Below are 45,350 nucleotides of genomic sequence, written 5' to 3'. Positions count from 1 at the left end.
CCGCTCGCCGATCCGTCTGCGCAGCGTGACGGTCGTCTACGGCAATGGCGAGCGCGAGGAGGTGAGCACGCCGGTTCGCATCGATGCCGGCGCCGACTCCGAGATCTTCGAGCTGGCCGATACGGACGGTCGTGGGCGTGTCATCCGGGAGATCCGTCTCTCCTACGGCACGCGCGACGGCAATCGTCCCGCGATCGTCGAGGTGTTCGGCCACAAGGCGCCCGAGGAGCGCTTCACCGACCTCGGTAACGAGTGGCAATCGCTCGGTCGCCAGCGTGTCGACCAGCGCGGCGATGCCGACGTGATCTCGGTCGGCCGCCAGGAAGGTCGTTTCGACGAACTCGTCCTGCGCGTTCGCCGCTCGCCGATCCGCCTGCGCAGCGTGACCGTCGTTTACGGCAACGGCCAGCAGGAGGTCCTCGACACACCGATGCGCATCGATGCGGGCACGGATTCCGAGGTTCTCGAACTCGCGGATGTCAACGATCGCGGCCGCTTCATACGGGAGATCCGTCTCTCGTACGGCACCCGTGACGCGAACCGTCCCGCGATCGTCGAGGTGTTCGGCCACAAGGCGCGCGAGGAGCGGTTCGCCGACCTCGGCGCCGGCTGGGCGGGCATCGGCAAGGCACAGTTGACGGATCGCCGCGGTCGCATCGCGCTCGATCTGACCGGCTATGACAAGCGTCTGGATAGCTTTATCCTGCGTATGCGCCGTGGTTCTCTGACCCACAATGAGGTCGTCGTGGTGTTCGAGGACGGCCAGCGCCAGGTCTTCGATCGCAACGGTCGCATCGACAGTGGAGATCAGTCGGCCCCGTTCGAGCTGGATCGCCGTGGCCGTGGTCGCTTCATCGACCGCATCGAGATCGCCTACCGTGTCGATCCCGACGGGCGCCGCACGCCAGAGATCGAGCTTTGGGGTGAGGAGGCACGCGCACGTCGCGTCGACTTCGAACCGCTCGGGCGGGATTGGGAGCAACTCGGCAGCGCCGAAGTCGATGGTGGTCGCGATCGCGACGTCCTTCGCGTCGGCCGTCGCGAGGGCGCCTTCTCCGATGTGCTGCTGCGCATCAAGGGGGCACCCCTGCGCATCGCGCGTGCGACGGTGACCTATGGCAATGGCGACAAGGACGATCTGCCCGCACGCGGCTTCTATGGCCCGGGCGATCAGACCGAGATCCTGCCATTGACGACCGGGCGCGCCGGTGGCCGGTTCATCGCCAGCATCGAGCTGGTCTATGAGCAGGCGCGGCGCCGTGGCGGCCGCGGCGAGGTCGAGATCTGGGCGAGGGCGGCGCGCCAGCAGCCCACGCAGCCGCCGCGTGTCGACACGCTTCCCGAGCTTGGGCCGGCCTATACGGCCCTGAGCACGGTGGTCGTGTCTGGCGGACGCTCCGATCGCACGATCACCCTCGGCCGCGGAATGGGCACCTTCCACGGTCTGGTGCTCCAGATCACCAAGGCCCCCGTCGAGATCGAGCGGATCACGGTCGTCTACGGCAACGGTCGCAACAAGTCGTTCGGTTTCCGGGGCACCATCGATGCCCCGAACCAGACCGACCTGATCGATGTCGATCCGCGCATCCACATCGAGAGGATCGTGCTGCGCATGAGCCCGGCAAGGCGCGGCGGCGATGCCCCGAACGTGCGTGTCTGGGGCCTGCGTGCGCCCCCGACCACGGCCAACAAGCCGCGTCTGCCCCAGGGCTTCGGCCCGCTGGGCGGCGTGATCATGGTGAACCCGGACACCGGCCAGGCTGTCATCGGCATTCCTGATCAACGTCAGCGTCAACAGCGCGAGAACACGCAGTAGCGCTTGCGATGCGGGTCGACGCGCCGCCCGAGGGTGACGCGCCGGTCATGGATCGAGAAGTGAACGTGGGCAGCGGTCGGACCGCTGCCCATTTGCTTTTTGCCCTTCTTGCGGCCGGGCCTGCGGCTCGGCCGGTAAGGCACGTTGGCTCGACTTGACGGTCTCGCGCGAAGCGGCCAGGGCTTCCAACCGGCGCTTCCTTGCGCCACCATGCGGCAAGCGGAGCGGCCAATCGCGGCCGTTACCCGTCGTCGAGGCCAGAACGAATCCGGGGAGGGTTGAACCATGAAGACACGCGCCGCCGTTGCGGTCGCCGCCGGCAAGCCGCTCGAGGTGACGACCGTCGATCTCGAGGGCCCGCGCGCCGGCGAGGTCCTGGTCGAGGTCAAGGCGACCGGCATCTGTCACACCGACGAGTTCACGCTCTCGGGCGCCGACCCCGAAGGCATCTTTCCCTCGATCCTCGGCCACGAGGGCGCGGGCGTGGTTGTCGACGTCGGCCCTGGCGTCAAGAGCCTCAAGAAAGGCGACCACGTCATCCCGCTCTATACGCCCGAGTGCCGGGAATGCCCGTCGTGCCTCTCGCGCAAGACCAATCTCTGCACCGCCATCCGCGCCACCCAGGGCAAGGGCCTCATGCCGGACGGGACGAGCCGCTTTTCCATCGGCGGTGACCACGTCCACCACTACATGGGCTGCTCGACCTTCTCGAACTTCACGGTGTTGCCGGAGATCGCGCTCGCCAAGGTTCGCGAGGACGCGCCCTTCGACAAGATCTGCTACATCGGCTGCGGCGTGACGACGGGCATCGGCGCGGTGATCAACACCGCCAAGGTCGAGGCGGGCGCGACGGCCATCGTCTTCGGCCTCGGTGGCATCGGCCTCAATGTCATCCAGGGCCTCCGGCTCGCTGGCGCCGACATGATCATCGGCGTCGATCTCAACCCGGCCAAGAAGGAGTGGGGCGAGCGCTTCGGCATGACGCACTTCGTCAACCCCAAGGAGGTCGAAGGCGATCTGGTGCCCTATCTCGTCAACCTCACGAAGCGCGGGGCCGATCAGATCGGTGGCGCCGACTACACCTTCGACTGCACCGGCAATGTCCAGGTCATGCGCGCGGCACTCGAGGCGAGCCATCGCGGCTGGGGCCAGTCGATCGTCATCGGCGTCGCGCCAGCGGGCGCCGAGATCGCGACGCGGCCGTTCCAGCTCGTCACCGGACGCGTCTGGAAAGGAACGGCCTTCGGCGGGGCGCGCGGGCGCACCGACGTGCCGCGTATCGTCGACTGGTACATGGAGGGCAAGATCGAGATCGACCCCATGATCACCCACACACTCTCGCTCGACGAGATCAACAAGGGCTTCGACCTGATGCACGCGGGCGAGAGCATCCGCAGCGTCGTGGTCTTTTGAGGCGCAACGCCGGTGCACGCTGACAGCGTGCCCGGCGCGTTAGGATGGCTCCGGTGAACGTCGCCAACAGACGGATGACGGTCGACGAGTTCCTCGACTGGGCGCAAGCCCAGCCGAGGGGCCGCTTCGAGCTCATCGCCGGGGAGATCGTCGAGAAGTTGCGGGAGCGAGTCCTACATGCGCGCACGAAATTGGAGGTGGCCCTTGTGCTGCGACAGGCGCTCGCGGCTGCCGGGCTGAGCGGCTATCAGGTCTACCCCGAGGGCATGACGGTGCGGGTTGACGTGGAAACGGCGTTCGAGCCGGATTGCGCCCTCGAAGCGCGCGGCCTCACTCCGGACGATGCAGTGGAATTGACCGCACCATTGCTGGTCGTCGAGGTGCTCTCGCCCTCGACCAGCAGCGTCGACGGGGCCGCAAGCTCGCCGGATATTTCGAGGTCGCGAGCATCGCGCACTATCTCATCGTCGATCCCGGCGAGCGGGTCGTCACGCACCACCGGCGCACCGGCCGCGACGTCGCGCAATCCCGTATCATCCGCCAGGGTGAACTCGTGCTCGATCCGCCGGGCATCACGCTCGACATCGCGAATTTCTGGCCGCCGGAGATGAAAGAGGCGACGTGATCCCTGGTCGGGAGCCGGAACCGTCTCCGTCGATGCCACCGAGGGACCCGCTCGAACCATGGACGTCCGCCAGCTCCGCTACCTGATCGCTCTCGTCCGCGAGCAGCACTTCTCGCGGGCCGCCGAGAGCTGCAACATCTCCCAGCCCGCCCTCTCCGCTCAGATCCGGCGCCTCGAGGAGGAACTGGGCGTCCCGCTCATCCGGCGCGGCAACAGCTACGGCGGTCTCACTCCTGAGGGCGAGCGCATTCTCGCCTGGGCCAAACGGATCGTCACCCAGGCCGACGCGCTTCTCGACGAGGCCTCCGAGCTGCGCGGCGAACTGGTCGGGAGCATCGCGATCGGCGTGATACCCTCCGCGCTGTCGGTTCTGCCGCTGCTGACCGCCCCACTCCTTGCCGAGCACCCCGGCCTGCGCCTCGTCGTCTCCTCGCTGAGTTCCATCGAGATCCAGCGTGGCCTCGACAACCTCGCCCTCGACGCCGGTCTCACCTATCTCGACAACGAGCCACTTCAGAATGTGGACATGCTCGGACTCTATCATGAGGAATTCGCTCTGCTGGCTCCCCAGGCGGCGGTCGTCGATCTTCCGGAGGTCGTTGCCTGGCGCGACCTCGAGCGCCTCCCCCTCTGCCTGCTGACACCGGACATGCAGAACCGGCGCATCATCGACGGCATCTTCGCCCGTGTCGGCATTGCTCCGGCTCCCATCGTCCAATCGAATTCCGTGGTCACGCTTCTCGGCCACGTCCGCCACGCCGGCCTCTTCAGCATCGTCGCGCGAAACCACTTGACCCTGTTGGGATCGCTCGGGGGGGTCGTGCTGAAAAGGCTCATCCGTCCCCAGGTGCGCCAGCGCGTCGGGCTCGTGCGCCACGCTACCGAGGTCCCGTCCCCGCGAATCGACGCCCTCTGGCGTCTCGGCAAGCGCCTCGATCTCGACGCGCGGCTGCTCGAGGCGATGCCGAGTTAGCTGCCGCGAGACGCCGCGCGATAACCGGTAATTATCATGCGATAAGCGGATGCGTCTTGCCGCTCGTTCGCCTCTGCACCATTGTGCCGGCGAATCCGACCGCGTCCGGTCCCTTGGGTGGTCCGCTGCGCAGGTCACGGCAAATGCTTGCCGACAGCGGAGGCTGGACCCATGAACTACATCGACAGGATGCGCGGACGTGGGCGCCGCGCCAGACCGCACCCCAAGGGGCGCGTGATCGATCCCGTAGCCCGCGACGAGGTCACCGCTCTGCTTGGCGAACGCCCGCGTGATCGCGATCTCTTGATCGAGCACCTGCATCTGATCCAGGATCGCTACGGGCATATCGCGGCCCGCCATCTCCATGCGCTCGCCGCCGAGATGCGTCTTCCGCAGGCCGAGGTGTTCGAGGTGGCGACGTTCTATGCCCACTTCGACGTCGTGCTCGAGGATGAGACGCCGCCGCCTGCGACCACCATCCGGGTCTGCGATTCCCTCTCCTGCAATCTCGCCGGCGCCGAGGCACTGCGCGCTGCCCTCGAGGCTGGCGTCGACCCCGCCGAGGTGCGTGTCGTGCGCGCGCCGTGTATGGGGCGCTGTGACACGGCGCCGGTCTGCGAGGTCGGCCACCGTCACGTCGATCATGCAACTCCCGAAACCGTGATGGCCGTCGTTGCCTCCGGTGAGCGTCACCCGGTGATGCCCTCCCACACGGGGCTCGAGACCTATCGCTCGGCGGGCGGCTATGACCTGCTCGCCAAGTGCCGCTCCGGCGAGAGGACGCCCGAGCAATTGATCGCCATCCTGAAGGACGCGGGCCTGCGCGGTCTCGGTGGCGCCGGATTTCCGGCCGGAACGAAATGGGGCTTCGTGCGCGGCTATCCCGGCCCGCGTCTGATGACCGTCAACGGCGACGAGGGCGAGCCCGGCACCTTCAAGGACCGCCATTGGCTGGAGCGCGATCCACACCGCTTCCTCGAGGGCGCTCTCATTGCCGCCTGGGCCGTCGAAGCCGAACGCTGCTACATCTACATGCGCGACGAATACCCGGCCGTCCTCGAAATCCTCCATCACGAGATCGCGGCGCTCGAGGCGGCAGGGCTGGCGGCGCCGGGCTTCCTCGTCGTCAGGCGCGGTGCCGGGGCCTACATCTGCGGCGAAGAATCCGCGATGATCGAGAGCATCGAGGGCAAGCGTGGCCTGCCGCGTCACCGCCCGCCCTACATCGCCGAGGTCGGCCTCTTCGGTTGCCCGACGCTGAACCACAACGTCGAAACGCTTTTCTGGATCCGCGACATCGTGGAGAAGGGCGCGGAGTGGTTCGCCAGCCAGGGCGTCAACGGATCGAAGGGGTTTCGCTCCTATTCGGTCTCGGGGCGGGTGAAAAATCCTGGCGTCGTCGTCGCGCCCGCCGGTTCCACGGTTCGTGATCTCATCGCACGCTGCGGCGGCATGGCGGATGGCCACGCCTTCAAGGGCTACCTGCCGGGCGGCGCCTCGGGCGGCATCCTGCCGGCCTCGCTCGGTGATGTTCCGCTCGACTTCGGCGGCAAGCTCGCCGAACTCGGCTGCTTCGTCGGCTCGCACGCCGTCGTCGTCCTTTCGGACCAGGACAGCATGGCGCGCGCGGCCCTCAACCTCCTCGAGTTCTTCGAGGACGAGAGCTGCGGACAGTGCACGCCCTGCCGCAACGGTTGCGAGAAGGCGGTCAAGCTCATGGAGAAGAAGACCTGGGACGCGCCGCTGCTCGAGGAACTCTGCCGAACCATGGCGGACGCTTCGATCTGCGGCCTCGGTCAGGCGGCGCCGAATCCGATCCGCTCCGTCATCCGCCACTTCCCCGAGGAGGTGAGCTGAGACGATGACGAGCGCTGCGGCCGACATCGCGATCCGTGACGCGCGACCCGGGGACCGGGCGGCGCTCGCCGTGCTTGCGCTCGAGGCGAACGCCTGGGAGGGCCGCTTTCATCACAACCGCGACCGTTCGCCGTTCGTCGCCGATGCCATGGTGGATGTCGGCTTTTCCTATGCCGACGAACGGGATGGGCGCTTCATCGTCGCCGAGGTCAGGGGCGAGGTGGTCGGCTCGTGCGCCTTCGCCGTGGTCGATCCGGGTGACGCCTATCTCACGGACTACGACCGCCACTACGGGTTCATAGCGGAAGTGACCGTTCGCGAGAGCCACCGCGGGCGCGGGATCGGTTCCGCGCTCATCGCGGAGGCCGAGCGCTGGCTTGCGGCGCAAGGCGTCTCGCAGCTTCAGATCATCGCGCTCGTCGGCAACCGGCCGGCGATCCGCCTCTACGAGCGGCTCGGTTTTCGCCCCTATGAGATCGCGCTCGAGAAACGCCTCGACGGCCGGCCGGTGGGAATTCAATCCGCCGAGGGACCGTCCTACGATCAGACCCAACCCAGCGGCTGACACTGCCGGAGGAACGAAAATGACCGACAGCATCAAGTTCACGCTCGACGGCCGGCAGGTCGAGGCGGCGCCCGGCGAGACCATCTGGCAGGTCGCCAAGCGCCAGGGCACCGATATCCCGCATCTCTGCTGGAAGGACGCTCCCGGCTATCGGGCGGACGGCAATTGCCGGGCCTGCATGGTCGAGATCGAGGGCGAGCGGGTGCTCGCGGCCTCCTGCATCAGGAAGCCTGCCGCCGGCATGGTGGTCAAGACGGCCACGGAGCGGGCCGAGACCGCGCGGCGCATGGTCATCGAACTGCTCATGGCCGACCAGCCGGCCCGTGCTGACGCGCACGACCGCGTCTCGCCCTTCTGGCACTGGGCGGACGCCCAGAACGTGACGCACTCGCGCTTCGAGCCCCGTGACGATCGCGGCGCGAGGGCGGGCGATCGCCCGGCGGACGACGAGCCCGACCTTTCCCATCCCGCGATGGCTGTCAATCTCGACGCCTGCATCAACTGCACGCTCTGCGTTCGTGCCTGTCGCGAGGTGCAGGTGAATGACGTGATCGGCATGGCTTATCGCGGGCACGGATCGAAAGTCGTGTTCGACTTCGACAACCCGATGGGGGCTTCGACGTGCGTAGCCTGCGGCGAGTGCGTGCAGGCCTGCCCGACGGGCGCGCTCATGCCTAAGTCGATCGTGGAGGAGAAAACGCAGGTCGGCGCCCGCCTCGCCGATCGCGAGGTGCGCTCGGTCTGCCCCTATTGCGGCGTCGGCTGCCAGATCACGCTGAAGATCAAGGATGACAAAATCGCCTGGGTCGATGGCGCCCCGGGGCCGTCCAACGAGAACCGGCTCTGCGTCAAGGGCCGCTTCGGCTTCGATTATGTCGCGAGCCCGGAGCGACTGACCAAGCCGCTCATTCGCAAGCTCGGGGCACCCAAGGGTCTCAACATGGACCCGGCCAATCCGCTCACCCACTTCCGCGAGGCGACGTGGGAGGAGGCGCTCGACTTCGCGGCTCGAGGCCTCGTCGAACTGCGCGAAAAGCACGGTGGCAAGGCGGTCGCGGGCTTTGGCTCCGCGAAATGCTCGAACGAGGAGGCTTACCTCTTCCAGAAATTCATCCGCCAGGGCTTCGGTCACAACAACGTCGACCACTGTACCCGGCTCTGCCACGCCTCGTCGGTCGCCGCCCTCATGGAGAACGTCGGCTCCGGTGCCGTGACCGCCACCTTCAACGAGATCGAGAACGCGGACGTCGCCATCGTCATCGGCGCCAACCCGACCGAGAACCACCCGGTCGCGGCGACCTACTTCAAGCAGTTCGTCAAGCGCGGCGGAAAACTGATCGTCATGGATCCGCGCGGTCAGGGCCTGAAGCGCCACGCCACGCACATGCTGCAGTTCCGCCCCGCCGGCGATGTCGCCATGCTCAACGCGATCATGAACGTGATCGTGACGGAAGGGCTCTACGATCGCCAGTACATCGACGCCTTCACCGAGGGCTTCGAGGCGTTCCGCGAGCACATCCTCGATTATCCTCCCGAGAAGATGGCGGACATCTGCGGCATCGATGCCGAGATGTTGCGCACTGTGGCCCGCGAGTTCGCGACCGCCCGCGCCGGCATGATCTTCTGGGGCATGGGCATCAGCCAGCACATCCACGGCACCGACAACTCGCGCTGCCTCATCGCGCTTGCGCTGCTCTGCGGCCACGTCGGGCGGCCGGGCTCGGGCCTCCACCCGCTGCGCGGCCAGAACAACGTGCAGGGCGCCTCCGACGCCGGCCTCATCCCCATGGTGCTTCCGGACTACCAGCCCGTCGCGAGCGGGCCGGTGCGCGATCTGTTCAAGGACATCTGGGGCGGAACCGAGATCGACCCCAAGCCCGGGTTGACCGTGGTCGAGATCGTCGATGCGATGTACCGCGAGGAGATCAAGGGCATGTACATCCTGGGTGAGAACCCGGCGATGTCCGACCCCGACGCCACGCACGCCCGCGAGGGCCTCGCCAAATTGCGTCATCTCGTCGTCCAGGATATTTTCCTCACCGAGACCGCGATGTACGCCGACGTCGTCCTGCCTGCCGCCGCATGGCCGGAAAAGACCGGCACGGTCACCAACACCAACCGGCAGGTGCAGATGGGCCGCAAGGCACTCGCGGCTCCCGGCGAGGCGCGTGAGGACTGGGCGATCACGGTCGATCTCGCCAAGCGGGTCGGCCTCGGCTGGAACTACACCCATCCGCGTGAGGTGTTCGCGGAGATGAAGCGTTCCATGAAGTCGCTGAACAACATCACCTGGGATCGCCTCGAGGCCGAGAACGTCGTCACATATCCATCGCTCTCACCCGAGGATCCGGGCCAACCGGTGGTGTTCGGCAACGGCTTCCCGCGCGCCGAGGGGCGGGCCAAATTCACCCCCGCGCGCGTCACATCGCCCGCCGAACTCGCCGATGCGGAGTATCCGTTCATCCTGACGACGGGTCGCCAGCTCGAGCATTGGCATACTGGCGCCATGACGCGCCGCGCCGCGACGCTCGATGCCCTGGAGCCGTCGCCGACCGCGAGCCTCAATCCCGTCACCATGCGCCGTCTCGGCATCGCCGCCGGGGACGAGGTGAAGGTGGCGACGCGGCGCGGCGCGATCGTGCTCGCCGTACGCGCCGACGAGGCCATTCAGGAGGATATGATTTTCATCCCGTTCGCCTACGTGGAGGCGGCCGCCAACATCCTCACCAATCCGCAGCTCGACCCGTACGGGAAGATCCCGGAGTTCAAGTATTGTGCGGCACGCATCGAGCGCGTGGCGCAGCCAGTCGCGGCCGAATAGACGGACCGTGAGCGGGCGGGCCCGCCTGGCCCGCCCCGGCCTGCGCCGCCACGTCTCAACGGTAGCGTGGCGGGGCGAAGGCCTTCTGCGCCCAGCAGGGCTGGTCGATCATGTAGCCCGAATAGGGATAACGGCAGCCATTCGGCCCGTAGGCCTGCTCGCCGAAGTAGAGCCCGAATGTGGGCGTCTCGTATATGGCAATCGATCCGCTGCGATATGCCGGATCGTGATAGCGGCTCGCGTGTCTCCGGCGGCTGTGCTTGGAGGTGCGGTACGCACCGGCGGGTTCGGCCTGCGCCACGTCGATGCCGGCTTGCGCAAAGGTTCCGCTCGCCAGCCCCGCGAGCGGCCCGGCGGTTGCCGGCCCCGACATTGCTATGGCGATGGCTGCGGCGGCGAGCGGCCAGCCGCGCTTGAGCGCTGTGATCATCTCGAAGCTCTCCTTCGTCTCTCTGCCCCGCCGTCTCTCCCGGCCGGAACGACCTCCAGTATACCAGAAATGGGGGGAACCATCGCGCGCAACCAGACCTCGAGGTCATCACGAGCCCGCGATTGCAGGCTGGCGCGCTCGGCCGAACCGCGTTAACCTCGTCGGCTGCGAATTCCGCTAGGATGAAATTCAACCATATCCGTCCGGGCCGACCATGCGCCACTATCTCACCTCGAGCCGCATCGATGCCAAGAACGACACGGGGCGCATCGCCTATTGCGGACCTTATGTCGTCTCCGCGATAACCGGCTTCTCGATCTCCCGCATCGAGGAGGCAATCCGTGCCTACCGGTCCGAACTCGGTGATGCCGAGGAGGTGATCGAGGGTACGACCACGGACGAATTGCGCGCCGCCCTCGAGGTCTTCGGCTATGGCATCCGCGAAACCGAGAACCATATGGAACTGGAGCCGCGCGAGCGCCCGACTGTCTGGTCTTGGATGCAGCGCCCGCGCAGCGCCTGGAAGGCCTACATTCTCGCGATCCACCACGGCCGTGATGGCCACTGGATCACCGTCAAGGGCACCAAGATCAGTGACAGTTTCACCGAGGGTAAATGGGTTTTCGTCACCGACGGACCCCATCGTGGTCGCCGCATCATGGAGGTCTATGAGGTGGCCCGGTTGACGAGCGTCCCCTCCATGCCGACGCCGCGGCCGCGCAAGGCCGGCGCGTGAGAGCGATCGCCGCTTCAGCCGGCCCCGTTCCGGTAGCAGGCGATCGAGTGTCCTCGCGACGGTGGCGCCGCCTTCAGGAAGACCTATGGCGATAGAGCTGCCGACCCATTCCCTCGTCCTCATCTCCGGCTGGGCGCTGAAGAGCGGCAGCGATTTCGCGCGCCGGCATTTTTCGTCCGCGCTGTTGCCCGCGGGGCCGGACGCGACGGCCGCCTCAGAGTTGATCGCCGCGCTCGAACGGCGCCTCGAGACCCGCCTCCTCGGAGCGGTCGATGCAACCAATCTCCCGACCGCCGTCTGCGAGCGGCTGATCGCGACCGCCCGGGCGCGCCATGCCCCGGTTTCCGCCATCCTCCTCTACCAGGACGAGCGCGAGCGGCGTCGCCGCGCGAGCACTCACACCGCGCTCGATCGGCTTGCGGAATCGGACATTCATCACCTCGTCGGCGGGGCTGCGATCGAGGGAGCGGTTATTCGCCGCACCGCCAATCCGGTGGACCTGCGCGATCGCGGTGGTCCCTTCGACATCATCGGCGACGTCCATGGCTGCGCCGACGAACTCGAGGAATTGCTCGCCCGGCTGGGCTACCGCGTGACGTGGCGCGAGGAACCCGGCGGCTGGCGCACCCCCGCCATCGAGCCACCCCCTGGTCGCACCGCCGTCTTCGTCGGCGACCTCGTCGACCGCGGCCCGCGAACGCCGGACGTCCTGCGCATCGCCATGGCCATGGTCGAGACCGGTTCCGCGCTCGCCGTTCCCGGCAACCACGATGACAAGCTCTCCCGCTGGCTCGCCGGCCGTGATGTCAAGCTCGCCCATGGCCTCGAGACCAGCGTCGAGCAGCTCGAGCACGAGCCGGCCGACTTTCGCCCCCAGGTGCGTGCCTTCATCGAGGGCCTGCCGCTCCATCTCTGGCTCGCCGGCGGCGAACTGGTCGTGGCGCACGCCGGCCTTCGCGGCGACATGGTCGGCGGGCAGGGCCGCGCGGTGCGCGCCTACTGCCTTTACGGCGACACCACGGGAGAGAAGGACGAATTCGGTTTGCCGGTGCGGCGGAACTGGGCGCTGGAGTATACCGGCCATCCGAGGATCGTTTACGGCCACACCCCCGTGCTCGCCGCCGAATGGCTCAACGGCACGCTCTGCCTCGACACCGCCTGCTGCTTCGGCGGCGCGCTCACGGCGTTGCGTTGGCCGGAAGGCGAACTCGTTGCCGTTCCCGCACGCCGTGCCTATGCCGAGGCACGCCGGCCCATCGTCGCGGCCGCCGAGCGACGCTCCTGAGACCCGCCCGCCTCAGGCGGCGGGCATCGACGGCAGGCTTGCCGCCTCGGGCACGTCGACAACGCGGTCCTTGAGGTGCTCGAGCCCCCTTGGACACGGCCCGCCGAAGGCCCAGTCGATCAGCTCGACAGTGTGCACCACCGGAATATCCGTGCCCGACTGGAGCTGTGTGATGCAGCCGAGGTTGCCAGTCGCGATGATGTCGGGGCGCACGCGGTCGATGTTGGCCAGCTTGCGGTCGCGCAGATCGCGCGCGATGTCGGGCTGGAGGATATTGTAGACCCCGGCCGAGCCGCAGCAGATGTGGCCCTCCGCGATTTCGACGAGCGCGAAGCCCGCCCGCTTCAGCAGGGCGCGCGGCTGATCGGTGATGCGTTGGCCATGCTGCATCGAGCAGGCCGAATGATAGGCAACGCGCAGCGACGACCAGCGCAGTGGCGCGCCGAGGTCGTGCGCCGCCAGAATCTCCGTGACGTCCTTCGTGATGGAGGCGGCATATTTCGCCCAATCCGCATGGCTGCCGTCGTCGTAACGCGAGAGGAGATGGCCGTAGTCCTTGACGGTCGTGCCGCAGCCAGAGGCGTTGATGACGATCGCCGTCAGCGGGGTTTCGGCATCGGCCTTCGCCCAGGCCTCGACGTTGCGTGCCGCCTGTTGCTGCGCCTCGCGTTCGCGGCCCATGTGATGGACCAGCGCTCCGCAGCAACCGACGGCCGGTGGCGAGACCACCTCCATTCCGATCCGCGCGAGGAGGCGTTCGGTCGCCGCGTTGATCTCCGGGCGCAGGACCTTCTGCGCGCACCCCTTGAGCAGCGCGACGCGCCCCCGCTTTTCGGCGATCACGGCGTTTGGCTGACGCCGAAAGCGCGGCATCAGCGCCGTCAGCGATGGCGCCAGCATCAGCATTGCCGCCAGTTCCTTGAGCCCGAGCCGTTCCAGCAGCGGCTTCAGCGGCTTGGCGAGCGAGCCGCCGAGCAAAGCGAGCCTCAGCCGAGCCGGGTAGGGCACCAGCCCCGCCAGCAACGACCGCATGAACCGGTCACGGACGCTGCGAGTGCCGGCCTCGTGAATCTCGGCCCGCGCGAGATCGACGAGGTGCATATAGTCGACGCCGCTCGGGCAGGTCGTCATGCAGGAAAGGCACGACAGGCAGCGGTCGACGTGCCTCTGCACCGTCGCGCTCGGCTGGCGGGCCTCTTCCAGCATGTCCTTGATGAGATAAATTCGCCCGCGCGGACTGTCGCGTTCGTCGCCCAGCAGGACATAGGTCGAGCACGTTGCCGTGCAGAGGCCGCAGTGCACGCACTTGCGAAGGATCTTATCGGCCTCCGCGATGCGTGGGCTGGCGAGCTGCTCGGAAGTGAAATTGGTCTGCATGGATCAAGGGACTCCGGGCGGCCCGCCCCTGCGCCCTCGCTCGGCGAGGAATGACGGTGGCAGGAGAAAGGGACGGGGGGGCGGCAACTTACAGTTCGACATACATGCGCCCTGGATTGAGGATGCCGGCGGGATCGAACGACTTCTTGAGGCGGCGCGACAGTGACATGACGCCCGGCTCGAGCGGCTGGAAGCATTCGACGCCAGCCCGTACCGTTTCGCTAGCCCGGATGAGCGTGCCATGCCCGCCGAGCGTGGCCACGACCCTTCGGATGTCGGCTGCTCCGGCATCGGCCGAAGCCGGCGTTTCGATCCAGATGAGCCCGCCCGACCAGTCGTAGGCGACGTTGAGTTCACTATAGCCCCGGATCGCGCGCACGACCTCCGTTGCCCGGCTCGGTGCCGTCGAGATCCGCCAGACCGGCCCCGTCGTGCCGACCAGGAATTGCAGCCGCTGGATGGCGCGCCAGAAGCGGATCGAGGCCGCGTGGTCGAGTTCGACGACCTGGCCGTGCGGCCGAAAACGCGCCGAGAGCTGAGCGATCCGATAGGCGACGGCGGGTGAGGCATTCTCGATCCTGAGGGCCGTCGTCGGTCGGCCCTTCTCGATGAGGTCGAGCGCGGCGAGCCGGCCGGCGAGGGTTTCATCGAGATGCAGCGCGCCGGACACCTCGAACGGGGTTCCCATGGCCGCGCACATGAGTTCGACGGCCAATTCGTCCGGCTGATCGAGCACGAGCAGTGTGCGCGTTTCCTCCGTGTTGGGCAGGACCTTGAGGGTCACCTCGGTCAGCACCGCGAGTGTCCCCCATGATCCCGAAAGACCGCGGCAGAGGTCGTAACCGGTCACGTTCTTCATGACCCGGCCGCCGGTCTTGAAGATCTCGCCGCGCCCGTTGATCGCCCTGAGACCCAGCACCTGGTCGCGCACCGCCCCGGCCAATATCCGCCGTGATCCCGAGAGGTTCGCCATGACCACACCACCGATCGTCGCTGCCCCCTCGGGGTTGCCGAGCATCGGACCGAGATCGAGCGGTTCGGCGGCGAGGCGCTGATTGTGCTTGTCGAGTTCGTTCTGGATCGTGGAGAGGGGCGTGCCGGCGCGCGCCGAGATCACCATCTCGGAGGGCTCATAGAGGGTCACGCCGCGGAAGTTGCGTGTCACCACCTGTGTCGCCGCGGTCACCGGCCGGCCGATGCCCTGCTTGCTCCCGTTGCCGACGATCTCGATGGCCGCCTCGCGCCGGGCGTGGTCGGCGATGATGCGCGCGAGCTCGGCCTCTTCGGTCGGCCGCATGATCTGCGTCAAGCCCGCCTCCTTGTTCGGGTGCCCGACTCGTCGTCCTGCGCCGTCATGCGCGCCTCGCCCCGCGCTGGAGATCGAGCGGGAACACCTTGGCCGGATTGAGCAGCCAGTCCGGATCGAAGGCATCCTTGATGCGCACCTGCTGCGCGAGATCGGTGTCGCTATACTGATAGCGCATCAGATCGCGCTTCTCGATACCGACGCCGTGCTCGCCGGTCAGGCAACCGCCGAGGTCGACGCAGAGCTTCATGATCTCGGCCCCGCAGGCCTCCGCCTTCTCGACCTCGCCGGGCGTGTTGGCGTCGTAGAGGATGAGCGGGTGCAGGTTGCCATCGCCGGCGTGGAAGATGTTGGCGACGCGGAACCCGAACCGCTCTCCGATCTCGCCGATGCCCGCGAGCGCGTCGGCAAGCCGACCGAGCGGAATGGTGCCGTCCATGCAGAGGTAGTCGGCGATCCGTCCGATCGCCCCGAACGCCGACTTGCGCCCCTTCCAGATCGCGGCGCTCTCCTCGGCGCTGCCCGAGACCCGAACGGTGGTCGGCGCGTGTGCCGCGGCGATCTTACCGATCCGCTCGAGCAGGGCCTCGATCTCGTCCGGGCTGCCTTCGACCTCGACGATCAGCAGGGCCTCGGCATCGAGCGGATAGCCGGCCTTGGCGAACGCCTCGCAGACGTGGATCGCCGGTTTGTCCATGTATTCGATCGCAACCGGCAGGATGCCCGAGGCGATGATCCCCGAGACGCACTCGCTTGCCGCCTTGATCGACCCGAATCCCAGCAGCATCGGTCGCGCTCCCTCGGCGACACGCAGGATCCGCACGGTTGCCTCCGTCGCGATGCCGAATTGGCCTTCCGAGCCGACGAACAGCCCGAGCAGATCGTAGCCCGGCGCATCGAGATGGTTGCCACCGAGTTCGATCACCTCGCCATCGACGAGCACGATCTTGGCGCCGAGCAGGTTGTTGGTCGTCACCCCGTACTTGAGGCAGTGCGCCCCGCCCGAGTTCATCGCGATGTTTCCGGCCAGTGAGCAGGCGAGTTGGCTGGATGGATCGGGAGCATAAAAGAAGCCGCGCTCGGCGACCTCGGCGGAGATCTGCAAATTGGTGATGCCGGTCTCGACCCGCGCCGTGCGGTCTTCGTAGTTGACCTCGAGAACCCGGTTCATGCGTGAGACACCGACCACGACCGCGTCTTCTGCCGGCAGCGCCCCACCGGAGAGCGACGTCCCCGCGCCCCTTGCGACGACCTTGATGCCGTGCTTGTGACAATAGGCCAGGACGCGCGATATTTCGTCAGTGCTCCTCGGTAGTACAACCGCCAACGGCATGCGCTTGTAAGCGGTGAACGCGTCTGTCTCGAAGGCGCGGCGCCCATCATCATCACTGATCACGCTGCCAGGTGAGACGAGTCGCATCAAGTCTTGAACGATTGTTCCACGACGGCCGATGATGGTCCTGTCAGGTGTTGGCAGTTCTATCGTCGACATTGACTGATTCAATCCTGTGTAGTTGTGGGCAGTCGTTGTCATGTGGCCGCTGGATTGAACATACGAGTTCTTGGCTTGGCGCTGTTCGTCTTGTTGTTTGTTGTTCAAAAAAACAAACTTACAGCCAGAACAATGCCACCTTTCCTCGACGAAACAATAGTTATATCAGCGCGACCGTGCTTCGTCACTTTCAAGCAAAAAAGCAACCGGCTAATGGAAGATGGAAGTGATGCTTATCCACTTTTTTGAAAGTGCAGAGGTTGACCGTGACAGCCATCACCGACCTGGAGATTTTTGCACGCGTTGCCCGTACGGGCAACATGTCGGCCGCCGGACGGGAGATGAAGCTTTCGCCCGCCGTCGTCAGCAAGCGCATCAGCCTGCTCGAGGAGCGCCTCGGGGCGCGCCTCTTCCAGCGCACCACGCGCCAGCTGACCTTGACCGAGACCGGCGAGGGGTTCTTCAAGCGGGTGGTCGACATCCTCAATCTGGTCGAGGAGGCGGAGGACTTCGTCAGTCGCCGCAACACTTCGCCCAAGGGTGTGCTCAAGGTCACCGCACCGACCTCCTTCAGTCGGCTGCACCTTGCCCCGCATTTGCCGGCCTTCCTCGAGGCCTACCCCGAGATCGAGCTGGACATCCAGCTCTCGGACAGCTTCGTCGACATCATCCGGGACGGGTTCGACATGGCGATCCGCATCGGTGAGCTGAAGGATTCGACCATGGTCGCCAAGCGCCTCGCACCCAATCAGCGGGTCATCTGCGCGGCGCCTTCTTACCTCAAGGCCCATGGTGAGCCCAAGTCGCTGCAGGATCTCGACTACCACAACTGCATTTCGTCCGGCTCGAGCGACCAGTGGCGCCTCGATGGACCGGCCGGTCCCGTCTCGGTGCGGGTTCGTGGCAACGTGCGGACCAACTCCGGCGAGCTGGCGCGCGAACTGCTGATGGCGGGTCACGGGGTCGGTCTGCGCGCCACTTGGGACGTCGCCGAGGAGCTGAAGTCCGGTCTTCTGAAGCGGATTCTGCCGGACTACATGGGCTCGTCGAACATGGCGATCTATGCGGTCTATCCGTGCCGTGACTTCATGCCGGCCAAGGTCAACGCCTTCATCGAGTTCCTCGGTAAGCTCTACGGGGCCGAGCCACCGTGGAGTCGCGGCCTGAAGTTGAGCTGACGAACGCTTCTGTGGTCGGGTCGGGGCGCGAGCTGCCCCCCAGCCATGCCGGGCAAGCGCCCGGACGCCGGCGGCGAGCCGACCCATGGCGCGCGCCGCCCCACCCCCGCGCGTGTCGTTGGATGGCCCCTAGAACTGTCGGTGGGGTAGCCTGCTGTGCCGAGCGAGGCTAGTTTGCCCCGGCCGTTCCAGCGGCCGGGCGCGCGTGGGGCGCACGGCGCGGCAAAGGAGCGGACCGAACGTGCGGGCTCGATCCCGCTGGTGAACGAGGGAAGCGATATGAGAACCTTAGCAGTGATCACAGTCATGGCCGCCGCGGCCTTGGCCAGCGCCAGTGCCCACGCCGAGGGCGATGCGGCCAAGGGCGAGAAGGTCTTCAAGAAGTGCACCGCTTGCCACACGGTCGAGGATGGCAAGAACCGAGTCGGCCCGCACCTGCACGCCCTGTTCGGCCGTGCCGCTGGAGCCGTCGAAGGCTACAAGTATTCCGCGATCAACCAGGCGGCCGGCGCCGCCGGTCTCACCTGGACCGAGGAAACCCTTGCCGGCTACCTGCCCGATCCCCAGAAGTTCCTCGCCGATCACATCACGGCCAGCGGCGGCACGCCGACGGGGCGCACGAAAATGACCTATCGTCTGACCAAGCCGGACGAGGTCGCCGACGTCATCGCCTATCTGAAGACGTTCTCGCCCGCGCAGTAGGGGGTCGGTTGCGCAGCGCCCCGACGGTGGGTGCGAAGTTGGGTGCATGGGGGGCGAATGCGTCCCCCACTCTCGCAACGCTCTCAGGACGGCTCCTGACCGAGTCGCGACCACCGCCCTTGCGTCGCCTCGAGGGGAAAACCAGCGGGCTCGGGCGCGGGTCCCGAGCTTTTCCGGTCAATTGATGGCGTTGTTCCTGAGGCAGCTCTTCAGGCAGAGGTTGAGCTGCTGGTCGCACTTGCGCCGGTCGCCGCCGGACTGATTGTAACATCGCGCATAGGCCGCCTGGCACTGCGCCTTACAGGCACCGGCATTGGCCTGTGCCGGCCCGGAACCCGGCAGGGCGCTCGCTCCGGCGACGAGGGCCGTAAGCGCGATGGCCGAGAGCATCGATCTGGCGAGCCTGAGGGACATGATGGGGCTTCTCTCGAGTCCGTGCCGCGGTGGTTACACTGGGTTCGTCCGTTTCGCGTTGGCCAGCCAGCCGAGACTCGCGAACGACACCCCGTTTCAAACGAACGCCGCCGTTCCTGCGCCGCCCGGACGTGCGGTCGGACGGTCCATGGACGACAACGCCAGGATGGGCCCGGCAACATGAACCTGCCCTGAACGCCTCGAGGGCCCGTGCGGGCATGGCCGCGTCCGGCATGATCGTGCCTTGATCCGCCGGTTGCCTGCAAGCCATCTCGAAAGCATGCACTGCCGCAACCGATCGCGGGTCACTGTTTGCCGCGCCGGGTTCGCTTGCCGGTCGTAAAGCTTGCCGCGAAAGCTTGCCTTGTGGGCCCGGATTCCGGCGCTTAGAGTGCCCCGGCGGTGATCCTGCCGGGGACAGGGCGAGCCACTGCGGGTCGCGGTCGTTGGGGAACCCATCGGTTGCTTGCGGTGCGTGGGTATGCGGAGTAGGTGGGACGAGCGGCATCTTGCGCTGCATGGAGGCGCCGGTCGCCAGGATGCGCGGGCTTGTGGGGCGACGTCCGCCGGCCGGCAGGGTCCCTGTCCACAGGGCCTCTGGCGTACCGGCGCGCTGGTGTATGGCGCGGATCGGTCTCCTCTGTGGTGACCGAGCGTTGGGGCATCGATGATGAGAGAGAAGGTGCGGCTCGCCGCGGATTGGCGCCATCGCATTGTCGCCATGCCGCGCCTCTGGAAGCGGGCGGTCCTCGTCACGAGTGACTTCCTGCTTTTGAGCATTGCCCTCTGGCTCGGCTTCTCACTGCGCCTCTCGACGTTCTATGTCCCGCCGAGCGCCGAATTCGCGCTGCTGTTGCTGGCGGCACCGGCCATCGGGGTAGCGATCTTCAGCTATCTCCATCTCTACCGGCTGGTGACCCGATTCATCGGCTGGAAGGGGAGCGCGCGAATTCTCCTCGCCGTGCTCGTCGCCGTGATGGCATGGTCGCTGGTCGTGGTCATCGCGGCTGTTCCCGGCGTCCTGCCGCGCTCGGTCTTCGTGATGTACGCGGTTTTCTCCGCCGTTCTGGTCTGGACCAGCCGCCAGGTCGCCGGCTGGCTGCTGAGCGACCTCGTGGCCTCGTTGCCGCTCGATTTCGAACCCGACCGGCGCACGGCGATCATCTATGGTGCCGGTCAAGCCGGCGTGCAGCTCGCCGCCGCCCTCCGCCAGTCGAAATCACACAATCTCATCGGCTTCATCGACGAGGATCGCTCGCTCTGGGGACAGAACCTGGCGGGCCTCAAGGTCTACCGACCGCTCAAACTCTCCAAGCTCGTCGAGCGCAACGGCGTGCAGGAGGTGTTCCTTGCCATGCCGGGCGCGTCCAAGCGTCGGCGCCGCACCATCATCCGACGGCTCGAGAAGTATCCGGTCCTCGTCAAGATGCTGCCGGCCATGGCCGACATCGCGACCGGCAAGGTTTCGGTCACCGACCTTCGCCCCGTCGATGCCGACGATCTCCTCGGCCGCGATCCTGTGCCGCCGGATGTCGAATTGATGCGCCGGCACGTCTTCGGAAAGTGCGTGATGGTGACCGGCGCGGGTGGCTCGATCGGCTCGGAGCTGGCGCGCCAGATCGTCGACCTTTCGCCGCGCCGTCTGGTGCTCTACGAGCGCTCGGAGGTCGCGCTCTACGAGATCGAGCGTGAACTGCGGGCACGTGCCGCACGCGACGTCACGATCGTGGCATTGCTGGAGAGCGTGAACGACGACGTCGCGGTGCGACGCGCGATTTCGCGCCACGGCGTCGAGACGATCTACCACGCCGCCGCCTACAAGCACGTCCCGATCGTCGAACTCAATGCCGTGGCCGGTCTGCGCAACAACACCTTCGGCACGCTCGTGGTCGCCGATGCCGCGCGTGACCTCGGTGTCGAGCGCTTCGTCCTGATCTCGACCGACAAGGCGGTGCGTCCGACCAACATCATGGGGGCCAGCAAGCGCTTGGCCGAACTGGTCCTGCAGGCCTTCGCCGAGAGCGCCCGCGTGCCACGCGAGATGGGCATCGGAGCGCTCGGCACCGAACCGCTCGCGCGAACCGTGTTCACCATGGTACGGTTCGGCAACGTGCTCGATTCGTCCGGCTCGGTCGTCCGCCTCTTTCGCGAGCAGATCGCGCAAGGTGGACCCGTGACGGTCACGCACCCGGAGATCACGCGCTATTTCATGTCCATTCCCGAGGCTGCAACGCTGGTCATCCAGGCCGGAGCGATGGGCGAGGGCGGCGACGTCTTCGTTCTGGACATGGGCACGCCCGTCAAGATCGCCGATCTCGCCCGCTCGATGGTCCGCCTTTCGGGTCTGGAGGTGCAGGACGATCGTAACCGGGACGGCGACATCGCCATCACCTACACGGGCCTGCGGCCGGGCGAGAAGCTCTATGAGGAATTGCTGATCGGCGCCAACACGACCGGCACTTCGCATCCCCTCATCGCCCGCAACCGTGAGCCGTTCATGAGCGAAGCGCGGCTTCTCGAGGTGCTGGCGCGGCTCGACGAGGCCATGGCCGAGGACGATATCCGCGCGATCCACGACGTATTGCGGCTGGCGGTCGAGGACTATCAGCCGGAGGTGCGCCATCTCGAGGAGGTCGGGCGTCGCCGGCCGGCGGGTCAGCCGCACGGTCCGCTCGCCGCCGAACCCGCCGCCGGAGCGGTCGACGGGGAGGGCGTCGTGTGGCGCCAGCCGGGCGAGACGGTCCACTGAGGTCGGGTGGAGGGTGCGATGGCAGCTGAAGCCGAGCGACGCGGCGCCGATGTCGGCCCCGTGGGCAGCCTCGCCCTCGTTGCGCCGGACCCGGAGGCCGTGCGCCCGCTCGTCGGCCCGCTGCTCGAGGAACTGTCGCGCGACGCGCTCGTCACCGTCGGATTCGGAGGCGAGCCGCAGGGCGAGACGGCGCAGTGGCTGGCCTCGATCGGTATCGATTGGCACGAGGTCGCCTTGCGCGGCGATGGCTTCGAGCCCGCCGCCCAGGTCCGCGCCATGGCCGCGCTCTCGCGGCGCTTCAAGTCCGCTGGGATCACCTCCGTTCTCGGGCTCGGTCCGACCGGGGCGCTGTTTGCCGGACTTGCCGGCCGGCTGGCCCGTACCCCCCGCATCGTCGCCCTCATCGACAGCCTGCCCGGCGACATCGCGCTCGAGGCCACCGGTTTTCGCGAGCGGGTGCGGCGCGCGACCGCGCGTCGGCTTCTCTCGGCCGGGCTGACGCGTCTCGACGCGGCCTTCTTCGTGCGCGGACCGGATGCCGACATGCTCGAGGAACAGGGCCTGCTCCCCGAACGGCTCGAGATGCACATCGGACGCGGCGTCGATGTCGACGTCGATGCCATCGCCGCGCGTCCACTGCCGCAGATCTCGGGCGGCATGACCTTCCTGGCAGCCGGTCCGCTGGTCGCCAGCCAGGGTCTGCGCGAATTCTGTCTGGCCGCGCTGGCGCTCTCCGACCATGGCGTCAGGGCGAACTGGCAGCTGCTGGCGAGCGAGGGGCGGGGGCCCGACGCCATCGACCCCTCCCTCCTGCCCGGACTCGGTGAGGTCGTTTCGCTCGTGCCGACCGCTACCCCGACGCTCGAGGCCCTTGCTGGCGCCCACGTCTTCGTCCTGCCGGCCCGCCTCGATCAGGTGCCCGAAGTCGCCGTCGAGGCGCTTGCCGTCGGGCGGCCGATCGTGGCAACCGATGTGCCGGCTCACCGCGTGCTGGTCGATGAACCCGTCAACGGCGTCTTCGTTGCCCCGAATGACGTCGCGGCCCTCGCCGACGGAATGGCCTACTGCCTGAGGCGGCCGGATCTGGTGGCCTCGATGTCGCGCGCCAGCAGGACCAAGGCGGAACGTCTCTTTGCCAAGCGCAATGTCAGTCTCGCGCTGCGCCGCATACTCGAATTGCCGGATGCGCCGACGGGCACTACCGCGGGCCGCGCTTCGGCTGGCATGGCCACCGGGCCGGCGGCGAAAGAGGGCTCGGGATCGTCCGCCGCCCAGTCGGGCGTCGCCGCCGTGCGAGCCAAGTTGACGACCACCCCACGATGACGCCACCCCCGTTTCACGGTCCGCTCGCTGCCGTATCCATCCTCGTGCTGTCGGGGCTGGCGAGCTATGGCCTCGTGGCGCTGCTTTTTCCCCTCATGCGACGCTATGCCATGGCGCGACCGAACGCCCGCTCGAGCCACCGGGTTCCGACCCCGCAGGGCGGCGGCATCGCGGTCGTCGGCGCGGTGGTCATCGTCGTCGGATTGTTCGTTGCGGCGGCGCCCGCGTCGTTGCTCGGCGAGCGGCTCGGCTCCCTTCTCCTCGTGCTTGCCGCGACCGTCGCGCTCGCCGTGCTCGGTGCCCTCGACGACATTCTCGAACTTCCCGTGCTGGTGCGCCTCGTGGTGCAGGGCGCGAGCGCTCTCGCCCTCCTCCTCGCGCTCGGTGAGGGTGTGCGCGTGTTGCCGGATTGGCTGCCCTGGCTGATCGAAGCGGCCATACTCATCCTCGGTACGGTCTGGTTCGTCAACCTCACCAACTTCATGGACGGCATCGACGGCATTACCGTCGCCGAGGCCGTTCCGGTCGCGCTCGCTGCCGGGGCCCTGCTCTGGTTCGCCGAGGGAGCGGAAAGCCTCGATGCCGTCGTGATTGCTCTCGCGCTCGCCGGAGGGCTCCTCGGTTTCCTTCCCTACAACCGCCATCCGGCCCGCCTCTTCCTCGGCGATGTCGGCAGCCTGGCCATCGGCTTCCTCATCGCCTACCTCCTCGTGCGGCTTGCCGCTGCCGGCCACCTCGCCGCGGCCCTCATCCTACCCCTTTATTATCTCCTCGACGCGACGGGCACGCTGCTGCGCCGCCTCGTTGCCGGCAAGCGGGTTTGGCAGGCCCACCGCGATCACGCTTACCAGCGCGCCCTCGACGCCGGCCGCATGACGGTGCCGGAGATCACCTTGCGCCTCTGGCTGGTCAATCTCCTCCTCGCCGTGCTCGCCGGCGCCAGTGTCGTCGCGCCGGGCCCCGTCGTCCAGATTCTCGCGCTCACGCTCGCTCTCCTCGTCACGCTCGGCTATCTCGGCCTGCTCGAAGGGAGTGGGCGCCGATGAGCGAGGGCGGAACCGGTTCTCGCCATGCCGGGGCCGACGCGGGCGCGCCAACGCTCCCCGTCCTCGTCACCGGGGCCGACGGGTTCGTCGGCCGCCATCTCGTTGCTTGGATGCTCGCCGCCGGCTGGCGGGTTCGGGCGGCGGCGCGGCGATCGGGCAGCGCCGTCGGCGAGGATTCTGCCCCACGCCTCGAGCGCGCCGCGATGCCGGACCTCGGAGACCCTGCGGCGGCGAAAGCCTGGCCGGCACTTCTCGAGGGCACCTGCGGGTTCATCCACCTCGCCGGCATCGCTCACGCCGAGGCGGCCATTGCCGAGGAGCGATACCGCCGGATCAACGGCGAAGCCGTCGGGGAACTGGCGCGGTGCGCTGCCGAGGCCGGGCTCGCGGGCGTTTTCGTTTCCTCGGTGCGCGCCCAGTGCGGACCCGTCGCGGGCGGCGTTCTGGACGAGAATGTAAGCCCCTCTCCGGTCGATGCCTATGGACGCGCCAAGCTCCTCGGCGAGCGCCTGCTTCTGGCGGCCCTGCCCGAGGCGAGCGTCCTTCGCCCGGTCCTGGTCTATGGGCCTGGCGTCAAGGGCAACATGGCGAGCCTCCTGGCGCTGGCGGGTTCGCCCTGGCCCCTCCCCTTCGCCAGCCTCGCGGGTCGGCGCAGCCTGCTCGCTGTCGACAATCTGGCGAGCGCCTGCGCTTTTTGTCTCCGCACCCCCGCCGCGCGCTCGCGCACCTACCTCGTGGCCGATCCGGGCCCCGCGCTGACGGTCGGCGAGATCGTTGCTCACCTGCGCGCCGCGAGAGGTCGCGCGGCGGGCCTCCTCGATGTTCCGGGCGGGGTGCTCTCGGCCGGCCTATCGCTCGTTGGCAGGCGCGCCGCCTACGAGCGCATCGCCGGTTCCTTGGTGGTCGATGTCTCACGGCTCCTCGGTGACGGTTGGCAGCCGGTAGTGACGACACCCGATGCGCTCGCGGACATGGCGCGGTCCTCGAGCTAGGCGCGCTCTGCATGCCTTTCCCGGCGCCGCTGCTCGAGGAGGCTGGCATAGAGCGCCGCCGTGTGCTCGCCGATCGCGCGCGCCGAAAATCTCTCCTCGGCGAGCTTGCGCGCATTCGCCGCGAGCCTCGCCCTCAGGGCGCCGTCGCCCGCCAGCCGTTCGATGGCGCGCGCGATGGCCTCGGCATCGTCGATGCCATGGGTCAGCGCGGTCTCACCCTCGATGGCCACTTCCCGGCAGCCGGTGGTATCGCTCGCAACCATCGCCCGTCCGCAGGCCGCCGCCTCGAGCAGGCTCTTGGGCAACCCCTCGCGCCGTGATGGCAGCAGCGCGATGTGCGCGCGCGCCCAGAGCCCGGCGATGTCGTTCACGTGGCCGAGCCAGGTGATGTCCGGCTCGGTGTCCCAGGCGGCGAGTTCGTGTTCGGGGATCGAGGTCGGGTTCTCTGGGTCGGGCCTGCCGGCGAGAAGCAGTTGCGGGGCTCGCCCGCGTTCGCGCAGCAGGCGCTGCGCGGTGATGAGGGCACGCACGCCCTTGTCCTCGAGCATTCGCCCGACGAATGCCGCAACGATCGGCCCTTCGGGCTCCGCCAGAGCCACCAGTCGCTCCGTATCGACCCCCGAACCGGGGATGAGAACGACCTGGCCTGCCGGCACACCGAGCGCGTGGAAGACGGCCTCGTCGTCCGGGTTCTGGACCACGATGCGGGTGTTGGCCCGAGCCATCAGGTGGCGGACGGCCTGCCGGTAGAGGCCAGCCACCGCCCGGCGCCGGGCGGAGCGCGAAAGAAAGAGCGATCCGAGCCCGGCCACGCTGTTGACGACCATGATGGAGGGACGCCCGAGGCTTGCCAGGGAGCCGATGAGGGCCGGCTTCATCGCCACGTTGTGCAGGATCGCCGGTCCGAGGCGGGCAAGCAGCGCGCGCACCCGGCGGACGGCCACGAGATTGCCGACGGGCGACAGACTACCACGGCTCCAATGCAGCGGATGCAGGTGGAAGCCCTCGTTGCGGATCGCCTCGCCATGATCGCGTACGCGCGTTGCCACGTGCACCTCGAAGCCGGCATCGCGGGCCGCCCGCGCCATTGGCAGGCGGTGCGAGACGAAGTACCAATCCTCGGTGACGAGGTAGAGCAGGCGATCGGGACCGGCCATGTCTGCTCCTGGCGCGAAGGCAGGGTGTGGGGCATCGCCCGGGGCGCGGCCGCGGGCGGCGCCATAGGATGCCGGCGCGCGCGCCCTGGCAAGCCCCGAGGTCGGGAGGCTGAGCGGCAGCGACATGTGCGGCATCGCCGGATTGATCGACTTGAGCGGCCGGATGGACGGCGATGCGCTGGCGCGCGCCGGCGCCGCCATGGGCGAACGCCTCAGCCATCGCGGCCCGGATGAGAGCGGCGTCTGGCTCGATGCCGATGCGGGGCTCGTGCTCGCCCATCGCCGCCTCTCGATCGTCGATCTCTCGCCGGCGGGCAGCCAGCCGATGCTTTCGGAGAGCGGCGCGAGCGCGATCGCCTACAACGGCGAGATATACAACGCCGATGAACTCACGGCCGGCCTCGGTGCGGGGGCGCCGCGGCTGCGCGGCCACTCCGATACCGAGCCGCTGCTCGAAGCCTGCGAGCGCCATGGTCCGCTCGAGGCCGCCCGCCGCTCGATCGGCATGTTCGCCTATGCCTACTGGCACCGCGGACGACGTGAATTGACCCTGGTGCGTGACCGCCTCGGCATAAAGCCCCTCTACTGGTGGCACGAACCGGGCCGTCGACTGGCCTTTGCATCCGAACTCGGCGCTCTGCGGGCGATCGCGTCCGGGCTGCCGCCGATCGACCGGGAGGCGATGGCCCTCTACATGCGGTTCGCCTACGTCCCGGCGCCCTACACCATCCATCTCGGCATCCGGCAGCTCCGACCCGGTGAGGCCCTGACCTTCGGCCGTGACGGCGGCGCGCCCCGCCTCGAGCGCTTCTGGCGCCTCGAGGACGTCGCGTCCGAAGCTCTGGCCAACCCGCTGACTGGCAGCGAGGACGAGGTCATCGAGGCGGGTGAAGCGCTCATTGCGGACGCCGTTCGTCGCCGCATGGTCGCGGACGTTCCTCTCGGGGCTCTCCTTTCGGGCGGCATCGATTCATCGACCGTCGTCGCCCTGATGCAGCGCGCGGCCGACCGTCCGGTCCGCACCTTCTCCATCGGTTTCGAGGCGGCCGGCTTCGACGAGGCACCGCACGCGCGCGCCGTCGCCAGCCACCTCGGCACCGACCATACCGAACTCTATGTCAGCGCCTCCGACGCACAGGCGGTCATCCCCGACCTTCCCGTCATCTACGATCAGCCGTTCGCCGACAGCTCCCAGATCCCGACGTTCCTCGTCTCCCGGCTCGCGCGCCGCCACGTCACCGTCGCCCTGTCGGGCGACGGCGGCGATGAAGTGTTCGCCGGCTACAACCGCCACGTCCAGGCCGAGGGGCTGATGGCCCGCGCGGGGCGGCTTCCATCGCCGGTCCGCCGCGCTGGGGCGGCCGGGCTCCGGGCGCTGTCACCGGCCAGTTGGGATCGGGCGCTCGGTGCGCTACCGGCTCGGATGCTGCCTGTCAGGCCGGGTGAAAAGCTCCACAAGGTCGCCGACCTCCTGGACAGTGCGCCGGGTGAGCACTATCGCCGGCACGTCTCGCACTGGCCCGATCCGGGCATACTGCTGGCAGACGTCGAAGAACCTGTGACCGCTGAACTCGGCCCCATCCCGGATCCCCTCGCCGCGTCCTTGCCCGGCGCCCTCGGGGAAATGCAGTATCGCGACACGGTCGGCTATCTGCCGGGCGATGTGCTCGCCAAGGTCGATCGGGCCTCGATGGCCGTCGCGCTCGAGGTGCGCGTGCCGCTGATCGATCACCGGGTCGTAGCCTTCGGCTGGCGTCTGCCGGCGTCCATGAAGGTGCGCGACGGGCGCGGCAAATGGCTTCTCCGGCGCATCTTGCGCCGGCACCTGCCGGAAAGCCTCTTCGAGCGCCCCAAGATGGGCTTCGGCGTGCCGATCGACGGCTGGCTGCGCGGACCGCTCCGCGCGTGGGGCGCCGACCATCTGACGTCGGCCCGGCTCGCCGCGCTTGGCCTCGAGCAAGGCCCGATCGAGAAGGCCTGGCGCGAGCATCAGAGCGGGCGCGCCGACCACCAGCATCGCCTCTGGACGGTCCTGATGCTCGTTGCCTGGCACGAGCGCGCTCGGTCGGCCGATCATGTCGTGCGAGAGGATCGCAGCCCGGCGCTCTCATGACATTCTCGCGAGGTCGGACCCAAGACCATCGTCGAGGCGTAGGATGACCAGCCGGTGCGCTTTGCGCCGAAAGGAGAGGAAGGCGCAACCCGGATGGGCCGAACCGTGCTGTTCTGCTGGATCGGATATGGTGCGCTGCTCGTCGCGGCGACCGCGCTATTGCTCGCCCGGGGCCACCTCTTCGGTTACGACCACCTCGTGCTTTCCATGCCGATCCGCCCGATGGTCGGGGTCCTGGTCGCCGTCGGGGCGGGCTATCTGCTGGTCGCACTGACGTTCCCGCGCGTCGTCGGATCGCTCGGGCGCGCCGCTCAGCGCCGCCTGCTCGCTGCCTGCATCGCCTTCGGCCTCCTGCTGCGCCTCGCCCTCTGTTTCACTGAGCCGATCCTCGAGGACGATTATCAGCGCTATCTCTGGGATGGAGCCGCGACGGCGCACGGCCTCAACCCCTATTCGGTCGCCCCCGAGGACGCCGAAGCGCCCGACGCCGGGCCCCTCTGGAACCGCCTCGCCCGGGAGGCTGGCGCCGTCTTCGAGCGCATCAACCATCCCGAGATTCGCACCATCTATCCGGCGGTGACCCAAGCCGCCTTCGCGGTTGCTTATGGTCTCGCTCCGTTTGATCTCCTCGGCTGGCGCGCCCTCCTGCTGCTTGCCGACATCGCCACGTTACTGCTCCTCATCGCTCTCCTTTCGGCCCTCGGCCGCTCCCCACTCTGGGCCGTGCTCTACTGGCTCAACCCGTTGGTTCTGAAGGAGTTGTTCAATTCGGCGCACATGGAAGGCATATTGCTCCCTCTGCTGCTCGGGGCGCTGCTGCTCGCCGTGCGCGGCCGTGAGGTGCTGGCGTCGGGCGTTCTCGCGCTGGCCGTCGGCGTCAAGCTCTGGCCCCTCCTCCTGGCCCCGCTCCTTCTTCGCCCTCTGCTCGCCTCGCCCTTTCGCCTCCTCTCGGCCATCGCCCTCCTCGCCGGGCTTTGCCTGCTCTATGCCGTCCCGGTCCTCCTCGCCGGTCTCGACCAGACCTCGGGCTTCGTTGCCTATGCCGAGCGCTGGCGCACCAACAGCGCGCTGAGCCCGCTCCTCGAGGCCCTGGCCGCTTACATTACCAAGCCCCTCGGGATCGATTGGCTGACACCCGGACGTCTGGCGCGCGGCGTCCTGGCCCTCGGGATGGCCATCGCTGCGCTCGCGGCGGCCCGCCATCCGGTGCGCTCGCCCGCCGATCTCCTCGGCCGCGCGGCCCTTCTGACGCTGGCGATTCTGTTGCTCAGTCCGGCGCAGTTTCCCTGGTACGCGACCTGGGCGATCGTCTTCCTGCCGTTCCTGCCCTTGCTGGGCGTCGCCGCGCTCGCGGTTACCATGCCGCTCTATTATTTCGCGTTCCAGTTCATGGCGCGCGGTGATTTCACATCCCACGGCGAATGGCTGGTCTGGGTGGTTTGGATGCCGATCTGGTGCCTGCTCGCGCTGGAACTCCTGATGCCGGGCTGGCGTGCTGACCCGGCGCTCGACGACCATGACCGAAAGGAGTTCGATGCGCCTCGCTAGGACCGTTGCCGTCATCATCCCGGCCCTCGACGAGGAAAAGGCGATCGCCCGCGTCATTGCGGACATCCCGGCCTGGGTGGATCGCATCGTCGTCGTCGACAATGGCTCGCGCGACCGCACCGGCGACGTTGCGCTCGCGGCCGGGGCCGAGGTCGTCCTCGAGCCGGCGCGTGGCTACGGCAGCGCCTGCCTCAGAGGCATGGCCGAGACCGCGACGGCCGACATCATCGTCTTCATCGACGGCGATCATGCCGATCATGCCGAGGCCATGGCGGACCTCGTCGATCCGATTGCGCGGGGCGATGCCGATTTCGTCATCGGCTCGCGCGCTCTCGGTCGCAGGGAGCCGGGCTCCCTCACGCCCCAGCAGATTTTCGGCAACCGGCTGGCCTGCTGGCTCATGCGGCTCATCTGGGGGGTGCGGCACACCGACCTCGGTCCTTTCCGCGCCATCGCCCGTGGTGCCCTCGACGGGCTGCGGATGGCGGATCGAAATTACGGCTGGACGGTGGAGATGCAGATTCGCGCCGCTGAGCGCGGCCTGCGCACGCTCGAGGTTCCGGTCGACTATCGTGCCCGGATCGGCGTTTCCAAGGTTTCGGGCACCGTCAAGGGCACCGTGCTCGCCGGTTATAAAATCCTCTTCACGATCACCCGTTTTGCGCTCTTCTCGCGTGCCAGACGTCGCGGCTACCACCGCTAGTTGACCGCTCGCGCTGCGGAAAGCGCGGGTACGGTCGCCGGGCCGCCGCATGTCCCGTTGCCGCGTGGATCCCGCGCCGACACGACGACGTGTGTCCGACCGATGGCAGCGCTTCGTCCTTCTCATGAATCTGTTGCGCAGGTTGAATGCTGTTACAGGCGGCCGTGCCATATCGACACCTCGAGTATACCCAAGACGCGAGTGTCGAGACCGGGCGATGAATTCTGTATCGACAACTCGTCAATCCTGGATTGCGCTCGGTTTCGCTTGCACGGCATGGGTTTACGTCACCGGCCCTTCGCCGATCTTGCGAGCCGGCTATGGTATAGATATTCACGGAGTTGCAAGAGATAGCGTGCTTTCGCCATAATGAGTGCGCTAGTATCACTGCGCGTCATGTGGACGCATGTGTTGCGAGCAGTAGGCGTAAGAGGTACCGCGTGACGATCGAGGCCACCCGAATTGTCGAGGGCGCGCCCCTCGGCCATGCGCGGAGCGAGCGGATCACGCGCTTCAGGCCGGCCTACCGGCGCTACATCGCGGCCTTGACCAGTTGCTCCTCACGGGCCGAGGATCTCGCGGAATCCTTCCCTGCCATGCTCTTTGCGCTGGCGACGGGCTATGCGTCGCCGGAAGCGCGCGAACGCTGCTTCATGATGATCGAGGACGGCTCATCGCTGCGCGAGGCGGCCGAGGCGCTGGGCCTGCCCTACTGGCTCCGCCGCCTACCCGCCGCCGCCTTCCAGAACCCGATACCGGAACTGCCCGACAGCGAGGATTTCTTGCGCCGCGTCGGCAATGCCATTCCGCAGGCTCCGATCGAGGCGGGACACTGGCTCGAACGCATCGCCTATGCCTACCAGGCCTGCGACGAGGGCTATGCATGCTGGGTCGGCCGTCAAACGCGATTTCCCTTCCGCCGGCTTTTTCCGGCCCCCTTCACCCTGCTCGCGGCATATGCCTGGTTCAGTGCGCACCGAGAGACCCCCGGGGGATGCTTGATCAAAGTCCCCTTCGACGACCAGATGGGGATCCGCCGCGCCTATGACGAGGCGCGCGCATGGCGCCGCCGTATCGAACTCGCCGTCGCCCTCGGCAATGGCATCACCAGCACTTGGGTGCGCCCGGGCGAGGCGCTCGGCTACAGTTTCGTTCCCCTCGCCAGCCTGGCGGATTTCCTCGCCGAGGCGGACGCCATGGGCAACTGCCTCGACCAGTACGCCGCCCCAGTGCGCTCCGGCAACGTGCGCGTCTTCTCGGTCCGCCGTGACGGACGGCCCGTTGCCAACCTCGAGCTGACGCCGCACGGCGACGACGGGGCGATGCCCCAGATCGAACAACTGCGCGGTCCGAGCAATGCCCGCGTTCCCGCACGCGTCTGGCAGGCTGCCTATGCCTGGCTCGGCTCGCAGGCGATCCTGCCGTTCAAGGCGGAACCCGCCGAAGGCGCCGAAGCGGTTTGGTCGGGCATCTGGCAGCCCTACCTTCAGCACCTGAAGGCGGCGCAGTGCTTGGCGCGCGTGCGCGAACTGGCGGGCGAAACCAAGCCGGGCGCGCGCCAGTCGATCGCGGCCGCGCGGCGGGCGATCCCAGAAGCCTCGTGAGTTCCAGCCGGAATCGCCGTTGCCCCGCGGAGCGGGGTGATCGCGAGGGGGGGGCATAGGTAGGGCCTCCCGAGGAAGCGAAAGGCCGCGCGCATGACGCGCGCGGCCCGTCCAGCCCGGAGAGAAGTCCATCGAGACGGACTTTGCGAGGTGACTTCAGGGGGGAGCCATCCCGCCTCGAAAGAATGCCCCAGCTGTGGCCGGATTGCAACCGCTGAGCACCGTTCGCGGGTTGCCGCTCGGTCGCATCACTCCGTTGCCGGCCCATTCGGTTTGGAGGGCTTCGCACGCGTCCTCCCACGCCGTGCCCCGGTCTCGCCGGCTTGCGCTGTCGTGCCCGTTTCCGCCTCGATCAAGGCTTCCAGCATCTCGATCCGGTCGGCTTCGCTGGCCGGCTTCTCCCACCGCAGCCGATGGATACGGGGAAAGCGCATCGCGATGCCCGACTTGTGCCGTGGTGATCGGTGCACGGCATCGAACGCGACCTCGAGCACGAGTCCCGGAGCGACCGAACGCACCGGTCCGAAGCGCTCGAGCGTGTGTTCGCGGACCCATTTGTCGAGTCGCGCGAGTTCGTCATCAGTGTAGCCGGAATAGGCCTTGCCGACCGGGACCAGCTCGGGCTCGCCATTCGCGCCCTGCCGCCAAGCGCCGAACGTGAAATCCGAATAGAACGAGGAGCGCTTGCCGCTGCCCCGCTGGGCATACATCAGCACGACGTCCGCCGTCAGCGGCGCGCGCTTCAGCTTGTACCACTCGCCCTTGGGACGGCCGGCCAGGTAGGCCCCACCGCGCCGCTTCAGCATCAACCCTTCGATGCCGGCCGCGCGGCTGCCCTTCCAGAGCGACATGAGCGCATCGAGGGTCGGGGCGCCGACGACCTCGGAAAGGTCGATGCCGGGCGTAGCGTGCCGCTCGAACCAGCTCTCGAGTCGCTCGCGGCGTTCCGAGAGCGCCCGCCCGCGCAAGTCCTCCTCGCCCTCGATCAGCATGTCGTAGAGCCGCAGGTGTGCCGGATAGCGCGCGATGAGACGCGCGGTCACGGTCTTGCGGTTGAGCCGCTGCTGCAGGTCGTTGAAAGGCGCCACGACGCCATCGCGCACCACGAGCAGTTCGCCATCGAGCACGACCTCGCCGCGGCAACGCGCGACGACGTCCGGAAAGCTCCGGCCGATCTCGTCGCCGGAGCGAGAATAGAGACGCGTCGTGCCACCTCGCGAAACGAGCTGAACGCGGATACCATCCCACTTCCACTCGATGAGGTAGTGCGCTGGATCGAGGCTCGCGAGTTCACGCTCCTCGATCGGATGCGCCAGCATGAGCGGCCTGAACACGGGCGCATCGGTCACGTCGGGACGCGCGCCGCGCCCCTCGAGCCAATCGAAGAGCGCTCCGTATGGTGCCTCGAGGCAATGCCAGACCTCTTCGATGTCCGTCACGTTCCGCCCGCCGAGTTCGGCGAGCGCCACCTTGGCGAGCCGGGCGGAAACGCCGACCCGGAGCGCTCCCGTCAGCATCTTGAGCAACGCCCATCGCCCTGTCGCATCGAGGCCGTCGAGCCAGCCGGCCAGACTGCGTTCGAGTTCGCTCGTCTCCGCGCGGGCCAGCGCCATGGCCACATCGGTGAGGTTCGGGGCGATGCCTGTCCGCTCCGGCTCCGGCCAGAGCAGAGCCACCGTCTCCGCCGTATCACCGACGTAGTCCCGCGAGAGTGCCACGAGCACCGGATCGACCCGTCCTTCGAGCAGGCTGGCGAGCAGCCGCCGAACCGGCCGCGAGCCGCCGAGACCATCCGTCAGCACGGCGAGTGCCCACCCCCGGTCGGGGTCCGGTGTCGAGGAAAGGTATTCGGTCAGCAGCCGCAGTTTGCCGTTGCGCGACGGCGTATAGACGAGCCGGTCGAGAAGCTCCGCAAAGCGTCTCATGGGTTCGGCTCCGGCGGCACCGGTGCGTTGTCATCGCCGCCGGCGCGCCCGGGAGCACCCCCCTCGCCGTCGCCGTCCTCCTCACCGCGCCCGACGAGTGCCAGCGCCCGTGCCCTGAGCCCCATCAGGCTGGCCTGGTGACAAAGCGCCTCCTCGCGCCCGTGCGTCACCCAGACCTCCTCGGCCTCGCTCTCCGCGATGGTGCGCACCAGTTCCGGCCAGTCCGCGTGATCGGAGATGACCAGCGGCAGTTCGACGCCCCGCTGGCGCGCCCGCCCCCGCACCCGCATCCAGCCCGAGGCGAAACACGTGACCGGGTCCGCGAGCCGGCGCGACCAGCGGTCGGCGAGCGCTCCGGGCGGCGCCAGCACGATCTCGCCGGCGAACGAGGCGCCCGCGGCTTTGGTCACGCCCGCGAGTGGGCCGAGCGCGAGGCCGAACGCCTCGTAGAGTTCGCACATGCGCTCGCTCGCCCCGTGCAGCCAGATCGTGCGATCGTAACCGGCCTCCCGAAGCAGGGCGATCAGTCGTTGGCACTTGCCGAGCCCATAGGCGCCGACGAGGTGGGCGCGGTCGGGATTGGCGGCCAGCGAGCGCAGCAACCGCCCGATTTCGTGCGCGGCGGGTTCATGGCGGAACACCGGAAGCCCGAACGTCGCCTCGGTCACCAGCAGATGACATCGCACCAGCTCGAATGGCGCCGCCGTCGGGTCTGCGTGGCGCTTGTAGTCGCCGGTCACGACCGCCCGCATGCCCCGCCATTCGAGCACCACCTGCGCGCTGCCGAGCACGTGGCCCGCCGGCGCGAGGCGAATATCGACCCCGAGATGCGAGCGCCGTTCCCCGACGCAAAGCGCTTCGAGTTGCCCACCGGCCGCCGGCCCGAGCCGCGCGCGCATGATCGCAACGGTTTCGGGTGTGGCGAGCACGTGGGTGTGGCCCGGCCGAGCGTGGTCGGAATGCCCGTGCGTCACGATCGCTCGCTCGACCGGGCGGTGCGGGTCGATGAAAAAATCGCCGGGCACGCAGTAGAGCCCCGACGACGTTGGCCGCAGCCAGCTTTCGAAGGACGGCGACACGGCAATCTCCGGATGGCGCCGGGTGGCAACTGCCGGCCGGTGCGACTTGTCGGGCGTGCCTTCGTTGTGGCGCGAGACGTGGCCTGCCGCAACGGGACCTGCGCCGGGAGCCCGAAAGTTCGCAATGTCGCGCAGATTATATTCGAGGCGAAGAAACGTCGTTATTGACCTTGCGATATTACCGAGTTCAAATGCTCGCTCGGAGGCAATTGACCATTGCCTTTGCGTTCACGATCGGCCGCTGCGGGGAGCGGTCGGTGCGGTCTGGTCGAGTGAGTAATGGTTTGCGGCGTAACGCATGGGCCGGTTGGCGAGGGGGGACCGTCTCGGCGGTCGCCCGCGCGTGCGTCGATCACCCGATGCCTTCGGTCCGACCATCCCTTCGTTGCATGTTGGTTGGCGGCTGCCACTCTGGTGCTTTCCACCGGTCTTCCAGCATGCGCTGAAGGCGAGCGGCATCCCGTGGTGTCGGATGCGGGACCGGTTGGCGCCGATCCCACTCTCGATATTTCTTCCCTTGTGCGCTCGGAGCCGTTGCCACCGCTTTCCGCCCCCGGAGCCGCTGCGTCACTGCCGCCGGAGGAGGAGGCCGCAACCGAACCCGAGCCCCCTTCGTGGGCCTTCTGGGCGGGCGGCAACATCGACCCGCAGTCCTGGTTCAGCTACAGCGGGCTCACCTGGGCGCCGGCCGGCCCGATACTCGAGGACGGCTGGCGTTTGCGCGCGATGCTCGGCACCGGCGCTTACGAATATGACAGAGAGGTGGTGCGGCCCGGGCCGGGGCCCGGCCGGCCGGCTATCGTCGAGGATGTCGACTTCGAGGGGCGACCGGTCGTCGCCGACCTCTCGGCCGGTTATCGCGCTTCGTCCGGCCCATGGACCGCGAGCGCCTACCTCGGCCTCCAGTGGACGCAGCACCCGATTGCGCCCGCCGATCCCCTCAACGAGGTCTCCGGCAGCCGGTTCGGTGCGCGGCTTGCCCTGGAGACCTGGCGCAATGTCGGTGACGACGGGTGGCTTCAGTTCGACGCGAGCTTCGAGACCGGTTTTTCGGCCTACGCGGCGAGCCTGAGAGGTGGGTGGCGGGTGCTGGACGAGACCTCGGTCGGCCTCGAATTGATCGCGCGCGGCGACCGGGCGAGTGATGGCCTGCTCGCCGGCGTGGTCCTTCGCACCCTCATCGAGGGCCAGGAGGTGAGTGCGTCGCTCGGCGCGTCTCAGGCGGTGTCGTTCGATGCCGGGGCGCTCGGCGAAGCAGGCCTCTACGCGACCATTTCCACCCACACCCGGTTCTGAGCCCGTCGGGCCGTCAGGGTCGCTGTCCGACGCTCTCCCGGCTCAGTCGTCGCCGCCGCGATCGGGCATGGCGCGATGCTCGAGCCTGCCGGCGAGCACGACGTAGGGTGCCTCGACGGCCCCGGTCGCCTCGTCCTCGCTCCGTCCATTGCTCCGTGGTCCCGTCTCATGCGGCCCGGCGGATTCCGCCGCCAGCGATCGCGCTTGCCCGCTGGAAGAGCCTTCAGCGATCCGGACGAGGCACCGGGCCGTCTCGCGCCAATGCGCGGCGCTGGCGTCGTCCGTTGCCGTATGGTCTGGGTCGTCGCCTTGCAAACCACTCGCCTGCACTGGCGCTATCCCGCCCAGCAACTCGCCATCCGTTGGCGGCGGCGGACCCTCCAGCTCCGCGAGCATCTCCTCGAGGCATGCGAGGGCCGCCTGCGCGTCGTCCTCGGCGCCCGGCGCCAGCCACTCGCCCTCGATCGCCGCATCGCCGAGGCGGCCGGCCGCCTCGCGCAGATGCGCGCGCGCCGCCAGGAGTTCCAGATACCGTCGCCGTCCCTTTGCGATGAGGACGTGCGCTGCGGCGCAGTTGAGATGAGCAATGCCGGCAAGGGCACTCGGCCAGTCGTCCTCACCTGCCGTGATCGCGCTCTGCAATCCTGCGATCGCTACGTGCGCGCGGATCGCAGCGCTTGCCTCGCCGTGCGCCGCCTCGCGTGGCTCCGGTTCGGCGAGGTCGGCACGAAGGCGAACCCAGGCCATCAGATAGTCGGGCGCCGACCGCCGATCTTCGGGCAGGCCTTCCGGTGCCGTGGCCATCACGTGATCCGCCAGTTCACGCCAACCACCGGGCCGTCGCCCGGCGGGAGAACCCGGTTTCCGCCCGACGGCGAATTCTGGCCGGAGCAGACCGACCCTATCGATCCACCCGGCAACGATGATCCTGTCACGATGGCCCGCCGCGCGCGCGGTTCGAGCTTCCCGCGAGCCGCGCGGCCGCAACCAGGCCGGCGCCACGACCTTGGGCACTTCGATATCGATGATCCCGCAGCCGAGCAGCCGCCACCAGAGTTCCGCCTCCTCATCGTGCCCGGCTTCCTCGGCCGCCGCGCGAGCGTCGGCCAGTTCCTCAGCGTGGGGGCGAAGGCGCCAACCGCCGGCCGGCCCGTCGCCGTGCAGGAGTTCGAGCATGAGCTGTCGCCGCAGAGCCCTCTCGCCCCGCCCACCGACCGCGTGCAGCCCGACCAGCCGTTGATCATCGAAGGCACCGTCAGCGACCACGATGTTCTCGCCGAGCAATTCGCGCCCGGCGAGCCGCCGCAGCACTTCGAGCGCCCGCCGTCGCACGTCCGGGGTTGCCCTCGCCCCATCCGCTCCGGTCGCCGCGAGTACCAGAACCAACGGCTGACGCGTGGCGATCTGGCCGTCGAGGCCGCGCCTCGCGGCGAGGCCTGCCATCGCCGCGAGGCCGACCAGCAGCGAAATGAACACGATGGCAGCGAGCGACGTCATGTACGTGAACCTGGCGAGATGCAGCGCCACCCAATGGCGCCGTCGGGTCCCCTGTGGCTCCCGGGGCACAGCGGTCGGGTCGCTTGGCCGATGCAACCCACTTGGTCGCGAAGTGCCACAATCGCGACGCGCCGCAGCCCAAGTGCGATGCTCAACAGGTGGCCGACGGGAGTGGAATCGACAACCAGGGTGACAGCGACGATGGCGAGAACGGCACGCAGACGACTGTTTGTCCAGCTTTTTGGCGACTTCTCGGTTCCCGCCACCCTTCTCGCGTGCCTACTTGCAGTGGCCTCGATCGAGACCCGGGATGCAATGGCGGCCAGCCGCTTCACGGTGTCGCAGTCGGAGTTCGCCACCGGTCCAGCGGGGCCGGACGAACCGTTCGGGGCCCCGTGGCAGGGCGGGACGGGTGACCTCCATGGGACGGGTGCGCCGGGAGCCGGGCGTGCGCTCTATCGGCCCGATGCCCTGGTCGAGCGATCGCGGGAGCTTGGGGCCGTGGCACGGCCACGTTCCGAGAACCCGCGTCTCGCGCTCGCGCCGATGCAACCTTCCGTCGGCCGCGTCGGCGTCGCGGTGCCCCGCGCCAATGCGCGCGCCGAGGGTGACCGTCGGCTGGCCCTCGTCCTTGCCGGCGTGATCTTTTCGGCGATGTCGGTCTTCACTTTGGTGTTATGGCGCACGGTTTTCCCCGCCGAAGCGCGCCGTACGGGGGCCCGGAACCGCAGCCGCCCTTGAACGCGCGGCGCGGTCGGCTCATGTGAAGATACGTTTCGGACCGGCATTGCTCTCGGGGCCTCCTGACGATGGGTCAGAACCGCAGGACAAAGGGTGAGGGATGGTGACGATCGCTGATCGATCGGCTGGACACAGGCAGGTTTCGGCGCATCCCTGGTGGGGCGATCGGCGGGACCGTGGCTGGTTCGCCATCGCGTTGCTCGGGCTCGGTGCAGCGCTGGCTGCCGCTGCCGTTCCGAACGGGCGTGCCCTCCTGTCCTCGGGCGGGGTGTCCGCCCCGGTCGTGGCCGTGAGTCCGGTCGCGGCCCGAGGTTTCGGCGAAAGCGACGATTGGACGGGCGACGTCGTGGTGGTCGACCCCGTCGAGGAGCAGCGGCTGGCGATCGTGCGTGCCGCTCTGACCGGTTCGAGGGCCACCGACGAAGCCCACGACGAATCCGCCGCACGTGAACCGTCGGGCCTCCTCGTCCATCCCATGGCCGGAGCCGGCGCGGTTTCGGACCTCGGCGTCGGCGCCCGATCGTCCGACACCGGGCTGGCGCGAGGACACGAGACCCAGGACGGTTGCGACGACAGCCGACTGGCCTTGTCCGAGGCGGCCCTTCTCGCATGTCCGTTCGCGGTCCCGAGGGTTCTCGGCCACGGCGAAGTGGCGCCGTTGCGTGCGCCGGCCGCAATGGAACTGCCGAGGGCACTCTGACCCGGTCACGCCGTAGCATCCGCCGGCCCGGCCCGCGCCATGTCGCGCCCACGGTCGGGCGCGAGCTGCGAACGTTATTCGCCTAACCTACGATTGGCGCCGGCTTGCGGCTCGGCTAGGAGAAGGCCCAATTGCCGGCGGCGCGCCGGCGCCATCATCGCGCGAGGCCCCCGATGCCCAAGATCAAGGTCGCCAACCCCGTCGTCGAACTCGACGGCGACGAGATGACCCGCATCATCTGGCAGTTCATCAAGGACAAGCTGATCCACCCCTACCTCGATGTGAACCTCGAGTACTACGACCTCGGCATCGAGCACCGCGACGCGACCGGCGACCAGGTGACCATCGATGCGGCCAACGCCATCAAGCGTCACGGGGTCGGCGTCAAATGCGCGACCATCACGCCGGACGAGGCCCGCGTCGAGGAATTCGGCTTGAAAAAGATGTGGCGTTCGCCGAACGGGACGATTCGCAACATCCTCGGCGGTGTCATCTTCCGCGAGCCGATCATCATGAAGAACGTGCCGCGCCTCGTGCCCGGCTGGACGGAGCCGATCATCGTCGGGCGCCATGCCTTCGGCGACCAGTATCGGGCGACCGATTTCCGCTTCCCCGGCGCCGGCAAGCTCACCATCAAGTTCGTCGGCGACGACGGCAAGACCATCGAGCACGAGGTCTTCCAGGCGCCGGGCTCGGGCGTCGCCATGGCGATGTACAACCTCGACGACAGCATCCGCGATTTCGCGCGCGCCTCCTTGAATTACGGTCTCTCTCGCGGTTATCCTGTTTATCTCTCCACCAAGAACACCATCCTCAAGGCCTACGACTGTCGCTTCAAGGATCTCTTCCAGGAGATTTACGACGCCGAATTCGCGGGCGAATTCAAGAAAAAGGGCATCCACTACGAGCACCGGCTGATCGACGACATGGTCGCCGCGTCGCTGAAGTGGAGCGGTGGCTACGTCTGGGCCTGCAAGAACTACGACGGCGACGTGCAGTCCGACACGGTCGCCCAGGGTTTCGGCTCGCTCGGGCTCATGACCAGCGTGCTGATGACGCCCGACGGCAAGACGGTCGAGGCCGAGGCGGCGCACGGTACCGTCACGCGCCATTACCGTGAGCACCAGAAGGGCAAGGCGACCTCCACCAACCCGATCGCGTCGATCTTCGCCTGGACGCGCGGCCTCGCCCACAGGGCAAAGCTCGACGGCAACGAGGCGCTGGCCCGCTTTGCCACGACCCTCGAGCGGGTCTGCATCGACACGGTCGAGGCCGGCGACATGACGAAGGACCTCGCGCTCCTCGTCGGCCCGGACCAGAAGTGGCTGACGACGACCGGCTTCCTCGACAAAATCGACACCAACCTGCAGAAGGCGATGGGCTGAGCGGCGGGACCTCTCGGCCACGAACATGAACACGGGCGTGGAGGTCGTTCCCGACCTCCAGCCGGCTTTTCAATCCCTCAAATCGCCATTTCGCGGGCCCAGCTATCCGGCACGCGGCCGAGGCGGTCGGCGATGGCGCTGGCGAGGGGGCGGTATTGCGCGGCGAGATGGGCACGCAGCCCCGCCGGCAGGCTCACCTCCTGCGAGCGATTGTAGCGCCGCCCCAGCTCCGGAAACCATGCGGAAGAAAAAGAAAGACCGATGAAATCGCAGATCCGCTCGAGGGCGGCGAGCCGGTCGGCGTGGATGTCCTCGTAGAACAGCACCGAGACCTGCCCCGGCTCGAAGCAAGCTTCGAGATCGTCGAGCGTTGCCATGTAGTTGCCGAGTTCGGCAAACCGACCCGATGCGAGAAGGATTTCGAGCGCCTCGGGGCTCTGGCGGGTCGCATCGAGCCCGCTGGCACGGCAGTGGTGGAGCGCCTGCGACCAGGCTCGCGCTACCGGATTGCGCAGGATGAAGAGCACGCGCACACCCGGCGCGAGGCGGCGCAGGTGCGAGAAACCATCCCTGCCGATGATCGCGTATTCGGGCGTCGCCTCGCCCGCGAAGCGCTTGCCGCCGCGTTCGGCGAAGAGCCCGCGATACCAGTCGTCGTCGATCGGGTTGGCCATGTAGCGGCGATACCAACCCCAGTGGCCCATGTGCTGGCTGATGCGGTGAGGCTGGGTCCAGAGCCGCTGATGGTATTTGCGGTAGCGCGAGCGCCGCTTCTTGTCCGAGAGATGCTTGGTGATGCCAGCCAGATGATCGAAGTAGTGGATTTCCTTGACCGGTGTCACGAACAGCTCGGGGTGGCTCGCCAGCACGCGCGCCAGCCAAGTCGTGCCCGCCTTCTGGGCGCCGACGCAGACGAAGAGGTCGTCGATGGTGGGCGCCCTGCCCGCTTCGTGCGCTCTGGTCACGTCTCTTCACTCGGCTCGTTCCAAGGCCTCTCGGCGCCCCGCCGGTCGCAGCCATACCCGGACGCCGCGTCCGCACCAACCGTCGCCATCACTGCAGCACCGATGCCGCGCCCGCTGTTGCCTCGCAACGACATCCGCGCGTCCTCTCCACAGCCATCGCGGCGATGCCCTCTCGCGCCGCCTGACGATGCTCTACACATATGGGACGATTCAGCCATCCAACGGAGGTCCGCCATGCGCCTCAATCCGCCGACCGTTTTCGTCTTCCTCATCTCGCTGGTCCTGGTTGGCCTCGCGGTCGTCAGTCACCTCGGCCTGATCCAGGTGCCGTTCAAGTTCCCGAACCAGAACCTGTGGCTCGCCGTTTCGGGCTACATCATCCTGATGATCGGCAATCTCGTTCGCGGGCTCTGAACGAGCCGACCGAGATGATATGGACGGGCATCGGGCGACTGGCGGTGCGCCGGGCGCTCGATGGCCGGCCCGAGGACCTGAGGGCGGGCGCGTTGCCACCCACGATCACGCCCGCTGGCTCCCGACCCGCGAGATTTCGATGGGAGCCATCCGCGTCCTGACGGTCGAGCCATCTTGACTCTGAGATTGTCAACAATCAACAATCAGCAAGAGCTAGGTCGCTTCGTCACCGAACCAGGGCCCGATGCCGGAAATCCACGAGCTGAGCGCGGTTGAATTGCGCCGCCTGATCGGCGCCAAGATCGTGTCGCCCCGCGAGGTGGTGCGCCACTATCTCGCGCGCATCGAGCGGCTCAACGGCGTGCTGGTCGCGTTCTGCGACATGAAACCGGAACAGGCGCTCGCCGAGGCCGCGGTCGCCGAGCAGGCCGTGATGCGCGGCGACCCGCTGGGCCCCCTGCATGGCCTGCCGATCGGCATCAAGGACATGAACGATGCGGCCGGGCTCGCGACCACCTACGGCTCGTTCCTCTATCGGGACAACGTCGCCGCCACCGACGAGTTCATTGTCGCCCACCTCCGCCGCCAGGGCGCCATCGTGCTCGGCAAGACGAATATTCCCGAACTCGGCTTCGGCGCGACCAGCGCAAATCCGCTCTGGGGCACGACCGCCAATCCACACGACATCCGCTTCACGGCCGCCGGCTCCTCCGGTGGCACGGCGGTCGCCCTCGCGTCCGGGCTTGTGCCACTTGCCATGGGCTCGGACTTCGCCGGCTCGCTGCGCACACCCGCCTCGTTCAATGGCATCACCGGCATCCGCCCGTCCGCCGGCACCGTCGCCAACGAGCGCCGGGCATTCGGCTTTTCGCCCTTCAACGTCGAAGGTCCGATGGGGCGCGAAGCGCGCGATGCCCGGCTCCTGCTCGCGGCCATGGCGAGCGGCGAGAGTTTCGATCCGCTGTCTTTTCCGCGCGATCCGGCCTTCGACGGTCCGTCCCGCCCGATCGACCTTTCGCGCCTCAAGGTCGCCGTCAGCGAGGACCTGGGTTTCGCTCCCGTCGACAACGGCGTGCGTCGCACCTTTCGCGAGCGCCTCGCCCGCTTTGCCGGCTGGTTTGGCTCCCTCGAGGATGCATGCCCGGATCTCGGAACCGTCGATCGCGTTCTCGCGGCGATGCGCAGTCTCGAATTCGTGCACGATTTCAAGGCGCTGTACGACCGTGACAGATCCGCTCTCGCGTCCAATGTGCGCTTCGAGGTGGAGCGCGGGATGGAGGTCGGCATCGACGAGATCGCCTGGGCGACGGGGGAGCATTCCCGTATTCATCGCCGCTCGCAGGCGTTCTTCGAAACCTATGATCTCCTCGTGACGCCCTGCGCGTCGGTGCCACCCTTCCGCCACGAGGAGGAATGGCCCAAGGCGATCAACGGCGAGCCGATGTCCAATTATCTTCGCTGGGAGGCGATCGCCTACGGCGTGACGCTCATGGGCAACCCCGTGGTCGCGCTGCCATGCGGGCGTGGCGAGGGTGGCTTGCCGTTCGGAATCCAGATCATCGGAAGGCTGCATCACGACGCCTTCCTTGCCGATGTCGCAGTGACGCTCGAGGCTCTGTTCGAGCGCGACGACAGCCTGCGCCGCCCCCGGCCGGACCTCGACGCGCTCGAGGCCGAGGCCGGACGGCGCCGGAAATGAATGAAGAAAGCAACGCAGAAGGTGAGGAGTTTCGTTCCATGAGGTTCATGCTCGGATTGGCCGCGGCGATCGGCCTGGCAGTGGGCATCTCGACCCCGGTCGAGGCCGGCAAGCTCGACGAGATAAAGGCGCGAGGCGAACTCCGCTTCGGGCTGGAAGCGCAGTACCGGCCCTTCGAGTTCCGCGACGAGAACAACAACATCGTCGGCTACGACATCGATCTCGCTGGTGCCTTCGCCGCCTCTCTCGGGGTCAAGGCGATGCCGATCGACACCAACTGGTCGACCGTCATCCAGTCGCTATACAACGGCGATTTCGACATGATCCAGGGTGGCATGACGGCGACCCAGAAGCGCTTCGAGCGGGTGAATTTCTCCGTTCCCTACATGGATGCGGCCTCCGGCCTCATGGTGGTGTCGGATGGCGGCGCGGCAACCTTCGCCGACCTCGCCGGCAAGGCCGTGGCCGCCGGTGCCGGCACGCCGCAGATCAAGCAGCTCGAGGAGTGCGCCGCCGCCAAGGGCATCACGTTCTCCGGCTCCATTCAGACCTTCGACAACGATGCGCTCGCCTACGAAGCCATGAAGATCGGCCGCATCGCGGGTTATGCCTCCACCATCGTCTCACTGCTCGAAGGACAGAAGGCCAATCCGACCCTCAAGGCCATGGCCTGGAACTGCGATGGCAAGTTCGCCGGCGAGTGGACGGCCGCGGCCTTCCGCAAGGAGGACGACGACCTGCGCGCCGCGTTCGATGCCTTCATCCTCGGGGCGAAAAAGAGCGGCCTGCTCGCCGAACTCCAGATGAAGTGGTTCGGCCAGTCCTTCGTCGACGCGCTGCCCGACGCAGCGCCGACCTGGTGATATCGCGGCGACGCCATCCGACGCGCCAAGGCGACTTCCACGGCGCGTCGTGTCTGTTGGAACGGGAGCGGGACGATGGACCTGGCATTCATGCTCGACGTCCTCGTCCGGCTCCTGCCCCCGCTCGGTCTCACGATCGCGCTTTCGCTCACCGCGCTCGTCATGGCAACGCCGCTCGGCCTCGCCCTCGGAACCCTGAGAACGACGCTCCCCGATCGCCACATCGCCGCATGGCTGCTCGATGCCTACGTCTTTTTCGTGCGTGGCACGCCGATTCTCATCCAGATTTTCGCCGTCTATTTCCTTCTTCCCGCCGCCGGCATCAAGCTTCCGCTCTTCTGGATGGGGGTTCTGGCGCTCGTCGTGAACTCGGCCGGCTATCAGATCGAGATCGGTCGGGCCGCCGTCTCCTCTGTCCCGCGCGGTCAATGGGAGGCGGCCTACGCGCTCGGCTTCGAGGCGCGTCCCACACTCTGGAGTTTCATCCTCCCGCAGGCCGCCCGCCGCATGGTGGGGCCGGTCATGAACGAACTCTCGCAGCTCATCAAGGCCTCGAGCGTT

Annotated in this window: 35 protein-coding genes and 1 pseudogene (1 of these 36 cut by a window edge); 26 read left to right on the top strand and 10 right to left on the bottom strand. The window is 67.8% G+C overall.

The features are described 5' to 3' along the window. The first annotated feature begins 2,101 nt into the window (after positions 1–2,101). From GC150_02730 to GC150_02705, 6 genes and pseudogenes are all read left to right on the top strand, one after another. The gene (locus GC150_02730; protein ID MBI1383809.1) at positions 2,102–3,229 is read left to right on the top strand and encodes an S-(hydroxymethyl)glutathione dehydrogenase/class III alcohol dehydrogenase; all 1,128 of its coding nucleotides are present in this window, start codon (positions 2,102–2,104) and stop codon (positions 3,227–3,229) included. 74 nt (positions 3,230–3,303) lie between these two features. Next, positions 3,304–3,854, top strand: a pseudogene (locus tag GC150_02725) (Uma2 family endonuclease). A gap of 58 nt (positions 3,855–3,912) precedes the next feature. Beyond that, positions 3,913–4,827 (top strand): LysR family transcriptional regulator, encoded by a 915-nt coding sequence (locus GC150_02720; protein ID MBI1383808.1) that lies wholly within the window; start codon positions 3,913–3,915, stop codon positions 4,825–4,827. A gap of 171 nt (positions 4,828–4,998) precedes the next feature. Further along, complete coding sequence (locus GC150_02715; protein ID MBI1383807.1) at positions 4,999–6,684, top strand: NADH-quinone oxidoreductase subunit F; 1,686 nt, start codon at positions 4,999–5,001, stop codon at positions 6,682–6,684. A gap of 4 nt (positions 6,685–6,688) precedes the next feature. Further along, entirely contained in the window at positions 6,689–7,249 is a 561-nt protein-coding gene (locus GC150_02710; protein ID MBI1383806.1) for a GNAT family N-acetyltransferase, read from the top strand. 19 nt (positions 7,250–7,268) lie between these two features. After that, positions 7,269–10,070 (top strand): formate dehydrogenase subunit alpha, encoded by a 2,802-nt coding sequence (locus GC150_02705; GenBank protein ID MBI1383805.1) that lies wholly within the window; start codon positions 7,269–7,271, stop codon positions 10,068–10,070. A gap of 55 nt (positions 10,071–10,125) precedes the next feature. Here the strand turns inward: GC150_02705 and GC150_02700 are convergent, their stop codons facing one another. After that, the gene (locus GC150_02700; GenBank protein ID MBI1383804.1) at positions 10,126–10,500 is read right to left on the bottom strand and encodes a hypothetical protein; all 375 of its coding nucleotides are present in this window, start codon (positions 10,498–10,500) and stop codon (positions 10,126–10,128) included. A 214-nt stretch (positions 10,501–10,714) separates the two neighbouring features. Between GC150_02700 and GC150_02695 the strand changes: the two genes are divergently transcribed. Together GC150_02695 and GC150_02690 are read left to right on the top strand one after the other, a co-directional pair. Beyond that, positions 10,715–11,236: a hypothetical protein gene (locus GC150_02695; GenBank protein ID MBI1383803.1), complete on the top strand. Its 522-nt coding sequence runs from the start codon at positions 10,715–10,717 to the stop codon at positions 11,234–11,236. Positions 11,237–11,321: 85 nt separating this feature from the next. Continuing rightward, positions 11,322–12,521, top strand: a complete 1,200-nt coding sequence (locus tag GC150_02690; GenBank protein MBI1383802.1) for a hypothetical protein — start codon at positions 11,322–11,324, stop codon at positions 12,519–12,521. 12 nt (positions 12,522–12,533) lie between these two features. Here GC150_02690 and glcF read toward each other — a convergent pair whose 3' ends face one another. The 3 genes from glcF to GC150_02675 all read right to left on the bottom strand — a co-directional run bounded on the left by glcF (position 12,534) and on the right by GC150_02675 (position 16,696). Then, the gene (glcF, locus tag GC150_02685) at positions 12,534–13,898 is read right to left on the bottom strand and encodes a glycolate oxidase subunit GlcF (GenBank protein ID MBI1383801.1); all 1,365 of its coding nucleotides are present in this window, start codon (positions 13,896–13,898) and stop codon (positions 12,534–12,536) included. An 88-nt stretch (positions 13,899–13,986) separates the two neighbouring features. Further along, positions 13,987–15,207, bottom strand: a complete 1,221-nt coding sequence (gene glcE / locus GC150_02680) for a glycolate oxidase subunit GlcE (GenBank protein ID MBI1383800.1) — start codon at positions 15,205–15,207, stop codon at positions 13,987–13,989. 43 nt (positions 15,208–15,250) lie between these two features. Then, positions 15,251–16,696 carry an FAD-binding protein gene (locus GC150_02675; protein ID MBI1383799.1) on the bottom strand — a complete coding sequence of 482 codons (1,446 nt, stop codon included), beginning with the start codon at positions 16,694–16,696 and terminating at the stop codon, positions 15,251–15,253. A 266-nt stretch (positions 16,697–16,962) separates the two neighbouring features. On the opposite strand from GC150_02675, the gene GC150_02670 reads away from it, so the two are divergent. Further along, complete coding sequence (locus GC150_02670) at positions 16,963–17,874, top strand: LysR family transcriptional regulator (GenBank protein MBI1383798.1); 912 nt, start codon at positions 16,963–16,965, stop codon at positions 17,872–17,874. A gap of 279 nt (positions 17,875–18,153) precedes the next feature. Continuing rightward, complete coding sequence (locus tag GC150_02665; protein MBI1383797.1) at positions 18,154–18,576, top strand: c-type cytochrome; 423 nt, start codon at positions 18,154–18,156, stop codon at positions 18,574–18,576. A gap of 177 nt (positions 18,577–18,753) precedes the next feature. On the opposite strand, the gene GC150_02660 is transcribed toward GC150_02665, so the two are convergent. Beyond that, positions 18,754–18,990 carry a hypothetical protein gene (locus tag GC150_02660; protein ID MBI1383796.1) on the bottom strand — a complete coding sequence of 79 codons (237 nt, stop codon included), beginning with the start codon at positions 18,988–18,990 and terminating at the stop codon, positions 18,754–18,756. A 667-nt stretch (positions 18,991–19,657) separates the two neighbouring features. Between GC150_02660 and GC150_02655 the strand changes: the two genes are divergently transcribed. From GC150_02655 to GC150_02640, 4 genes are read left to right on the top strand one after another with little or no spacing between them, the layout of a single operon-like run. Then, positions 19,658–21,739, top strand: coding sequence for an NAD-dependent epimerase/dehydratase family protein (locus GC150_02655; GenBank protein MBI1383795.1), 2,082 nt, complete (start codon positions 19,658–19,660; stop codon positions 21,737–21,739). An 18-nt stretch (positions 21,740–21,757) separates the two neighbouring features. Continuing rightward, positions 21,758–23,062 carry a glycosyltransferase gene (locus GC150_02650; GenBank protein MBI1383794.1) on the top strand — a complete coding sequence of 435 codons (1,305 nt, stop codon included), beginning with the start codon at positions 21,758–21,760 and terminating at the stop codon, positions 23,060–23,062. Then, on the top strand, positions 23,059–24,108 hold the full coding sequence (locus tag GC150_02645) for a glycosyl transferase (GenBank protein ID MBI1383793.1): 1,050 nt from the start codon (positions 23,059–23,061) through the stop codon (positions 24,106–24,108). The genes GC150_02650 and GC150_02645 overlap by 4 nt, the downstream gene beginning before the upstream one ends. After that, positions 24,105–25,100 (top strand): NAD-dependent epimerase/dehydratase family protein, encoded by a 996-nt coding sequence (locus tag GC150_02640; GenBank protein ID MBI1383792.1) that lies wholly within the window; start codon positions 24,105–24,107, stop codon positions 25,098–25,100. Before GC150_02645 ends, GC150_02640 begins: the two co-directional genes overlap by 4 nt. On the opposite strand, the gene GC150_02635 is transcribed toward GC150_02640, so the two are convergent. Then, positions 25,097–26,257: a glycosyltransferase gene (locus GC150_02635; GenBank protein MBI1383791.1), complete on the bottom strand. Its 1,161-nt coding sequence runs from the start codon at positions 26,255–26,257 to the stop codon at positions 25,097–25,099. The two genes, GC150_02640 and GC150_02635, sit on opposite strands and share 4 nt — an antisense overlap. A 124-nt stretch (positions 26,258–26,381) precedes the next feature. Here GC150_02635 and asnB point away from each other — a divergent pair, with 124 nt between their 5' ends. The 4 genes from asnB (at position 26,382) to GC150_02615 (ending at position 32,225) form a co-directional block, all read left to right on the top strand. After that, entirely contained in the window at positions 26,382–28,370 is a 1,989-nt protein-coding gene (gene asnB / locus GC150_02630; protein ID MBI1383790.1) for an asparagine synthase (glutamine-hydrolyzing), read from the top strand. A 93-nt stretch (positions 28,371–28,463) separates the two neighbouring features. Continuing rightward, entirely contained in the window at positions 28,464–29,918 is a 1,455-nt protein-coding gene (locus GC150_02625; protein ID MBI1383789.1) for a DUF2029 domain-containing protein, read from the top strand. Next, positions 29,905–30,621, top strand: coding sequence for a glycosyltransferase (locus GC150_02620; protein MBI1383788.1), 717 nt, complete (start codon positions 29,905–29,907; stop codon positions 30,619–30,621). Before GC150_02625 ends, GC150_02620 begins: the two co-directional genes overlap by 14 nt. Positions 30,622–31,061: 440 nt before the next feature. Further along, positions 31,062–32,225 (top strand): hypothetical protein, encoded by a 1,164-nt coding sequence (locus tag GC150_02615; protein MBI1383787.1) that lies wholly within the window; start codon positions 31,062–31,064, stop codon positions 32,223–32,225. Positions 32,226–32,473: 248 nt separating this feature from the next. Here the strand turns inward: GC150_02615 and GC150_02610 are convergent, their stop codons facing one another. Both GC150_02610 and GC150_02605 read right to left on the bottom strand, forming a co-directional pair. Then, on the bottom strand, positions 32,474–34,150 hold the full coding sequence (locus GC150_02610) for a cisplatin damage response ATP-dependent DNA ligase (GenBank protein ID MBI1383786.1): 1,677 nt from the start codon (positions 34,148–34,150) through the stop codon (positions 32,474–32,476). Further along, a complete protein-coding gene (locus tag GC150_02605; protein MBI1383785.1) occupies positions 34,147–35,205 on the bottom strand; it encodes a ligase-associated DNA damage response exonuclease in 1,059 nt (352 codons plus the stop codon). The genes GC150_02610 and GC150_02605 overlap by 4 nt, the downstream gene beginning before the upstream one ends. Positions 35,206–35,691: 486 nt before the next feature. Here GC150_02605 and bcsS point away from each other — a divergent pair, with 486 nt between their 5' ends. Further along, complete coding sequence (bcsS, locus tag GC150_02600) at positions 35,692–36,525, top strand: cellulose biosynthesis protein BcsS (GenBank protein MBI1383784.1); 834 nt, start codon at positions 35,692–35,694, stop codon at positions 36,523–36,525. A gap of 42 nt (positions 36,526–36,567) precedes the next feature. Here the strand turns inward: bcsS and GC150_02595 are convergent, their stop codons facing one another. Continuing rightward, a complete protein-coding gene (locus GC150_02595) occupies positions 36,568–38,022 on the bottom strand; it encodes a hypothetical protein (GenBank protein MBI1383783.1) in 1,455 nt (484 codons plus the stop codon). Positions 38,023–38,223: 201 nt separating this feature from the next. Here GC150_02595 and GC150_02590 point away from each other — a divergent pair, with 201 nt between their 5' ends. From GC150_02590 to GC150_02580, 3 genes are all read left to right on the top strand, one after another. After that, positions 38,224–38,763 carry a hypothetical protein gene (locus GC150_02590; protein ID MBI1383782.1) on the top strand — a complete coding sequence of 180 codons (540 nt, stop codon included), beginning with the start codon at positions 38,224–38,226 and terminating at the stop codon, positions 38,761–38,763. A gap of 103 nt (positions 38,764–38,866) precedes the next feature. Continuing rightward, positions 38,867–39,463: a hypothetical protein gene (locus GC150_02585; protein MBI1383781.1), complete on the top strand. Its 597-nt coding sequence runs from the start codon at positions 38,867–38,869 to the stop codon at positions 39,461–39,463. Positions 39,464–39,636: 173 nt separating this feature from the next. Further along, positions 39,637–40,848, top strand: a complete 1,212-nt coding sequence (locus GC150_02580) for an NADP-dependent isocitrate dehydrogenase (GenBank protein MBI1383780.1) — start codon at positions 39,637–39,639, stop codon at positions 40,846–40,848. A 77-nt stretch (positions 40,849–40,925) separates the two neighbouring features. On the opposite strand, the gene GC150_02575 is transcribed toward GC150_02580, so the two are convergent. After that, entirely contained in the window at positions 40,926–41,813 is an 888-nt protein-coding gene (locus tag GC150_02575; GenBank protein MBI1383779.1) for a hypothetical protein, read from the bottom strand. 234 nt (positions 41,814–42,047) lie between these two features. Between GC150_02575 and GC150_02570 the strand changes: the two genes are divergently transcribed. The 4 genes from GC150_02570 to GC150_02555 form a co-directional block, all read left to right on the top strand. Continuing rightward, positions 42,048–42,227 (top strand): hypothetical protein, encoded by a 180-nt coding sequence (locus GC150_02570; GenBank protein ID MBI1383778.1) that lies wholly within the window; start codon positions 42,048–42,050, stop codon positions 42,225–42,227. Positions 42,228–42,471: 244 nt separating this feature from the next. Continuing rightward, on the top strand, positions 42,472–43,926 hold the full coding sequence (locus tag GC150_02565; GenBank protein ID MBI1383777.1) for an amidase: 1,455 nt from the start codon (positions 42,472–42,474) through the stop codon (positions 43,924–43,926). Beyond that, complete coding sequence (locus tag GC150_02560; protein ID MBI1383776.1) at positions 43,743–44,789, top strand: transporter substrate-binding domain-containing protein; 1,047 nt, start codon at positions 43,743–43,745, stop codon at positions 44,787–44,789. Before GC150_02565 ends, GC150_02560 begins: the two co-directional genes overlap by 184 nt. A 75-nt stretch (positions 44,790–44,864) precedes the next feature. Then, positions 44,865–45,350, top strand: partial view of an ABC transporter permease subunit gene (locus GC150_02555; protein ID MBI1383775.1) — the 5' portion only. Its footprint extends 189 nt past the window's final position; 486 of the gene's 675 nt are visible here — the first part of the coding sequence; the start codon lies at positions 44,865–44,867; its stop codon lies off the right edge, out of view.

It is taken from the genome of Hyphomicrobiales bacterium, assembly GCA_016125495.1.
Taxonomy (GTDB): Bacteria; Pseudomonadota; Alphaproteobacteria; order Rhizobiales; family RI-29; genus RI-29.
This window is presented reverse-complemented; position numbering and strand designations above follow the sequence as displayed.

Coding starts and splice junctions, on each gene's coding strand:
- GC150_02625 (MBI1383789.1), top strand. CDS start 28,464: ATGGGCCGAACCGTGCTGTTCTGCTGGATCGGATATGGTGCGCTGCTC.
- GC150_02710 (MBI1383806.1), top strand. CDS start 6,689: ATGACGAGCGCTGCGGCCGACATCGCGATCCGTGACGCGCGACCCGGG.
- GC150_02610 (MBI1383786.1), bottom strand. CDS start 34,150: ATGAGACGCTTTGCGGAGCTTCTCGACCGGCTCGTCTATACGCCGTCG.
- GC150_02620 (MBI1383788.1), top strand. CDS start 29,905: ATGCGCCTCGCTAGGACCGTTGCCGTCATCATCCCGGCCCTCGACGAG.
- GC150_02580 (MBI1383780.1), top strand. CDS start 39,637: ATGCCCAAGATCAAGGTCGCCAACCCCGTCGTCGAACTCGACGGCGAC.
- GC150_02645 (MBI1383793.1), top strand. CDS start 23,059: ATGACGCCACCCCCGTTTCACGGTCCGCTCGCTGCCGTATCCATCCTC.
- GC150_02690 (MBI1383802.1), top strand. CDS start 11,322: ATGGCGATAGAGCTGCCGACCCATTCCCTCGTCCTCATCTCCGGCTGG.
- GC150_02695 (MBI1383803.1), top strand. CDS start 10,715: ATGCGCCACTATCTCACCTCGAGCCGCATCGATGCCAAGAACGACACG.
- GC150_02655 (MBI1383795.1), top strand. CDS start 19,658: ATGATGAGAGAGAAGGTGCGGCTCGCCGCGGATTGGCGCCATCGCATT.
- GC150_02720 (MBI1383808.1), top strand. CDS start 3,913: ATGGACGTCCGCCAGCTCCGCTACCTGATCGCTCTCGTCCGCGAGCAG.
- glcF (MBI1383801.1), bottom strand. CDS start 13,898: ATGCAGACCAATTTCACTTCCGAGCAGCTCGCCAGCCCACGCATCGCG.
- GC150_02590 (MBI1383782.1), top strand. CDS start 38,224: ATGGCGAGAACGGCACGCAGACGACTGTTTGTCCAGCTTTTTGGCGAC.
- asnB (MBI1383790.1), top strand. CDS start 26,382: ATGTGCGGCATCGCCGGATTGATCGACTTGAGCGGCCGGATGGACGGC.
- GC150_02565 (MBI1383777.1), top strand. CDS start 42,472: ATGCCGGAAATCCACGAGCTGAGCGCGGTTGAATTGCGCCGCCTGATC.
- GC150_02660 (MBI1383796.1), bottom strand. CDS start 18,990: ATGTCCCTCAGGCTCGCCAGATCGATGCTCTCGGCCATCGCGCTTACG.
- GC150_02570 (MBI1383778.1), top strand. CDS start 42,048: ATGCGCCTCAATCCGCCGACCGTTTTCGTCTTCCTCATCTCGCTGGTC.
- GC150_02650 (MBI1383794.1), top strand. CDS start 21,758: ATGGCAGCTGAAGCCGAGCGACGCGGCGCCGATGTCGGCCCCGTGGGC.
- GC150_02730 (MBI1383809.1), top strand. CDS start 2,102: ATGAAGACACGCGCCGCCGTTGCGGTCGCCGCCGGCAAGCCGCTCGAG.
- GC150_02560 (MBI1383776.1), top strand. CDS start 43,743: ATGCGGGCGTGGCGAGGGTGGCTTGCCGTTCGGAATCCAGATCATCGG.
- GC150_02665 (MBI1383797.1), top strand. CDS start 18,154: ATGAGAACCTTAGCAGTGATCACAGTCATGGCCGCCGCGGCCTTGGCC.
- GC150_02705 (MBI1383805.1), top strand. CDS start 7,269: ATGACCGACAGCATCAAGTTCACGCTCGACGGCCGGCAGGTCGAGGCG.
- GC150_02700 (MBI1383804.1), bottom strand. CDS start 10,500: ATGATCACAGCGCTCAAGCGCGGCTGGCCGCTCGCCGCCGCAGCCATC.
- GC150_02675 (MBI1383799.1), bottom strand. CDS start 16,696: ATGTCGACGATAGAACTGCCAACACCTGACAGGACCATCATCGGCCGT.
- GC150_02640 (MBI1383792.1), top strand. CDS start 24,105: ATGAGCGAGGGCGGAACCGGTTCTCGCCATGCCGGGGCCGACGCGGGC.
- GC150_02635 (MBI1383791.1), bottom strand. CDS start 26,257: ATGGCCGGTCCCGATCGCCTGCTCTACCTCGTCACCGAGGATTGGTAC.
- GC150_02715 (MBI1383807.1), top strand. CDS start 4,999: ATGAACTACATCGACAGGATGCGCGGACGTGGGCGCCGCGCCAGACCG.
- GC150_02595 (MBI1383783.1), bottom strand. CDS start 38,022: ATGACGTCGCTCGCTGCCATCGTGTTCATTTCGCTGCTGGTCGGCCTC.